Source organism: Bacillus sp. FSL K6-2944, from assembly GCF_038005385.1.
GTDB classification, from domain to species: Bacteria; Bacillota; Bacilli; order Bacillales; family Bacillaceae_G; genus Bacillus_A; species Bacillus_A cereus.
The window spans coordinates 748,015-805,685 of the sequence record NZ_JBBOTE010000002.1 but is presented as its reverse complement, the minus strand read 5'-3'; the positions used below and the strand labels follow the sequence as shown (position 1 = coordinate 805,685).

Genomic DNA, 57,671 nt, shown 5'->3' with positions numbered 1-57,671 from the left:
GGTAAGTCATACACTTGGCGAATGCGATACCCTTTTACAGGCTCGTGGTTCAAGGAAGTATGACAACAAGTACAATATGTAGGAGAATGTGTAATCGTATGATCTGGAGTCGCTGTCAAACCAAGAGTATGTCCCTTGTGGCCCAACTGGCCACCCGTTTGACGATGAGACGGTTTGCGCAAACTTTTTGTAACGGGCTTACCCAAACCATCTGTAGAAGGTGGCTTATGACTATTTTTGGAGTTTTTTTTTGAAGCATTTTCTAGTTCTTGTATACGTTTTTCTAACTTAGAAAATGTTTCTTCAAATAAAGAAATAACAGCTTCAGGTCCTTTTTTATATGTATCTAAAATAATTTTTCGATCGACCATAAGATTCACCTCCCCTGTTTGATATACTCAGTATTTACAAATGGGAGGCATATGAAACTAGTAAAATTTAAAAAAGACACCGAAAGGTGGCTGAGTAGTTACCTTTAAACTATCAGGAATTGCTAAAATTAACTTTTGCCTAAAAGAAGTAAAAGATAATAAAAGAAAAATAATCCCCGTTACAAATACAGCTGAAAAGGCAACTACATATGTAATCCCTTCTGCCTTCTGTACAACAGAATAAGCAAAATATGCATTCATTCCCATAGCTGGAGCGATAACAATCGGGTAATTCGCGAAAATCGCCATACCTACTGTTCCAACAACGGTTGCAATAATTGTTGCTGTAAACGCTTGGTCAAATGGTACACCTGCATCAGATAATATTTTTGGATTGATGACAAGAATATACGCAAATGTAAAAAAAGTTGTGATGCCAGCTAAAAACTCTTGCTTCACAGAAGTATTATATTTTTGTAATTGAAACATGCTTATGTACCCTTCCTACACCTGAATTATTATCACACATTCTTTTTCTTACTAGTATGTGAGAAAATATAATACTTAATCTTAACAATCAATAAAAAGAAGAGTCAATATATTCCCTAATAGTTAGAATTTTAAGTTTAAGTCTGACAAGTACAGATGTAGTACAGTTCATTATGATTATTTTTGTAGCATAACAGATAGAAATGTTTTATAATTTGAAATAGTTAAATATTTAGTAAACGCATTCAAATATCGTTCACTCTACAAGGGGGATTCTTCTTATGCAGCACACAAACAAATCTGGAACTTTAAATCGTGGTTTAAAAGAACGACATATTACTTTAATGTCACTGGGCTCAGCTATTGGCGTTGGGCTATTTTTAGGATCCGCTTCCGCCATTAAACTAGCAGGTCCTTCTATTTTGCTAGGCTATATGATTGCCGGTCTCGTTATTTTTTTCATTATGCGAGCGCTTGGGGAAATGGCAATTGAACAACCTGTTGCTGGTTCTTTTAGTAAATATGCATATGATTATATTGGACCACTCGCTGGTTATATTACTGGTTGGAATTACTGGTTCTTATGGGTTGTTACTTGTATGGCTGAAATTACAGCAGCTGGTATTTACATGCAGTACTGGTTCCCAGATATCCCGCGCTGGACTTGGGCATTACTTGCTCTATTATTAATGAGCGCTTTTAACTTCTTATCGGTAAAAGTATTTGGAGAACTTGAGTTTTGGTTTGCTCTCATTAAAATTGTCACAATTATCTGTATGATAGTAGTCGGAGCTGGTATTATTTTATTCGGATTCGGAAACGGTGGTATCGCTACTGGTATTTCAAATCTTTGGTCACATGGTGGCTGGTTCCCAAATGGATTTTCTGGGTTACTACTCTCCATGCAGATGGTACTATTCGCTTATTTAGGCGTTGAATTAATCGGTGTTACAGCTGGTGAGGCTCAAAATCCGAAGAAAACACTCGCAAAGGCAATCGATAACGTATTTTGGAGAATTCTACTCTTTTACGTTGGGGCATTATTCGTTATGATGGCAATTTATCCATGGAACGAACTTGGTGAGAAAGGCAGTCCATTCGTATTAACATTCCAACAAATTGGTATCGCAAAAGCAGCAGGTATTATTAACTTTGTCGTATTAACAGCAGCTCTTTCTTCTTGTAACGGTGGTTTATTTAGTACAGGCCGTATGCTATATACATTAGCTCAGCAGAAAAAAGCTCCTGAAAGATTTGGTCGTTTAAATAAAAATGGCATTCCAAGCCAAGGAATTGTAGCAACTGCTATCGTTTTACTAATTGGTGTTATATTAAACTATCTCGTACCTGCAAAGGTATTTACATGGCTTACTAGCATTTCAACTTTCGGTGCAATTTGGACTTGGGGAATTATATTAGTCGCTCAAATTAAATTCCGTAAAAGCTTGCCTACTCAAAATAAACAAAAGTTATCGTATAAAATGCCTTTATACCCATTAAGCTCATATTTCTCACTCGTTTTCCTTGTATTAGTATTAGGTATAATGGCGTATTCAGAAGATACACGAATTGCATTGATTGTCGGCCCAATTTGGCTTATCGGCTTAGCAATCGTATATTACATGAAAGGGTTTCATAAGATTGATGAAACACCTAACTCAAAAATTAGTTAAGCAAAACATCCCTTCCTTATTACTTGGAAGGGATGTTTTTATATCTATATAAATATTTCTCAACAAAATTCACGGTATTTTTACAATTTTTTAATATTTTTTATGTTTTCCGTCTTTATTTTTACAGAAAAATAAATTACATTATTAAAGCACATATATTTATTATTAGGGGGATTCTTCTATGAAGAATCAAAAATGGATTACATTTTCTTTAGCAACAGCAATTACACTAAGTATAGGGACCTCGTTCATACCGTCTACTTATGCCGAAAGCTCTGTAGACCCAGCTCCTGAAATTGCTGCAAAAGTTGTAAATCAAAACAATGGGAAGAAAGTATTATTCGATAATACACACGGTCAAACTGCTGGGACAGCTGACTGGGTTATTGACGGCGGCTTTTCTGACTTCGGAAACGGCATTGCAAAAAACGGATATCACGTAAAGGAACTTCGTAAATCAACACCTATTACGTACGAAGACTTAAAAGATTACAATGTATTTATCGTTCCAGAAGCTAATATTCCTTACAAAAAATCTGAGCAGGACGCTATGTTACAATATGTAAAAAATGGTGGTAGTATCTTCTTTATTGCTGATCATTACAATGCAGATCGTAATAAAAATCGCTGGGACTCTTCTGAAGTATTTAATGGATATAGACGCGGTGCTTGGGATAATCCAGCAAAAGGAATGTCTAATGAAGAAGCTAATTCACAAGCTATGCAAGGAGTAGAAAGCTCTGATTGGCTCTCTGACAACTTCGGTATTCGCTTCCGCTACAATGCACTTGGTGATGTTTCAGCGAAAACAATTGTATCGCCTGAACAATCTTTCGGAATTACAAAAGGTGTTTCGTCTGTAGCAATGCATGCTGGTTCTACTCTAGCAATTACAAACCCAAAACTAGCAAAAGGACTTGTTTACCTTCCAGAAAATCCATCAAAATGGAATAACGCTGTTGATAGTGGCGTTTATAATGGCGGTGGTATTGCAGAAGGCCCATATGCTGCTATCGCAAAAGTAGGACTTGGAAAAGCTGCCTTTATTGGTGACTCTTCTCCTGTTGAAGATGCTACGCCAAAATACGTTCGTGAAGATTCTGGCCAAACAAAGAAAACTTACGATGGTTATAAAGAAGAAAACGATGCGATTTTATTAGAAAACATCGTAAATTGGTTATCAAATAAAGAGACATTTACAAGTTTAGATCAAGTAAATGGTTTACAACTTGATTCACCTACAGCTCTACAAACATTTGAACAGCCAAGCTTATCAACAGAACCACAACCTGAACCTTGGAGTGCACCAAATGCAGGTTATCAATGGTTTAATACAAATACTTTTAAACCAGGTTCATACGGTTATAACGGTGCGGTAACAACAAGCGACTACGTCGTTACACACCCTAGCATTCTACCAAACAATGAAATTTTCCAAATGAAGATTCAAGTAAATAACTTACTACCTAATACAACGTATAACAACTATTCTTTAGGTATCTTCACTACCGGTGGAACACAAGTGGCTAAAGTACAAAATGCAAACGGCACTTGGCCATCTACTTTCGGATATAGTAGTGCATTTTCTTTCACAACAAACAGCTTAGGCTCTGCTGAGAAAGTTGTAAATGTACAGATTGATTCAAATACAACTGGACAAGCAACGCTTCGTCTACGCCAAAATACAACAACGAAATATAATGAAACTGTAACGATTAATAAGAAATAATAAAAAAGGCAATCCATACATGGATTGCCTTCTTCTCACTTCTCTTCCTTCGAGAAAAACATTCTTGAAATAACGATACCTATACTACCGACGATTAGGAATAACACTGCCCTAATCATCATCGATACCTCTGGTAAGTCAAGTAAGAATAACTTCCCTACCGTTACGACTAAAACGACTAAACCAGCATATAATATTTCATTCATATTTCTATTTCTTCCAAACCAAACCGCAAATAATGCATATACCATCCATAATAACGATACTGATACACTAATTACGCTTCCATCTGTAGATAAAACTTCACCGATTCTCGTAATTGTAATAAATACAATTATCATAAACCAATAGAGCACTATAGAATACATATATTTGCCGAAGCTCGCTAATACTTCTTTCGCTTCTCTCATGCAATAATAGAACGTTCCTATTAAAATAAGATGAGCAACAAAGCCTGCCGAAATAAATTGATCAAACGGGCTAAAAATAGTCTGTATCATTCCAATTGCGTAAACCGTCGCACTAACATACAATTTTATCTGTTGTTTTACTTTAATAGAAGTGACCATGCCGAGGAAACCTTGTAACAATAGTACAATCGCTGCATTCACTAAACTATACTCATATAAAATTGCTAAACTAAATGCTCCCATTGCGAAACCAAATAAGAGATTTGTAAATGTAGAATGTCTATTTTTCCTATATTCACATACGAACATAGCGGCATGTACGAATGCACTAATAATCAATCCCCATGTTGTAAAATCAGGTATTTTTGAAATAGCTAGTATAAAGAACACTGCATTCGCACTAAATATCGCCAAACGTGGTTCTAGTATAAAACTTCTCTCCGTAAACATATGCCAAAATAATAGTAAATGAATCAAACCATATACAATCGTTAACTGTATTTGCAAGTTCTCTACTAACATTGACATAACAGCAAAGAAAACGAAAAGGACAATGGCAGCAACAGCGTAAGAAATCATATATAAGTATTTATAACGATTTTTCAACGCATACCATAATAAACTAAGTGTTAATACTGTCTCATATCCAAAGAAAATATAAGGATTAGGAGTCGTACTATTTAACAAGAATGGTACGAAGAACGCACCGACCGCTACGAAAATAGTGAGATATTCCGATTGATATCTTTTCGCTAAATAAATCCCTAAAATAACCCATGCAATATTACAGAGAAACGCGACACTTGCCGGAATAAATCCATATAAATAATGTGCTGCAAACGTCGTTAGAACAATCCCGGTAATACTTCCTCCAGCTAATACTAATCCTAACGCTTGCCGCTCTCTTTTAATTTGAATATCTCCTATATAATACAACCCGATAGATAATGCGATACCAAACACAATTCGTATCGCTGGTGTTAATAAACCAGCATCTACCCCTGCTTTAAATAACCAGATCACTCCAAGCAACATAATACCGACAAATACACGCGGTAACCACGTCTGACAAAACTTAATAATATTAAATGGCTCTGGTTTAAAAGCCGATATATCTACTTGTTTTAACTCAGGTTCTTGCAAAGGCTCTTTTATCTTAACTATTTCTTCTTTTGGCTTTTCCTCCATTACCGTTTCAATATATTCTTTCTTGTTCTTACTAACATGTTGCTGAGCGTTTTCTACTTCTATTTCCCTCTGCTTTACTTTTAATTCAGCAAGTGCTTCTTGAATTGTTTCAATTGCCGTTTCGAGTGCTTCTATTTTCTTATCCAAATCCTTCTTCATACGCTCCCCCCCTTATTCGTAACTCTCATTGAACCTATATATTACCAATTATCTTTATCATACTCTTAGTCTATTCATTTTCAATAGTATTTTTCCAAAAAAAGAAAGGTGTCTTCCCAAAATAGGAAAACACCTTTTTACTCATTTATTCTTATTTAGAAAAATGCTAACGATAAAACCAAGACACATGCCTACAATAGCTGGAACAATCCACCCAACACCTTCTGTATAAAACGGGATGTATTTTAATGCTGACGTCCACTGATTCATCATTACATTTTTATTTAAAATGTCAATTGCACTAAATATCGCTACAACCAAAACAGTTACTGCATATACGTATGCATACTTTCCAATATACTGATGGAATAACCCTAGAATAATAAGCGTTAACGCAATTGGATAAATAAATCCAAGAATTGGTACTGATACTTTTAAAATTTGCGTTAACCCTAAATTAGCTAAAATCATACTAACAACGCTTACTATAAATGCCCACAATTTATAAGATACTTTCGGAAATGCACTCGCAAAAAATTGACTACAAGACGTAACAAGTCCAATTGAAACACATAAACACGCGATAGTAAAAATAAGACCTAATAAAACGACTCCGCCCTGTCCAAATAATGTAATCATAACTTGTGCTAACACTTTCGCACCGTTATCAAATGTTCCTAATGAGCCACTAATTGCCCCCACATATCCAAGGATGACATAAATAATAGATAATAATAGTCCTGCCCCAATTCCAGCAATACTCATATATTTCGCTAAACCTTTATCATCTTCAATACCCTTTGCACGTAATGCATTTGCAATAACAATTCCAAAGATTAAAGCAGCTAACGCATCCATTGTTAAATATCCATCTAAAAACCCTTGAAACATAGGAGCTTGGCCATAGTTCCCTATTGGTTCTTTCATATCTCCTACTGTTGTAAACATACTCTTTATAAAAATGAGTGCAATCATACATAATAATAATGGCGTCAAGACTTTTCCAAACAACCCCATTAATTTAGATGGGGATAAACTTAACCAGTAAACAATACTAAAGAAAATAACTGTGTAAAACAATAATAATCCGTTTCCTGCTTCAGGGAATAACTGACCTGGCCCCATTTCAAAAGCTAAACTTCCCGCACGGGGTATACCAAGCCCAGGTCCAATAAATACATACACGATACATGGAAAAATAATTGCAAATGAAGAATGAACCCTACCCGCTAACGTTTGAAAACTTCCTGCTTTTGCAATAGAGATAACACCTAATATAGGAAGACCTGTTGCTGATATAATAAACCCTACTAATGAAATCCAAACATGTTCTCCTGCTTCATACCCAAGGAAAGGTGGAAATATCAGATTCCCTGCTCCAAAGAACATAGAGAATAACATAAGGCTAATAAGTAAAATTTCTTTTTTCTGTAACAATTTCATTTCTTTCTCCTTCTTTAATTTCATCTTTTATGAAATCAATTTCACATATAAAAAAGTACAATAACCCGCTTCCTTACAAAGAAAACATAGTCCATAGTCTATCACAAAAGAAACACCCATTCTATAGCTATTCCTCTTTTCCAATTTCTTCTGAAAAATCAACCTTTATTGACTTATAATAGTTAATAAAGTAAAATATTAAATGTACAAAATTATTAACTTTGTTTTTGTTTGTGTCAGGAGGAAAATAACATGGAATCAGCGATACAACTAGAAAGAGAACAACAAAGAAAAAAGAAACATCCTCCAGGTTTATACTTACTCTTCTTTACAGAAATGTGGGAAAGATTTAGTTACTATGGATTACGAGGATTATTAACATTATATTTAACGACAGCTTTAGTAAGCGGTGGTCTTGGGTTTAGTCCCGCATGGGCACTCTCTATTTACGGATTTTATACTGGGGCCTGTTATTTCACACCAATGATTGGTGGATACTTAACAGACCGTTTTCTAGGTAGACGAAAAGCAATCACAATTGGTGGTATAACAATGGCAATCGGTAACCTTACACTATTTGCCTTGCAAAACCAATTAGGCCTATACCTCGGATTAGCGCTTATTATTATCGGTAACGGATTCTTCAAACCGAACATCTCTACACTGGTTGGAGAATTATACGAAGAGAACGATCCAAAACGTGATAGTGCATTTACCATTTTCTATATGGGTATTAACGTCGGTTCATTTTTAGCTCCACTCGTTTGCGGATTTTTATCAGAAAATTTATTCAAAACAACAGTTGATGGCGTTGTACATTACGGATTCCGTTACGGTTTCTTAGCCGCTTCAATCGGAATGATCATTGGACAAATTTTATTTACAACACTATCAAATCGCTTCCTTGGTAATATCGGTAAAAAACCAACTCGCGATTTACAAACAGCTGCTGGACAACCATCAGTAGGAGATACACCATTAACAAAAAAAGAAAAACAACGTACCGCAGTTATCGTCATTTTAACATGCTTCGTTGTCTTCTTCTGGGCTGGCTTTGAACAAGCTGGTAGCTCATTAACATTATATACAAACAAATTTGTAGACCGCTCTGTGTTCGGATGGGAAGTTCCAACATCTTGGTTCCAATCGGTCAATCCATTATTTATTATTTTACTTGCTCCAGTCATTTCTGCATTATGGGCAAAACTTGCAACTCGCAAGCAGGGTGATTTAAAAATCCCAACTAAAATGGGACTTGGTATGATCTTGCTCGGTATCGGTTATATCATTCTCGTTATCGCTACATTAAAAACAGGTAGTGATGAACATAACATTACAGAAAAAGCAAACTTACTGTTTATCGTCTTTACGTATCTTTTCCATACGTTAGGTGAGCTATTCTTATCACCTGTCGGACTATCAATGGTTAGTGCGCTTGCACCGGTAAAATTAGCATCTTTACTAATGGGTGTATGGCTAGCAAGTTCAGGTATCGCCAACATTTTAGGCGGACAACTTGCAAGCTTCACAACTTCACTTGGATACGCTGAAGTATTCACAGTTATTGGCGCTGTGGCAATTGTACTAGGTTGTGTTTTATTATTAATTTCTAAGAAATTAGTGAAATGGATGGATTAAAAAAGATGAGGAATTTCTCCTCATCTTTTTTTATGCTGTTTTCCCTTGTTCTATTGCTTGTTCGTACAGCTCTTTATGTTCTTTATATTCACTTGGTACGAAACTCTTATAGAAGAATGAGAACCAGCTGTCTCCCTTTTTATACCCTTCTTCTCGAATTTTCGCTGCTTTTTTATTCGATTTAAATCCTTCAGTAAACCATTTCTTTAACAATTCATTTCTTTCATACTTAGCAGGAACTTTTAAATCATAGTTTTCAAATGCATACTTATAGCCAGCTTTTTCTACTGCCTTTTTTGTAGATTTATAGCCTTTTTCATACGCTGTTTCATATGCCTTCACGTATACTTCTTTCTCTCTATTTCCAGGATTCTTTTCAGCTAGTTCTTTCCCTGTCTTTTCCCCTAACTCAGCTTGCTCTTTTTCAATTTTTTCTGTTCTTTCTTTATTCCCTACTTTGAATCCGTCTGCAAAGTTTACCTTAAACTCTGAAGCAACTTGACTATCGTCCATCGTCTCTTGTGCTAAACCTTGTTCTTTTCCTTTTTCAAAATGCGTTTTCTTCTGCTCTTCTAAAGACCATGCGGCTGCATAAGTCGCTTTAAACGCTTGTTTATATGCATCAGATTTTCCAGCTACATGCACTTCTGCATCATTTTTTCCTGCTTTAAAATCAGTTTCTCCATTCTTTTGACCTTCAAGTTGACCTTTTTCCATATCAGCTTGGCGCTGCGCTTCCTCTTGTTTACGTGCCTCTTCAGCTTTTCTTTGTTCCTCGGCTACACGTTGTCTCTCTTCTTCAGCTTTACGCTGTGCTTCTGCAGCACGTTGTTTTTCCGCCTCGGTATTGCGCTGTGCTTCTGCTTGTCTCTCAGCTTCTACAGCACTATTATTATTCTGGCTAGGAGCTGGGCTCGTTGCACCACTACTAGAAGCTGGTTTATTATGATAATGATATTCCCCGTACTGTAATCCCCATTTCTCACAATTTGTACGACACGTATGTCCTCCATTAGCATCTGTACGCCCTGGATGTGCATAAGCTGAAATCGGAGCTACCAATAACGCTATACTCGTTGTTAAAAGAAGTTTCTTCACCTGTTGTCTCACTCTTGTTCCTCCCAAAATATAGAATCCTAACTTTATTATACATAAATAGAATAATATTTGAATACAAACCAAAATATTCTATTATTTCTCAACATTAGTAAAAAAGAAGGTGAACTCTTTAAAGAGTTCACCTTCTTTTTTACTTCTTCGCCTTCGTTCTTACTAAATCACCAGCAACAACATAACGCTTAGAATTATCCTTTACAGATACACATGTAATAAGCGTTATCTCATCTTTCCCATGATCCTCTACAACTTCCCACTTATCAGGAGTCACTTCAGATACACCAGTAACCGCATACTCATATTCATTTTCATTGTCATACAAATAAATTTTATCGCCTTTTTTCAAAGAAGCTATATCACTAAATAAAACACCTTTTTTAGACATGTTATGTCCTGCTAATGCGTAATTTCCTTTTCCCATAACTTGATTCTCTTTTACTGTCGCTGCACCTGATAATAAGTTTTTTTCAGTAGAAGCTTTTAAAACAGGCAGTTCTACTGAAACACTTGGAATCGAAATACGACCAATTACTTGTTTCTTATCTAATGATGCATTCGCTACTTCCGCCAAGTCTGGTTGATTAATTTTGGAAGCATCTACAAATTCCGTCTCATGCTTTTCATAATCCATCTTTTGAACAGCCTGCACATTTTCAGTCTGTTTCTTTTCAGCCTGATATCCATCATAAAATGGCTTTCCAATTAACACGCCACCTACAACAAATAGCAGAATTGCTACTATACTATAAATTCTTTGCTTATTCATACACAGTTCCTTTCCCTTACAAAATCTTACTCTATATAAAATGATAAAATAATATCGCTATATGTACAAGTATTAGCTTAAAAAGAAACCTTCTTGCCAGTGCAAGAAGGTTTCTTTTTAAGCTAATTTATTTCTGTATAGTGATACGTGAAATACTGTCATTTGAATAAAGAAAATAGAAAATAGAATATATAATGGGTATCCAGGAAGATATTCATTAATAATAGGCGAAAAAGTTAAAAATCCAACTGCACAAGGTAACACAAACCATAACGATACAAATGTTATTCGACAAGCTTTATCCGTAATCGCTTTTTCACGTTCATCTTCTAGCGGAAATAATAATGGATACATCCAAAAAGATAAATTCTTATATTTTTTCTTTTGAATTCTATAAAAAATTGTAACTATAATTGCTCCAATAAATAATAAAATGAATGGTACTCCATTAAACCATACTTCAAATGGGAATTTCTCGTTTTTAATTATATCTGCTAACTCTGTAATGACACTATAAAATTCAACAAATGTCCAGCATGCTAAAGCAGTATAAAGCACGTTTATGATATAAGAAAAAACAATTCTATTCATCCTCTTCCCCCTCCTTATTTAAAACAAACACATCTTCCATCTTTAACTGAAACACATCACAAATCGTAAGTGCTAATAACAACGAAGGAACGTAATCCCCTTTTTCAATTGCAGCAATTGTTTGTCTCGTTACTCCAACCTTTTCTGCTAATACACTTTGCGTAAAGTTAAAACGAGCTCTTAATTCTTTTACTCTGTTTAAAATGGTCAAATTTACCACCTCTCACCATTATTGTATGCTATCCTTAACAAAATGTAAACTCAACTTAACATTATTATTATAAAAAAATCCAACTCTACGTATTGTAAAGTTGGATTACTTGTTAGTTTAAAATTTTAACTTTAACTGTTCTTCTACCCCAGTCATTAGCTTGAGCTGAATTTGGCATTAATAGATCAATGATATGCCCTTTTATTGCACTACCAGTATCTCCAGCAATTGCTGTTCCATATCCTTCTACATATACAGTAGAACCTAATGGGATAACAGATGGATCTACAGCAATTAATTTCATGTTTGGATTTGCAGTTAAATTATGTCCTAACTTAGATTTTACAGTTTCACCCGGTTTATAGCCGTTTTCAGATGGGTCAGCTGTATAAGCGGTTGCTGTTACGTAAAATTCTTTTCCACCTTGAGTTGGTTTCGTATCAGGCTTAGACTCTGTTTCTGTATTTTTTGCTACAGGTTCAGCTGGTTTACTAGCTTTTTCCTGCTTTTGCTTTTCAGCAATTTCTGCTTGTGCTTTCGCTAAAGCTTCTTGCTCTGCTTTTGCAGCCGCTTCTGCTTTTGCACGCTCTTCCGCTGCGATTCTTGCTGCTTCTTGCTCACGAGCAATCGTTTCTTGTACTGTCTTCATATTTGATTCAATTTTAGCTTTCTCTTCCGCTGCTAAATTAAGTTGACTTGCAACTTCATTATATTTAGCTTGAACTGTTTGTAAGTTATCTTGACGTTTTTTCAAGTTATCTTGCAGTTCAGCTTGCGCTTTTGCTAATTTTTGTTTGTCTACTACTAAAGATGCTTCTTTTTCGTCAATTGTTTTCTTATCTTCTTCAATTTGACGAAGATCTTGTTCTTGTAGACGTAAAATTTCTTTATCAGCTTCTAGAATAGTAGAAACTGCGTTCATACGTTGTAAGAAGTCTGCAAAGTTTTTTGACTCTACTACAACTTCTACTACTAAACTTGTATTTGAACTGTTTTGAACAGAAACCATACGTTTTCTCATAATATCTTTACGAGCAAGGACTTTATCCTCCAAAACGACAATTTCTTGCTTTTTTTGCTCAATCTGCTTATGTGTTTCATCAATTTTACGTTGAATAGCAGCTTGATCCTCTTTATTTTTTGCAATTGTATTATTTAAATTATGTAGTTCGTTTTCGATACCTTTAATTTCTTTACTAACAGCTTGCTTCTCTTGCTCTTTCTTTTGCATTTCTGCATCGTTTTGTTGCAATTGCTGTTGCATGTTGTTAAGTTTCTCGTCGTTTGACTCTGCTTTAACAGCGACTGTACTAGAAAGACCGATAATTCCTGCTAATACTAGACAGCTGATTCGCTTAAAATAGTTCATAATCCGACTCCCTTCTTATACAGTTATACATGATTTATTTTACAGTTTGTTTACAAAACGATTAAATACAGTTTATTTTTCGTGACGAAAAAAAGAGAATTATGAATAAAATGTAATAGATTCTTAAATATTTAACAATTCCTATATTTAAAAAATACAAAAGATGCTAAAATCCAAATATAGAGAAAATATAACTTTCGAAGGCGGTTGAAATAAATACATGTTTACTCAAAAAAAATCACTCCAACATACAATTGCTCAATTAGAAGAGCGTATACAAGAATTAGAATTAGAATTAAAACAAAAAGATATTGAAAAGCAAGAGACTATTTCTACTATCCACGATCGTGTACAAAGCGTTGTCCAAGAGCATCAACTTGTAAATAACCAACACAATACACTTCAAAGCTTAGTTCAACAATTAAGTTCATGTTTCGAAAATGTTTCAACACGTACGACACATTCCAATGAGTTAAATAATGAAATGTTACAAAAGGAACAAAGCTTAATTCAGTCTATTGCAGAAATTATTGACTGCTCTAATGAAGGAAAAGAATCCGTTCACCGCTTACTTATTGTAATTAATAAATTAGGTGAACAATCTCAACGCACGTCTAATAGTATGAATCATCTAAGCGAACGCTCAAAGGAAATCGAGCAAATTGTAGAAGTCATTCAAAACATTGCAGCACAAACAAATTTACTTGCTTTAAATGCGAGTATTGAAGCCGCGCGTGCTGGAGAGCATGGTAAGGGATTCGCTGTCGTTGCCAATGAAGTAAGAAAACTAGCGGAAAGTACAGCAGAAAGTACAAAAAACATCGGCAACTTAACGAAAAAAATTCAAGAAGAAATTGAAAAAGCATATGATAACACAAAAGATAATTTACATTTAGTTGATGAAGGTGTAGAAATGAGCGCCGATACAAATGCTAGAATTGAAAATATTTTAGTTATGATTCAAACGTTACAAAATGGTGCTACAAATGTTATTAAGGCTATCGAAAACCAAAAGTCTTGTAATGATGACATATTACGAGAATTCGCTAACACGCAACAAATGTTCCAAAAATTAAATACTACTATTATGAATCATATTCATGATGCTGAAAAAGTCGATGTTCAATTGTCTAAAAGTCTTCAAGAAACAGTAACTTCTTAATTAAAAATAAAAATCCCTTATACTGCTATAAGGGATTTTTATTTTATTTCGAATATTTATTTCTTTTCAATATTCATCCATATCTTTGTTATAATGGAAAAGTTGTTTCTTTCAACTAATAAACAAGGAGGTTATTATGGAACAATTTTACTACGTTTTAAAATATTTAATTCTCGGTCTGTTCCAAGGACTAACAGAACCAATTCCGATTTCTTCAAGTGGTCATCTCGTTTTAGCACAACATTTGCTAGGACTAAAAATAGAAGGGTTTAGCTTCGAACTACTTGTTAATTCAGCTTCATTATTAGCTGTATTACTTATTTATAGAAATGATTTAATTCGTCTAACGAAGAATGGTCTCTCTTATATATTTACAAGAGCAGAAGACGCAAAATCAGATTTCTTCTTTATTATTTATCTTGTTATTGCAACCATTCCAGCAGGTGTTATTGGTGTTTTATTTAAAGATTACATCGATCAGTACTTAAAAGGTGTGAAGATGGTTGGGATTTCCCTTCTTATTACTGCTGTCGGCCTTTGGATTATTAGAAATTTACGCGGTCGTAAAAATGATGGCGACCTTTCTATGAAAGATGCAATCATCGTCGGATTAGCACAAGCTTGCGCACTGATTCCCGGAATAAGCCGATCTGGTGCCACAATCGTAGCAGCAATGTTACTTGGTATGAAGCAAGAAACAGCACTTCGCTTCTCATTCTTACTATACATTCCTGTTAGCTTAGGTGGCTTATTGTTAAGCATTACAGACATTGCAAATGATCCAAATCTAGACACATTATTCGTACCATATGTCGTTGCATTCATCGCAACATTTATCATGACGTATATTTCACTAAAATGGTTTATGAACATTATGGCAAAAGGAAATTTAAAATATTTCTCTTTCTATTGTATTATCGTAGGTGTACTTACTCTTATTTTCTTATAAAGTAAAACTTACAAATTGAAAGCGAGTCATCTAGTGTAATAGAATGACTCGCTTTTTTATACCTCTATTAAGTTAAAATCTATTATTTACTTAGAATTTTCTGAATAGTATAATATTATTTAAGTTTACTATTACAGTAATTCTATCTTTCCTACTATTATCGTAAAAGAGGTGTTTATATGTTTATAGTTACTAAACTCATTCACATTAAGTACGAATATGAAAATGAGCTACTTTATGGGCTTAAACAATATTATCCTTCCCCTGGAACGAACGGTTGTATTAACATAGAGTTTTCACATGTTCATCGTACAAATGATAAGGCAGAATATATGATTCGTCTGTTATGGAAAACACAACAAGATTACCATACATGGCTTTCTCAAAGAGAAGGCCATGTAACTTTGAAGCACAAAATACAAGGCTATATACTTTCTTCCAAATCAAATGCTACCTATGTGCATTAACCCTTCTCTTTTTATTCCTTACGAGGGGCAAAATGATAAAGTGAAACTTTAATCAGCCCTCATCAATCGGGCTGTTCACAAATAACAAGATAAGGACCCTCTTACTTTTCATACTGTAAAAGGGCTTCTCTTATGCATACACTTTCTTCTCTTGACAATACAAACGAATAACATGTTTATTTTGTTGAAATACATCATGCGTCAGACGAATAATAATAAAGTTTCTTTTTGTTTGATCATCATGAACAAAAATCTGTTCTCCCTCCTGAAAACGCCATGCACTTTCAAAAGTCGTAATATGATCCCCACTTACAGAAAAAAGTTCATATCGCATCTCTTGTACCCTCTCTCAACTTACATAATCATAATATCCTCATATTAAATTTATTATAACTTAATTCCTATAAAATTAGTAATTATTTCTATTTCGAAAGATTTTAACTTTGTATTTAAATATTTTTAGCGCTATAATGATAAACGAATTTTCATTGAAAGGAGTTTTACTTTGACTGCATATTTATTTCCAGTAAAAACAGCATTTATTTTATTCCCCTTTTTAGCAATGTTTCTTTTAATCCCTTTTTTAATATTTAATTATCGAAAATACGGTTATTTAAATAAATGGCGCTCATTTATTTTATACTCATTATTACTTTACTTATTAAATGCCTATTTTCTTGTTATTTTGCCGTTACCACAAACGTTTGATACTTGTAGCCTACAACCAGCTAATACACAACACATGCAACTCTCACCATTTTATTTCATACAAGAGATTAGTAGTCATACATCGGCAGTTTTAACGAAACCAGCTACTTATTTCTACTTATTAAAAGAGTCTGCGTTTTTACAAGTTGCATTTAATGTTCTATTAACTGTTCCATTCGGTATTTACTTACGTTATTATTTCCGACGTAGTTTCTTACAAACAATTTGCATTTCCTTTTTCCTTTCACTATTTTTCGAGCTAACACAAGTGACTGGATTATACGGTATATACAATTGTGCATACCGATTATTTGATATCGATGATTTGTTTTTAAATACATTAGGTGGCGTAATTGGTTTTATCATTGCACCAATATTTACGTACTTCCTTCCGAAGACAAACGAGTTAGATAGTCATATTGATTTGGAAACGAAACCAGTCGGATTCATTCGTCGCCTTATCGCGATGCAAATTGATTGGATTTTCTTATCTATCGTCGTACCTGTCGTTAAAAACAAAGGAAATTCTTTCTTCGTTTCTAATATGCAATCTTACACGAATATGTATGAACTCATTTTCATTACGTGTTCAATCCTTATTTATTTTATTCTTATTCCATACTTTACAAATGGAAAAACAATTGGGAAAGCATTGCTTCGCATTCATCTGAAAGGAAAATCAGATCGTATTACATTAAAAGAACTATTTATTCGCTACGGTATATTTTATTTTGCGTTAGGCGGAATCAATTATATTCTTTCTAGTAGCTCTATGTTAAATCATACAGAACCTTTAGTATTACTCGTTACATTGTTATTCCTATTTATCATTAACGGCCTATTCATTATTCATGTTTTACTGCATGTATTTAGCCGTGATAAACTACTATTTTATGAACATATTAGTCATACAAGAAATGCAATTACACTAAAAAAAGCTGACAAATAATTATTTGTCAGCTTTTTTATATACATAATGTGAAAATTTAATCAGTGGGGGTCTTACTGCCCGGCAAATAGCGGGATAAATAACTTTTCTGCATAAGGATTAAAAAACATTCCAAGTTCATCTAGAGACTTCCTCGCCTGTAAAAACGAATGAAACTCTGGATATATATCTTGTAATTGCTCATACGATAATGTATGCATTTTCCCCCAATGCGGACGTCCTTCATACTTCAGAAAAATTTTTTCCACTTCGCCAAAGTAAGCAGCATATTTCATACCTTTATACATATGAACAGCGATATACGCTGAATCTCTTCCATAGGCTGGACTAAGCCATATATCATCACCTTTCACATAGCGGCATTCGATCGGGAAGTGCACCTTATACTTTTTCTTTTCAATAAGATTTGAGATTTCTTCTACAACCGTCCTCATATACTTTGAAGGAATGCTATACTCCATTTCATAAAATGGTACCGTACGTGATGTAGCAAATACTTCATAGCTCGGGCCAATTATTTTTGTGTTTGGTACAGCTTTAGCTGATAATCGACTCACTCCTTTACTTATAGAAGGAAACCATTTACACCCTTTAGATAGTAAAGAGAACATCCTATTTTCAAGTAACTCCACCTTTAATTTATGCCATTTCAAATCACTGCCTGTATTCGTTGTTTCGTTCGTAAGTTTTACTTGTACTTCATCAGAATAAGGAAAAACGAAAAATTCAAAATGACGATGCTTCTTATATTCTTCTAGTTTGTTCATTACAGTGGATAATGACTGTTTTTCACTTTCATAAACGAGTGAATACGCTGGAATAACCTTTAATTTTATCTTTACAATGATACCTAACATTCCAAGTGACAACTGAAACGCTCTCCAATATTCTACGTTCTCAGTTTCCGAACAAACTATACTCTCACCATTAGATAAAACTGCCGTAATCTCTATAACTTGTGTTGATAAACTCCCAAAGGTAATACCCGTTCCATGAGTCCCCGTACTAATCGCTCCTGCAATAGATTGTGAATCAATATCCCCTAAATTTTCTTGCGCATAGCCTTTTTCCTCAAGTAACTTCCCTAAATCATATAACTTTGTTCCTGCCCATACTTCAGCAACCATCTTCTCTGCATCAATATTCACAATACCCTTCAATTCATCTAAAGAAACTAAAACTTCTTCCGTTTGCACAAGGGGGGTAAACGAGTGTCCTGAACCGACAACACGAATTTTCTTTCCCTTTTTTCGCGCAAGCCCCACAACTTCTACTACATCTTGTATACTTTCTGGATACATCGTATAATGCGGCGTTCCTTCTACATTCCCTGTCCAATTTCTCCACTTTTTCCCCTTTATAGAAAGCATTGGCCATCCCCCCGATATGTTGAATACTCCCCAACAATCTCTCCTTTTTTAACACGATACAAAAAAGGAAAGCGCTCACATAATTCACCAGCCTTACTATGACGAAACAAAATGGACTCTCCTATATCCACTCGTTCCTCGCCGTTATAAAAAATTGGCGTTTGTACCTCGCCAGCACCTTCTAAAGCTAATAGTTTTGCACCCTTCGGTCTCCAAACTTCAGGCTCTTTATCTTTTCCAACTGCTCCTGAAGCAATATATCCACCACCTAGGCAAGTGTAAATAAACTGGACTGGTTTACGCACAACTGGTAATGCAAATCCGACCGCTGGATGAAATTTCACCTCTTTATAATAATCAAACAGCTTCGGAGAATAAAAAGCAGAACCTATTGTAATCTCTGAAACTGAATTATCTTTCTCAGTTGTTTTTATGCTTCCTGTTCCGCCTCCATTTACAAACCTTAGCTCAATACCAAGTTTTTGTATTGCTTTTACAATATGTTCTCTTCTTTCTTTCACTTCTAGCACTGATTTCTGCTTTAAATACGAAATCACTTTACTTTTCAGCCATTGATTCGGTATATGGTCTCCCACCCCAGCAATTTGAGCTTCATAACCCATCACACCATCTAACATTAAATATGATGACCTTCTCACCTTTTCTACTACTTTCAACACATCCTGCACATTTTTTACTGGGGATCTTTGTACACCAAAATGAAATTGAAAGAAACGACTACTCATATCAATATCCAAACAAACACGAAAACATCCTTTAGATTTCTCAGCAATTTTTTCTAAATACACAATATGCTCTTCACAATCCACCATACAAGTTATAATGAAACCTTTCTTTGTTAGCAAACTAATTTCACACAAAGCTCTTTCATCATAAGCAGGATATCCGAGCAATAAATCATTAAATCCTTGTTCTATTAAAAATAAAACCTCTCTAGGTGAAAAGCACATAATACCTTGAAATCGATCATTTGCAGCTAAAATCTTTTGCATAATCGGAACAGAACGTAACGATTTACTCGCTATACGAATCTTCTTATTTCCACTTAACTCTATAATCGATTGAATATTTCTATCTAAAGCCACTTCATCCAAAAATGCACACGGTAATGGAACTTCTTTAAAAATTCCTCGATCCACATTTTTCTCTCCTCTTTTCAATATGTCTTATACATATTGGAAAGAAAGTATGATTTTCCTGTTTGCAAATAAAAAAAGTTTCTTCTTTACGAAGAAACTTTTTGAAACTACTTCATAGAAATAGTCGCCTCTACTGGATAATGATCAGAGTAATCATTATACGTATATTTTTGGAACCATGATGTAACAGTCCATTGTGGAGATTTCGGCTGTAACACCTTATTCTCTATATACGATGGGTTCGCATGGTCTTTACTTGCAATAATATAATCTAAATATTCGGCAGGACTATCAGGGAAATTATATTTTGCAATACTGTTTGTCGTTGCATCCCAAGTCGCTGTATGTCCAGTATAAGATGGTACAGAAGCGTTCAATGTTTTAAACATAGATGCATACTCTGAATCATTATTGTTCTCTGCATTTATCTTATTTACGTTCATATCACCACCAATTAACACATACTCATTATTTGGTATATTTTTATTTTTAATAAAATCTTGAATTTCTTTTAATTGGTTCGTACGTACAGATGCTGGTGAAGTTTTTCCGCACATACTATCTTCAGCCTGCAAATGCGTCCCAATCACGTGAACGAAACGATCATTTTTCTTAATTTTCGTGTATACAAATCCTTTATTCGATAAATTATCTGGCCCGCACCCTTTTGCAAATACATATTGAATCTTTTCAGCGATTGGCCATTTGCTCACAATCGCAACGCCACCATCTTCAGGAGTTGAAGATGAATAGTTTCCTAACGTTTTATCCCATTCACTTCCACTACTACGACCTAATACTGCTGTTTGATTTGGATATTCTTTCTTCAAATTCCCTAATAAACGATCTGAAGCGCTATTATCAAACACTTCATTTAATATAACTACATCTTGATTCTTTATATAATCTGCCGCCCCGATTAAATTAGCACGCTCAGTTTGTCCCCAGTTCGGATATAAGTTTGTTGATAGCATATATACATTATGCGTCATCACTTTTAATGTATCATTTTGATTTGTAGACACTTCTGCTTGAGCTGACGTTCCGCTATATAAAGCTCCTAAACCAACACCTAAGCTAAGTACACCTTTTAGCAATTTACCTTTCACGTTTCATACCTCCATGTATTGTATAGTGATAAAAAGGCCAAATACTCTATTCTGAGATTTGACCTTTTTTAAATACTTAACGATTTCCGTACGTATCAAACCAAAGCTGAATATATCCAGCAGTAACACGTTGTGCATCCATTAAACGCTTACCTGTCATTGGTGTAACTTCAGCGCGCCATTTATCTGCATATTCTTGTGATACAGCAGCTCTCACGAACCAATCTTTCGTATTATCATTTACAATGCCAGCGTAATCTTGTTTCGCAACTACTGCCGCTCCATGAATCCAATCTTCTGGATTCGTACCTTTCCAGTTCCAATATCCATTTCCATCCGTTACTTTATAATTATCTTTTATCGTATCTACAAAGTTTTCATATTTAGAATGGAATCCTTGTGGATACGATAGATTCGTAAAGTTTGCCGCATGCATCGGTTGGTTTACATCCCCTAAATAATGAAGAGATAATCCTAAATAGAAGAACGCTTGTTTCATATCTTTATTTTTATAAGACTCACCAGCTAATTTAAAATATGTAACTACTCAGCCACCTTTCGGTGTCTTTTTTAAATTTTACTAGTTTCATATGCCTCCCATTTGTAAATACTGAGTATATCAAACAGGGGAGGTGAATCTTATGGTCGATCGAAAAATTATTTTAGATACATATAAAAAAGGACCTGAAGCTGTTATTTCTTTATTTGAAGAAACATTTTCTAAGTTAGAAAAACGTATACAAGAACTAGAAAATGCTTCAAAAAAAAACTCCAAAAATAGTCATAAGCCACCTTCTACAGATGGTTTGGGTAAGCCCGTTACAAAAAGTTTGCGCAAACCGTCTCATCGTCAAACGGGTGGCCAGTTGGGCCACAAGGGACATACTCTTGGTTTGACAGCGACTCCAGATCATACGATTACACATTCTCCTACATATTGTACTTGTTGTCATACTTCCTTGAACCACGAGCCTGTAAAAGGGTATCGCATTCGCCAAGTGTATGACTTACCACCTATTCAGATCGAAGTGACAGAACATAAAGTAGAACAGAAAGAATGCCCACATTGCCATTCTATCCAAGAAGCCCAATTTCCTTCGACAGTATCTCGTCCTGTTCAATATGGTCCAAATATAAAAAGACTGATTCCCTATTTAACGCATTATCAATGCATTTCTTTGAAGCGAACAAAAGAATTCTTTCAGGATTGTTTTGGACATTCTATAAGCGAAGGAACCCTGGTAAATCATACACAGGCTTTCGCTTCTCAATTGCAGCCATTCATAAAAGAAGTAAAGGAAAAGATTCTGCAGTCTCCTGTTGTCCATTTTGATGAAACTGGTATGCGTGTAGAAAACAAAACACAATGGTTACATACTGCCAGTACACCGGAGGTGACATTGCAACATATTCATCAAAAACGTGGAAAAGAAGCAATGGATGCTGGAGAAATCTTGCCATCTTTTTCTGGAATTGCGATGCATGATGGTTGGAAATCGTATGATGCGTATACAGATTGTCGTCACGTTTTATGTAATGCCCATCTCTTACGAGATTTACAAGGAATTATAGATAGTACTGGAGAACAATGGGCACAACAGATGCAGAAATTTCTAACGCAAGCGTTGACGATGAAAAAGCAATCCGAAGGTACCATGCCAAAAGCGACGCAAAAGAATCTGTTTATTATGTATCAATCCATATTGAAAGAACAACAGATTCTTTCCACGAAACAAAAGAAGAAAGGAAAGCAGACGCCTTCTCAAAATTTATGGAATCGCTTCGTCAAGTATTCTGACAGAATTCTAGCGTTTTTAGAACATCCAGCCATTCCATTTGATAACAATCAAGCAGAACGGGATATTCGGATGACGAAAGTAAAACAGAAAGTGTCTGGGACTTTCCGAAGTAAGAAAGGCGCAGAATCTTTTTGTCAGATACGAAGCTTTATGAGTACCATGAAAAAACAAAAACAATCGGTCTTACAAGCGATAAACCAAGTCATAGAAACTAGAACGGTTCCTTGGAATAACACGACTTCATAAGAGAATTTCTCTATTTGGCATAGATTCTTTCTCTGATTGGAGTATTTTCTTTTCATGTTTTCGAATCGGAAACATGTATTTGGCCTGTTTTTTTATTTGAAGAAGCTGAGTAGTTACTAAAATATTTAGCTCCTGTTTCCTTTGCTTGCTTTGCATACGGAATATAAGTTTTCCCATTGTCAGGGTCATAGAAATGTGAAGCAAATGTGCTATTATCATAATAAGGATTTTCATAGTCAGCAGCATAAATACCGTTCTCTAACTCAGTACGCCATTCATTTAATAGTGCAACTCGATCTTGTTTTACAAGTGTTGTATTACGAGACATAATATCAATTGCACGGTTTACAATCCATAAATGAGAATTCACGCCTTCTTTATGTTTATCTTCAGCAGACCAGCGCGGAATAACTCCAAATCTCTGTGCCCCATCATTTTCATGAGCAAATGCAACACTTTGTAATGGAGCAACTAATGTAATAGCTGCTGCTAAAGCAAGTACTTTCTTTTTCATATAAAATCCTCCATTTTATAATTGAATTATTGTAAACATTTTGTTAGGATCCTATGATGTCGTCCGGTTAACCTATGACTAGAATATCCCACCTTTCACGAAATTTCTATCACTAAATTAAAATATATAAATGTTCATATCATTATAACTTTATACACAGTGAATATAATGAATGAATACACTTTCATTTTAATAAACTATTATTAAGGCTTGTCTAAACTAATGTAAAAAAAGAGTAAAGCATACACATGCTTTACTCTTTTTTTCTATTCGATAATATACTTGGCAATTGTACATTAACTGCCAACTTATGTATAAATCCAAACACTAATCCGATCCCTATAAATATGTATAATATCGTAAATATCTTTCCGAAGTCAGTTTTGGGACTAAATTGTCCATCACCGACAGTAGTCAGCGTCATAACGCTAAAATATAAAGCATCCAGAGGACGTAACCCCTCCACTGTACTATAAAAGATTGTACCAGATATTAATGTCAAAATTGTTAATACGAATAACACTTGAAATTCTTTATCTTTCCATGCTCGCAAACAAGCTTTTAGCATCCGTTTCAATGTCAACATAAATGAAAGCATTAGACTTCCCCTTCCAAACAAAATACCTTTAGTTACAGGAAAGTCTATCACCTTTCAGTATAGAAAAAAAGTAGCCCTCTTCTATTTCTAGAAAAGGGCTACTCTATTCGATTCTATCTTATTTAGGTGAAACAAGAATTTTCACTTGTGTTTTATCTTTTACAAGTGCTTCAAATCCTTCTTCAACAACTTGATCCACTGTAATTTTTTTCGTAATTAATTTCTCTGCTTGAATTTGACCGGAGCTAATCAATTTAATAACAGCTGGGAAGATGTGACGGTATCCTAAAATACCAATAACTTCTTTTTCTTTTAATACTAAGTTATTTGGAGTAATTGTTGCGTCTTTTTCCCATACACTAACAATTACAGTTTGTCCTTCGAAGCTTGTACTTTCAATCGCTTGGCGTAGTACAACTTCAACACCTGTTACTTCAAAGCTAACATTTACACCTAAACCATTTGTTAAGTTACGAATTTCAGCTAACACATCTTGAGTTGCTGGATTTAATACATAATCCGCACCTGCTAATTTCGCTAACTCTTGACGTTCTTTAGAAAGTTCAACTGCAATAACAGGAGTTGCTCCTGCTGCTTTAGCTGCTTGGATAACAAGAAGTCCAATTGGACCGCAACCAAATACCGCTACAGCTTCCCCTTCTTTTAATTTACTTTGACGTACTGCATGAACTGCTACTGCTGCTGGTTCTACAAGCGCACCTTGTTCATACGTCATTTCATCTGGAATGTGATGAACCATATCTTCTGGTACTACTGTATATTCAGAGAAACCGCCGCCTTCTCCGCCAAGACCGTGGAAAACAAGTTGTTCACAAACATTGTAATGTCCATGTTTACAAGCTTCACATTTACCACAAGAATAAATTGGCTCTACAACAACGCGGTCTCCCACTTTATGAGATGTAACTCCTTCACCAATCTCTATTACCTCACCACTAAACTCATGACCTAAAATAACAGGTGCTTTCACATGTGTTAATGGATGTTCTTCTGTTGGAATAAAAATAGGCCCTGCTAAATATTCATGCAAGTCTGTCCCACAAATACCACACCATTTAACTTTGATTTTCACTGTTCCTGGTTTTACTGTTGGTTCTGGTACTTCTTCTACTCGTACATCACGTTGATTATGCCAAAGTAGTGCTTTCATTTTATACATCCCTCTCTATGTATATACTTAACCTGGTGAAGTTTACAATTCTATTATAATACTTCTATCCATATATTTCAAAAAAACAATCACATCCCCACTAATTTTTTACAAATAACGTTCAATATTTTGTCACTTTGTACTTTTTTCCACATCTGTTAATTCAATTTCATTGCAGGTGAAATTAGCATTGTGCCATAATAGCATAGGAGAGGTGAATATCGCTTGAAATATTTTATTTACTTTATCGTTATCGTGGCATTTTTAGATACATTTTCACAATTACCTATTATGAGTACTTTCGCTCAAAGCCTTGGAGGAACTCCTCTTATTATCGGGCTAGTTGTCGGTATGTACTCATTCGCTAATATGATCGGTAATATTATTGCTGGAGCCGCTGTCGATAAATTTGGTGCAAAAAAAATCCTTTATATAAGCATGGGAATTACGAGTTTCATAGTCTTGTTATACACCGTTGTTCAAAGTGGTGAACAACTATTAGTTGTGCGCTTTATGCATGGATTTAGTGATGGCTTTTTAATTCCTGCTGCCTTTACATTTTTATCAAAACAAACAAATGCAAAAAGACAAGGAAAAGCAATGGCTCTATCTGGTGCTGCTGTTGGAACAGCCGCAATCGTAGGACCTGCTTTCAGCGGTATTATGAAAGCAACAGCTGGCGTAGAGTGGGTCTTCATTACTATTTCTATTTTAATGGCTCTTGGTACGATCGTATCTCTATTCTTCTTACCAAATAACGTATCAAGAAAAGATACATCAAGAACGCAAATGATGAACAAAGAAGATATGGTTGAACTTTTAAAATCAGAACCGTTATTACAAGCATATATTGGTGCTTTCACATTAATGTTTTCACAAGGAATTGTCACTTATATGTTACCAGTAAAAGTTGAGGCATTAGCGCTTAAAGCATCTACAACAGGCATGATGTTAAGTGTATTTGGTATAACTGCTATCCTCTTCTTCTTGCTTCCAACAAATCGTATTTATGATCGATTTAATCGTTCGAAACTAATGCTAATCGGAATTGCAGTTATGGCATTCGCATTATCTTTACTTGGATTATTTGCTACAAAAGGTATGCTCTTTATCGTAATGATAATTTATGGAATTGGATTCGCAATCCTCTTTCCGTCTATTAACGCTTTACTTGTTGAAAATACTACAGACGATAATCGCGGAAAGGCATTCGGATTATTTTATGCCTTCTTCTCATTAGGAGTTGTTGCTGGCTCCTTTACAGTCGGCGCAATCGGAGCATCACCTAGCATCAGCTTCATTATCGGGACAGCATTTTTATTAACATTTGCTGGGATGATTTATGTAAGAAGCAAAGTAAAAAAGACAATGATGGGATAATCCATCGTTGTCTTTTTTAAAATGCATATTTATATAATCCATAATACAATGGAAGCGTTGGAATAATGCCAATTAATTTAAATATAAAAGGTAATGGCTCATCTCGCTCTTCATATAAACGAAAAACAAAAACTGCAGTTAAAGTCCAACTGACGCTAAACAAGAAGATACATTTCCAAACAATCGAGGTTAATATTTGTATATCAAATACAAAACCAAAGAGCCCTATCGAATAGAACTCTTTTTGCCCAATATATTACTTTTGTGTATAACCAAATAACAATGTAAATAAATTGAGCCGTAAAGGCAATAATACATCTCTTCTTTTAAACAGAAAGTTTATAAATACTGACGATACTTCGACAATTTCCTCGGAAATATTTCCTTTCCCCACATAATTTGATACAGTACACATGAATAAACACTTGTATTACATAAAGTGAAACTTTAATCAGTGGGGGTTTTGTTCCTCCCCACTGATTATTAGTTGAACCAATCGGGCTTTTACGGGCAGTTGATCTCCCAACTAACTTCTTTATTTCCACTGAATTTTGAGGTGGGGATCTTACTGACCGTTAATGCGGGATAAACTAAAATAATAACTTACTGTACAAATTAAAAAGCACACTCTTCATATGAAGAATGTGCTTTTATGTTATTAACGTTTAATCCAAACAGCGCCTGCCGATTTATCTTCTGCCTGTCCAACAACTTGGAATTTAAGTCCAAGGTTTGGAACTTTTCTTCCTGCGTCTGCAATTTGCTTGTTACTATATACTTTTGAATCATCAAAAGTTGTAACACCTTGTAATCCAGAATAGTTAAACTGACCACGTGTTAATGAATTTACACTCCATGCTGGTGTTTTATCAAATGAAAATGCTGCATCTGCAATTTGCATGCCTGTATTACCGTATGCTGGTTTTCCGTTTAAATTACCAACTAGCGCTTCTGGATGAGAATCTACAACACCAAGGAATCCTTCACCTGGATGCACCCCAACCCAGTTATCTTTGAAACTATCATCTGCATACCAAACGACAAGACCTGTATTATACACTGGACCTTTTCCTGCTTTTAAACCATTATCTGATCCCGCATAATTTCTCCACTCTAAGTAGTAATAATGAGCTTTCTTCTCTGTCCCATCAGAAACAACAAAACCATTTAAATTCATTTTAGACTGTCCTTCTGCATCATCAGAAAATACAACTTGTCCATCAACAGTTACATTTACATTGTCCATCGCAAAACCTTTATATGTTACAGCCGGATCTGTAATATAGTCGAATTGTAGTTTCACTTTTTTGCCTTTAAATTGACTTAAATCATATGATTTATCAATCCATTTCCCATCTGTTGTATCTTTATCTCCTTGGACTACTTTTTCCCCAAGTCTATCAATTAATGTTTTCGTTCCATCTTCTGTTACTACATGTACTTCGACGAAATCGCACTCTGCTTCTAACTCATAATTTGCTTTATAATCGAATTTTGCATTTGTTCCCTTTGTTAAATCAAAGAATGGTGTCTCTAACGTTGTATGCATATCATCGCCTCTTGTACTATAATATGCATGCTTTCCAAACTCCGGTTTAATAGTTTCAACACTTTTACCTGGTAAGTTAACACGTACAACGCCTGGACGATTTGATTTCGTAACACTTTGATCAATATAGGTAGGAACTCCCACACCACTCTTAATTTTATCGTAATCTACTTCTAATATTTTTGCCCAGTTGCCACCCATATTCTTTTGTAAGAAGTCTTTATTTTGTGGTGAAAAACTAGTCGGCTCTGTTCCTGCGATTTTCCCTGTCCAACTACCTCCACTCATTAATGACCAAGCTTCGACTGGTGAACCATTTCCAGTATATTTCGTGTCATATTCATCTGGTAATCCAAGATCATGTCCAAATTCATGTGCAAACACACCTACAGCTCCATCTTCTGGTTCAATTGTGTAATCATGTGCTGCTACTTTACCACCAAAGTAATCTACCTTTGATTTCGTACCTTCAATCGCTACTGGATCTACTGCTAATTTTGAACGATGTGACCAGATCGCATCATCACCTAATTTACCGCCACCAGCTTCTTGACCAACACCAGCATGGATTACCATTAAATGATCAATTACACCGTCAGGTTCATTTTGATTCCCGTCCCCGTTTGTATCATATCTATCAAATTGATCAAACTGAGATAAATCTAGTCCTTTCTCAGCAGCTGCATGCAAAGCTTCTTTCACTAAATCACGTGCACCCTTTGGACCTTTATTATCGTGACCGCTGCTACCATCAGCTCCATAATCAGATGCTTTTCCTGGAACAGTTAGCCACTCCGTTACATATCCATCTGTCGTATAACTACCACCAGACTGCTCTTCATAGTATTGTTTAAACGTTTTTACTTTTGAACCATCAAATAAAGTATACGGCTCATTACCGAACAACATCTTTTGATAATGTTCTCTACTAAAGTCTTTCGAATACATATAACCTGGTGTTTGATCAATATTATTATGTTTATAATCACTAAATTCAACGAGTAACACTAATACTTTATCCGATCGAACAGATCCCTTATATGGAGCTTGCTTTGCTTTTGAAGTTGGAACTTGCCCATTCAATTGCTTTTTATTTGGTTCTGGCTTTTGCTCAAGGCTAACATTTTTTTCAGCCTTTTTTACATTTTCCTTTTCTTCCATCTTTTTCTCTTTTACTTTTTTTGTGAAATCAGATGTTTCTTGTGAGTGAGCATCTGGAAGAATTTCTTTATTCGCCTGATCTCCTTGTTTCTTTTCAATATATTGCTCAACAGCTTTTTTCGTCTCTTCTTTAGAAGATGCTGGATTAATTGTTCCTCTTTCTTTCAGAGCTTCCGCTAAACGATCTTCTTGAATTAAATTGTAATCAATTGGTGTTGTAGATACACTATCTTTCTCTTTTGCTACCGTTTCTGCATATGCTAACGGAGCACTCATTACAGATGTACATCCGATAATTGCCGCAATTGCTAATGATGACAACACTTTAAATGGTGCTTTTCTTCTCATTCCATTTCTCCCCTTTATAAAACTTAAAATTCAGATAAATCGGTGCATTTTTGTCCAAATCTCTGTTTACTACCCTCCCTATATAAAAAGACATAATTCTATAAACATTAAGCTTTTTGTTATAGAATCATGCCCTCCAGTTTTCTGGTCAGACCCTCTATCTTTTTATCCCTTGGTTCAATTAATAATCAGTGGGGGGATGAACAAAGCCCCCACTGATTAAAGTTTCACTTTATGTCGAAATATTAAAAATAAGGAGTTATGTGATATATATTAAATATCTTATATAACAAATTTAAAAGACAATATGCAAAATTGCATGAAAATTCTGTAACTACTCAGCTTCTTCAAATAAAAAAACAGGCCAAATACATGTTTCCGATTCGAAAACATGAAAAGAAAATACTCCAATCAGAGAAAGAATCTATGCCAAATAGAGAAATTCTCTTATGAAGTCGTGTTATTCCAAGGAACCGTTCTAGTTTCTATGACTTGGTTTATCGCTTGTAAGACCGATTGTTTTTGTTTTTTCATGGTACTCATAAAGCTTCGTATCTGACAAAAAGATTCTGCGCCTTTCTTACTTCGGAAAGTCCCAGACACTTTCTGTTTTACTTTCGTCATCCGAATATCCCGTTCTGCTTGATTGTTATCAAATGGAATGGCTGGATGTTCTAAAAACGCTAGAATTCTGTCAGAATACTTGACGAAGCGATTCCATAAATTTTGAGAAGGCGTCTGCTTTCCTTTCTTCTTTTGTTTCGTGGAAAGAATCTGTTGTTCTTTCAATATGGATTGATACATAATAAACAGATTCTTTTGCGTCGCTTTTGGCATGGTACCTTCGGATTGCTTTTTCATCGTCAACGCTTGCGTTAGAAATTTCTGCATCTGTTGTGCCCATTGTTCTCCAGTACTATCTATAATTCCTTGTAAATCTCGTAAGAGATGGGCATTACATAAAACGTGACGACAATCTGTATACGCATCATACGATTTCCAACCATCATGCATCGCAATTCCAGAAAAAGATGGCAAGATTTCTCCAGCATCCATTGCTTCTTTTCCACGTTTTTGATGAATATGTTGCAATGTCACCTCCGGTGTACTGGCAGTATGTAACCATTGTGTTTTGTTTTCTACACGCATACCAGTTTCATCAAAATGGACAACAGGAGACTGCAGAATCTTTTCCTTTACTTCTTTTATGAATGGCTGCAATTGAGAAGCGAAAGCCTGTGTATGATTTACCAGGGTTCCTTCGCTTATAGAATGTCCAAAACAATCCTGAAAGAATTCTTTTGTTCGCTTCAAAGAAATGCATTGATAATGCGTTAAATAGGGAATCAGTCTTTTTATATTTGGACCATATTGAACAGGACGAGATACTGTCGAAGGAAATTGGGCTTCTTGGATAGAATGGCAATGTGGGCATTCTTTCTGTTCTACTTTATGTTCTGTCACTTCGATCTGAATAGGTGGTAAGTCATACACTTGGCGAATGCGATACCCTTTTACAGGCTCGTGGTTCAAGGAAGTATGACAACAAGTACAATATGTAGGAGAATGTGTAATCGTATGATCTGGAGTCGCTGTCAAACCAAGAGTATGTCCCTTGTGGCCCAACTGGCCACCCGTTTGACGATGAGACGGTTTGCGCAAACTTTTTGTAACGGGCTTACCCAAACCATCTGTAGAAGGTGGCTTATGACTATTTTTGGAGTTTTTTTTTGAAGCATTTTCTAGTTCTTGTATACGTTTTTCTAACTTAGAAAATGTTTCTTCAAATAAAGAAATAACAGCTTCAGGTCCTTTTTTATATGTATCTAAAATAATTTTTCGATCGACCATAAGATTCACCTCCCCTGTTTGATATACTCAGTATTTACAAATGGGAGGCATATGAAACTAGTAAAATTTAAAAAAGACACCGAAAGGTGGCTGAGTAGTTACAAAATTCTTTTAAATAAAAAAAGAATCCTAGTCAATTAAACTAGGATTCTTGCTTTTCTATTATTTCTCTTGTGTTTTTTCCCAATCAGCTAAGAATTTCTCAATTCCTTGATCTGTTAATGGGTGCTTCACTAATGAAGCAATTACGTTTGCTGGGATTGTTGCAATATGTGCACCGTTTAATGCTGCGTCAGTTACGTGAACGCTGTGACGTACAGATGCTGCGATGATTTCTGTTTCGATACCATGAATTGCAAAGATTTCTGCGATTTGACGAATTAAATCCATACCGTTATGACCGATATCATCTAAACGACCTAAGAATGGTGAAACGTACGTTGCACCAGCACGAGCAGCAAGTAATGCTTGAACTGCTGAGAATACTAATGTAACGTTTGTACGAATTCCTAAATCAGAGAACGCTTTTACTGCTTTTAAACCTTCTGTTGTCATTGGAACTTTTACAACAACGTTTGGAGCAATCTTCGCTAATTCTTTTCCTTCTTCAATCATTTTATCAGCTTCTAAGCTAATTACTTCTGCACTTACAGGTCCTTCTACAACGTTGCAAATTTCACGAATGCGCTCGTGGAAATCTACGCCTTCTTTTGCTACAAGTGATGGATTTGTCGTTACTCCAGCTAATACGCCTAATTCATTTGCCTCTTTAATTTCGTTAATGTTTGCTGTATCAATAAAGAATTTCATTTGTTGTTCTTCCTTCCTAATTTTCATTTTATATTTATTTATTTTTCTTAATAAGCTCTAATTCAATCGGAATAGATTTGTCCACTTTTTTACCTTGTGTTATCTCTTTTGCTGTTTGCATCGCCTTCTCTCCGATTAATTCTGGTTTTTGAGCGACTGTTGCAGCCATACGCCCATCGTTAACCGCTTTCACAGCATCTTCTGTTGCATCAAATCCAACAACTACTACATCTGTTTTTCCAGCAGACTTCAATGCTTCAAGTGCACCTAATGCCATCTCGTCGTTATGAGCAAACACGGCTTTAATATCGCTATTTGCTTGCAAAATGTTTTCCATAACAGATAATCCTTTCGCTCTATCAAAATCAGCCGCTTGTTTGGCAACTACTTTTAAAGACTTATCGGCTACGTTATGGAATCCTTTCCCACGTTCACGAGCAGCAGACGATCCAGGGATTCCTTCTAACTCAGCAACGTTTGCTCCTTCGCCGACTAATTCACGAATGTAATCACTAGCCATTTGACCACCTTCGATATTATTAGATGCAATGTGAGAAACAACCTTACCTGAATTCGCAACGCGGTCTACTGTAATAACAGGAACATTTGCTGCGTTTGCTGCACTTACTGCTGAAGCAACAGCATCTGAATCGGTCGGATTAATAACAACTACATCGACACCCTTTTGAATTAAATCTTCAACATCGTTCGTTTGCTTTGCTGCATCATTTTGCGCATCAACAGCAATCAATTCGATGCCACTATCTTTCGCTTTCTTTTCTGCCCCCTTTTTCAAAGTTACAAAGAAGGGATTATTTAAAGTTGAAACAGAGAATCCAACTTTAATAGTTTTATTTCGACCTTTATCGCTAGAATCCTTTGCCCATTCTGGCGGTTCCATTGAACAACCAGCAGTAATGACCATAATACATGCAACGAGTATAAGTAACCATTTCTTCATGAACTGTCCCTCCATTACGCTTCTTTTCTACGATCAATTAATACAGCTAATAAGATTACAAGTCCTTTTACAACTTGTTGGAAGAAAGAAGATACACCTAATAAATTTAAACCGTTATTTAGTACACCGATAATAAGTACACCGATGAATGTACCAACAATCCATCCTCTTCCCCCAGAAAGACTTGTTCCACCTAATACAACTGCTGCAATTGCATCTAATTCATAAGAAGTACCTGCAGTCGGCTGTGCAGAATCTAATCGTGATGTTAAGACAATACCTGCAAGCGCCGCCAAAATTCCGGAAAGACCGTAAATCATTACTTTAATTCTCGTAACATTAATACCTGATAGTGCTGCTGCTTCTTCATTTCCACCAATTGCAAATGTACGGCGACCAAATGTCGTTTTCTTCAAAATGAAGTACAGTACTGCGAAAGCGATCATCATTGTAACAGCTGGTACCGGAATACCAAGAAAATAACCGCGGCCAAACATTTGGAACATTAAATGATCACCAAGACCAGTGATCGGACGTCCGTCCATATAAACAAGCGTCAACCCACGAAAAATAGTCATTGTTGCTAAAGTTGCAATAAATGGAGCTACTTTTCCTTTCGCAATGATGATACCGTTTACAATTCCCATTACAAGACCTGCTAATAGTCCAACTACCATTGCAAGGAACGGATCCATGCCACTTGCCATCATTCTAGCAACAAGTGCACTTGATAATGCTAAGATAGAACCTACCGATAAGTCAATACCCCCTGTTAAAATTACGAAGGTCATTCCAAATGCAATAAGCGCATTAATCGATACTTGACGCAGTATATTAAATAAATTTGGAATTTCAATGAACGCTGGATTTAAAGCTGTAATTACGACGATAATTAATACTAAACCGATTAAAGAACCGAGTTGTTGTAATACATTCCCCTTCTTAGCCATCCTTACTCTCCCCCTGTAGCTAGTGCCATAATAGACTCTTGTGATGCCTCATCTTTCCCTAAAATTCCGCCGACTTTTCCTTCATGAATAACAAGAACTCGATCACTCATCCCTAAAACTTCCGGAAGCTCAGATGATACCATAATAACGGCATCGCCTTGCTCTGTAAGCTTATTCATAATAGAGTAAATTTCTTTTTTCGCTCCAACATCGACACCTCTTGTTGGCTCATCTAAAATGAGTAATTGCGGATGAATGCCTAGCCATTTTGCGATTACAATCTTTTGCTGATTTCCACCAGAAAGAGATTTCACTGCCTGCTCTCCGCTAGATGCTTTCACATTAAGAAGCTTCATCATATCCTCTGTAAACTGTTGTTCTAGCTCATTGCTTAGAACACTTCCCTTTGAAAGATTTTCTAAATTCGGTAAAGCTAAATTTTCTCGAATTGAAAAATCTAACACTAATCCTTCAGACTTTCTATCTTCTGTAATGAAAGCAATTCTTTGTCTAATTGCATCTATTGGACTATCAATCTTTACTTCTTGTCCATTTATAAAAATTTGTCCAGAGTCTAAAGGTTCATAACCAAATATCGCTTTCATAATATCAGTGCGACCAGCCCCCATCAAACCAGCTACACCAAGGATTTCACCTTTCCTCACTTGAAACGAAATATTTTCAAATTTCCCTTTCTTCGTTCCATTACGCATTTCAAAAATGACATCACCAATTTGACTATTTCGCTCTGGGTAACGTTCACCAATGCTGCGCCCCACCATCATACTCACTACTTCATCAAATGATGTTTCTGGAATTAATCTCTTTCCCACGTATTCTCCATCACGCAAAATCGTAATAGCATCACATATTGAGAAAATCTCTTCCATACGATGCGAAATGTACACGAATGAAACACCTTTTTTACGTAACTTATTGATTACTGTAAAGAGCGTTTCGATTTCACGATCCGTCAGTGCCGCAGTAGGTTCATCCATAATAATAACGCTCGCGTTTGTCATTAATGCTTTCGCAATTTCGATAATTTGCTGTTGTCCAACCGATAATTCCTCTGCTAACATAGCGCCTCTTACATGCAGCCCTAGCTCTGCTAGTTGCTGCTGCGCAATCGCGTTCATTTGTCGAGTGCGTAAAATACCTGTTTTTATTTCGCATACAGATTTCCATCGGAGAAATCCCCAAAATACCTACATATCAACATTTATCTTGTGTTTATATTTGATTGACACCGATAAAGACCGCTACTAGACGAGAAATTTGTGGGCAAATTGTGGGGTGAAAATCCCTATAATTCTAATTTGATAAAATTCACAAAACAAAAGAGCACAGCGTGTATATAAAGTGTTGGAAGCACTGTATATACCGTCCACCTGAAATGCCCAGGTAAACACTTGCCATACTCTCTTGAATTATTGTACATCATGTAGGGTTTCTTTAGCAACGTTTACCAAATTATTGGTGACGTTGCTTTTTTGTTTCCAAGAAGGAGACATATAATATGGAAAAGAAATGCATAGATGTTATAGCAAGTGAAGAATCATTCCGTAACTTATCACCATTTATAGAATTAGAAGAATTGAACAAAACTATACGTACATACAGAGATATTATCCGTATGTCTATTAAGCGTACTGACGTACAATCTAAACTTATTATGTTACTTGAAATTTTAAAACGCCACAGTTGCAAATATGTAGGCGTTAGTTTCCTATGCAAAAAGTCAATCGCTAACATGATAGAAGTTTCATATAAGACTGTGCAACGGTTAATGAAGAAACTTGTAGATTTAGGCATGATTAAACAAGTAGCAATGAAGCGTAAAAAGGACATGCTTCAAACTTCTAATGCTATTATCATTCAACCAATTGTGAAAGAAGTGTCCGACAAGGTAGATACAAAAAGTCCTGCAAAGTGTCCTACCAGTAAAACAATTACTAAAACCTTAAAACAAAATATAAAAGATATAAACAAACGTAATCATAATGAGAATAGCAATACTCCAGAAGAGAATATGGAACAAGCTGACTTTGTTGCGCACTGGGTACCCGAACGTTTTATTTCTTTAGTTAACTCTTTTTACAGTGAATCTAAAACAATTCAAGAACTGTGGAAGGTCGTAAGACAGTGCAATCGATTTGTGAATTATACAACAGGGCAACGTGCATTTACGAAAGAGCAGGAGCTTACGATTGGCTTAGTAGCTATCAAAGAGTTCGTGATGAAAATAAAATCCGGAGTAAAAATAAAGAAGGGGACATTCGCGTATTTCAACGGAATTGTAAATAACCTCATGGACAAGTTCTACTTCGATACAGCATGTATGAGCAAATCAAAACACCTAGCTACATGAACTAGGCATTTCGATTTGGAAAATATCTATGAATTGCATTTTATTGCTTGCCAAATCACTCACACTGCGCCTATTCACTCTACCTAGTGTCGTCCATTTGCCAACCACTGTTTCTTCTTTTGACAGACAACATTTGTAACTTCCGATACAATGTGGATTTGGATATTTGTGTCTGTTCACAAATTTGAGGTATGGTCAGCTTTCTCTGCGCATAAAGCGCAATGGCTTGCTCCAAATTTGGATTCTTTTTATGGTATCTTTCTACTCGTCCCTTAGAACCTATTTATAGTCTCGTAAATATGTTAGGATGTATGCAAAAACAGGAGATGAGTGTATGTCTTATCCAAGTGATATCAGCCGTGAAAAATTCGAAATCATTCGTGAGGAACTAGAAACGTTTAGCAAACGCACGAGTCCGCGAAAGTATGACCTTTTTGATGTGTTCAATGCACTACTCTATGTTCTAAGTACAGGTTGCCAGTGGCGTGCTTTACCAAAAGATTATCCCAAATGGCAAAATGTTTACCGCTACTATGCAAAATGGAATAAATCCAATGCCGGAGGCAGTAGTCTATTAGAGACCTTATTAAAAAAATTGTTGGGCAAATAAGGGAAGCGGCTAATCCCCTCCCTAGCCCTAGCTTTCATATTGTCGATGCCCAAAGTGTTAAGAATGCAGATACGGCTGAACAAAAAGACTATGATGGTGGTAAGAAAATATCTGGTATTAAACGACATATCAATGTAGATATTCTTGGATTTCCCCATGTGATCCATGTTACCACTGCCAATGTCACAGATCGAAAAGGTGCAATCGAAATGTACAAGCAATATCCTGAATTGAAAGAAACCCTAGAAGCCATCCTCACGGACGGTGGGTACACAGGAGAAAGGTTTCAAAAAGAAATTCAAAAGCTATTGAATGCTGAAGTACAAGTTGCCAAGCGGTCAGAATTGCATCAATTTCAAGTAACCCCCAAAAGATGGATCGTAGAGCGCTTATTTGCTTGGTAGCATTAAAAACCCTTAAATTTGCAAACGAACGTTCCTGTATATTATCAAGTGTCAAAAAAACATGGTAACTACTCAGCCACCTTTTGGTGTCTTTTTTAATTTTACTAGTTTCATATGCCTCCCATTTGTAAATACTGAGTATATCAATCAGGGGGTGAATAGGATGGTCGATTAATTAAGCTGAGTAGTTACAAAACATGGTATATACAATAGCGAGAGTTTATATATGCTACAGCAAACCTAAAATAGTTATTTGAGTATTAGCATATGAGGGATCTCCTGCTGGAAAAGCGGCAGGGAGCGTTACAGTAGTAGTAGCTTTGAGCGTTAATATAGTTGGTACATTAAAAATTCTTGTATCAACAATCGCTGTACCAGATGCAATATTGCCAGCCGTAGCACTAGACTGTGTACCAATACGTGTTCCATCAATTACAGCATTATTTAAAAATAATGCTATGTCAAAACCAGGTGATACCCTTCCAGTTAATTGGTAATTAACTAAATATAACTGTCCACTAGCAAGAATAATATCGCTAGAAGGTGGTGTGAATTGAATATCAGTTCCAGATATAGCAAGAAGATTCTCATATACAACTGGAGTATTTGCAGGTAGCGTCGCGGTAGACGTGCGTGTTATAAAAGCATTGTTTAAGGTTCCGCCATCTTGAGCCCCTGTTGGCCCTGTTGCCCCCGTAGACCCAGTTGCACCTGTCGGCCCTGCCGGCCCCGTAGCACCATTATCCCCCTCGACACCTTGAACCCCTTGCGGTCCCTGTGGCCCTTGTAATCCTTGAATCCCTTGCGGACCTTGATCACCCTCTGGTCCTTCTGGTCCTTGTACGCCTTGAAGGCCCTGAGGCCCTTGAGGTCCTGCTGGTCCTTGAATTCCTTGCGGTCCCGTCGGTCCCGTTACACCCGTGCTTGGTCCTGTTGCTCCTGTCGCTCCCTGGGGCCCTGCTGGTCCCGTCGGTCCTGTTGCTCCCGCACCACTACTAGGAACAGCGGCTGTTCTTGTCACTAAAGTAGATAAAATATTGAGTATTTGGTTACGTGTGGCAACGTCCATAATAAATTCTGCCATTAAAAATGATAAAGTAGTATACAGAGATTGTAACATGGTAGCAATTTGACCAACTTCTGCTGAAGTAGCTGAGGCTAAACGATTGTTAACAGCTAAGAGAAGATATAAACTATTTCGTGTAGCGTTCCTCTCAGTTACAGTAGGAAATTCGTTGAGTAAAAAGTCATATAGATTTATTAAACTATTTTGTAAAGCTATACGATTTACTAAATTTGGGTTATTAAAATACGTATTAATAGCAATTTGTAATTGTTGGATTAAGGCTAAAAGTTGTGCTTGTTGCACTGGAGTAATAGGAACCGTAGGTACTAGCTGTGGGGTGATGAGATTATTAAATACATTTTCGTTCTTACTCATATAAATGATCCTCCTTGTTGTAACGTACCATACATCTGATAGGAAACTCGTAAGTTATTCATCATACACGTCCTCCTTTTTTAAGTGCGTTCACACACCGCAGCCACAACTTATGCCCGCCCAGTGCTTCCTCGAGCCACGCTAGGCGCTGGCGGTCAGGTGTGAAATAATAAATCTGCGGAACGGGCGTTCCGCGTTTTTCCGCCTGTTTAACCAACCCCTCATAGCGGCGCATGTGGCACATTGTTGCATACAAATTGTCTCCCGTATCGATTTCCACGACATGTAGTCGCTCCCGATTATACCAATAGGCTGCCGGCACAAGCGCTTCCTGTTTACCAGCAGGTAATAATTCCTCGTGCCACTGCCACTCGGGATACCCGCACCATTCCCAGATGTCATTGCGGTAGAGGACATCGTAGATGTCATGTAAATCACTGAGCATCGTGACATGAGGTGTGCCAAGTAACGCCCCGCCTTTGCTATTGATTCCAAAAATATGACGAGACGGTTCGACAATACTGTGAAGATACGGACGCAGGTGCTCCAGCTTACGCAGAATACTGCGCCTACTATACGATCCCAAATAAGCAACGAGTTGTCCTGTCGTAGTCCATCCAAACTGCTGAATAACCCCCAACAATTCCAAATCTGTCACCATTTGTTTCACAATCACCTTTTTCGTCATGACCCAACCTCCTTTTTTACAAAATAGAAACAAACGAACAAAAAAGAATCCAGTACACACAAGGATTTCTACGAAAAAGTTCCCAATAGGGTGTACCTCAATGAGAAGCATAAAAAATGGTTTGTATCGGTATATTCGTGTGCATCTCGTAAAACGAAACGGGAGATACATAATCATAATGTTTATTATACATAATATTTTTGTTTGTAAATATAAAGTAGTCCCTTTTCCATTGACTGGGGAATAGAGCGATTGGCTTAATTCACCATATATTCGGGGATTTTTCTTATATTCTCTGGATATTACCACATTTTTTTGGTGAAATAATCAAAAAAACTAGCACGAAGTGCTTGGGGGTTGTATAGAATACAGTAAGCAACGAGATAGAGAGGTTTTACTTTTCTTGGAACAAGATAGGTATTTCTTTTTATCACGCGTTGTGTGCGCAGCGAACAAGAGAGGTATCCAATATATTCTATATAATTCTAATATATCCCTATTATTAACATTTTACAGTTTATTCATTAGGGTACACCCTATTGGGAACTTTACACCTCATATCAGCAGAAATACATGATACATATACCCAGAAAACGCATGATAGATTCCTACTTTCCTAGCTTTCAAACCATACAAACTCCCCTTCTGCTACTCTCCCATTTTTCAGTTCCTTCACCCACCAAAACAGACACACCCTGCCCCTTCCCCCCCGTACATAGCCACTCCCCCTCTCACGCATTCCTCTACATCGGCCAATGCTTGCCCCACCTACGTTTTCCTCCCGACCTATTTCTTGTCATACAATAAAAATTGCCGCATGTTCTCTCCACTGCGCCATGGTTTTCACATCATTTCCTACAAAAGGAATCTCTTCTTTTCCGTTCCATCTACCCATCCTAGTTTCCTATCTTGCAAGATTTCCTAACAGTGATAACGGCCACTGTGGAAATTTTTTATGTAATAACACATGTTGCTTCTACCTTACATATCTTAGAGCACTCCCAGTTTATGATATGCCTTACAAAAAAAGCAAGCCAGACCACTATCCTGGCTTGTTTCTTCCCGTTTTATCTTTATGGTGATGAGAGCCCAGATATAAGTAAGCATGTACACTTATTCTTATTTGTAAGGAAGTGTCATATCTGCAATTTGGTCACATATAAGAAAAGTGATTCAGCATCGCTTCACATAGATGGTTCTATCACAAAACAGCGTACTCCAGTCAAGAATGCTCTTTTTTTATTTTTATCGTTCATATTCATTTCTACTGTTACATATAATACTATTGGTAAACCAACAATGGGAGATAATATATCTTTATAATGTCAAAAAAGAGCGTTCCTCACACTCGCCAGAGGAATGCTCTGCTTTTGCTTACCTCACATACACGTAGGCTTCACTTGCTGTTACATAGTATGTTTTTCCTTTGCTATTGTGTACTTTATATTGTGGTGAACTATTTACATTTACTTTCGCCTCAATTGTAAATCCTAACCCCTCATCCACAGTTCCCGCAACATCTCTATCTAACCAGGAAGGCTTTGAATAGAATCGTAAGTCATTCACTTTAGAAACTACACGTTTACCTTCCACAGATGACGATTCTTCTTTATAGCGAATGTATGAGGAATCGTTATAAATCCACTGATTTCCTCCAAGATTCAACCAGTTGCCTACTTTACCGCAGACTTTATATGCTTCACCTTTTTGTAATTTACGAATAACACTATTTATTGTGGATGGACCAGAACGAAGGTTTATATTGTATCCATCAATATACGCTACTCCCACTTCATTCATAACACCAGGTACTTCACTTGGTTGCTTTGGTTTCGCTTCAACTGAAATAGAATTTCCATTATATGCTTTTAATACATCAGTACGAAACTTTGATTCTGATACACCATGACTGAGAAGATAATCAATCGGATCTTCGTGATCTGTGCCACCAAGCTTATACGTAATGTCTTTATGCGTCCACAATCCAATGGATGGATCAATGTTTCTATCACGTAAAATCTTAGCGAGTAGCTTCACATATCTCTCATAGGATTTTTTAAATTTAATAGAGTCACTCGTTTCAGAGAGCTCTACATGAACAAATCGTTTATTGGCTGCTAAGCCCGCTCCCCATGCTTGATATTTTGTGGAAGCAATTTGAACTGTTTCATCCCAGTCTGTTACATAATGTACAAATGCCGAACGCCATGTTCTTGCTTCATAGTTTCGAATATTAATAGCAGGCGCTTCAGGAGTTGCTGTAGAATGTGCTATTACACCTTCATATGCTCCATATCCATTGCGATATTCGACTTTAGGTAACCCAGGAATAATCATTTCTCGATCAGCAAAGACACTACCTATTGAAGTAAATGCAATGATAGCTGCAGTAGAAATTGAGGCTAATAATTTAATAGATTTTTTCATTTGTCGTCACCATTCCCCATAATTTTTTGTTTAATATCTGATACATCCTTTGAAAGTGAACCAAATGCTTTTGCCTGTTCTTCGATGACTGCTTGGTTTTTTTCGATTACTTTTTGATACTGTTCTTCACGCTGTTCATTCTTTTTTTGCGTAGTAAAAAGCATCCACACAAATAACGCTGCGAATGCTCCTTGTTGAATCATTGAATTGAAGATTTGTTCCTCCACTGTTCTCATCCCCTTGAGCAAAATAAATAAGCCTGCTTATGCACGCTTAACTTGTACGATTTAAATTAAAAAGTTCATTGCAATATGAACCGTACTCCCGCTCGGAACACCATTTACGAAAATTCCGCCATCACTTTTAACTGTAACTTCACAAACTGTTGGTCCATTACCATAAGCGAGTGCCGGAAAAGCGATATTTTGTACAGGTCTAAACCCAGTTGGAAGCGTTGCAAAAACCGTGGTGTTTACTGGGTTTCGAACAGAGCCAATTACAGTAATCTGCTCCCCACTTCTCTTGTACTTCAAAATTCTATCAGGAACATTTTCTACCCCATTTGTAGGAAGGTTAATCCATCCTGTATCATACGCTTGTCTGATTGTGCCATCTGTTCGAAATTCTACTCTTTTGGACCAATCCCAAGAATCACCTTGTTCTTTGGTGGAAGGTGCAAAAATCAGCTCTCCTTGCGCCCCTTTATGAATAACTGTCTTATAAGAACGACTTCCTAATACAATTGCATTATCACTCTTACATTCAAGTAATCCATTTATAATGTCGCCAGCTTTTTTTAGAAGATTATCAGCAAAAACATTGAATACCCCAGTAGGTGATTTATCCAGCAACACTTTATTGTTTTTCCAGTCTTTTAAATAGAATTGACCATCCGAGGCTCCTACAAGACCGATATCTAATAACTTATCCTCACTATTGAATCCAACTCCGATATTGGAACCGGGCGTTGGTCTCATTGTTAGATAACCTGTCATTATCCCACCTGATCGCTTTACAACATCCATTTTATCAACCGCTTGCTGCAAAGCATCTATCTGTTTCTTGAGATTATCAAAATCAGAAATATAATTTTCAATTTTAATATTTCCTTCTTTCACATCACGTCTTAATGTAATACGAATATCTGGTGTACTCATTCGTTCTGTACTTTTTTCCATCACAAAATACGCTGTCCAATCATCCGATGTGGAAACAGCTTGAGATGTAAACGTATAGGAAAACACACCATTTTTTGCATCAACTATTTGAGCATCATCTCGAATGAATACTCCTGTATGATTTGTCGCTTCATATTTAACCACATATCCTGTTAAATCTACCTTCTCCCCTTCCTCTCTTACGTACACCGTAAGCTTCAATCCATTCTTGTCATTCTGCCGAGAACGAATTGTTTTTGTAAACACAGGATCTGCTAAATCTATCATAATTTCCTCATTTCGCATGACTACCCCTCTTTCTAGCTACTCCTTTTTACGTGTCTAGGCGTTCTTCTCTGACGTTTTACTCTGTTCCTATGTTTTATATTTCCTTTAGGTTGTAATGGCTCTAATTCTTCTAATCTAGCATCCGTTTTTGTCACATACTCTTGAAATGCGCTTGTCAATTGCGAAAGCATCCCGTATAGGCCTACACCATTTTCTTCTGCTTCTTTTGGAATAACTAAACCATAATGTGTAGGAATTGCTTCTGTAGTAATGGTCGGCTCTCCTTCCTTACGATTCATACGCATCTCATACAGCTTTGGAATATCGGTTTTCAAATTGTACTGTTTCATTTCCCATTCCATTACTTTTTCAAGTGCACTGAATGCAATAGGACGGATATTGGTTTTATAGGTTTCTTTTGAAGAAACTTTGAAGTCTGAAGCAATTACTCCTTGATAATATGTCCCAAGAGCGGTTTTCACTTGGATATACCCATTGTCCCAACCCGAATTTCGTATGATTGCATTGGGGAGCATAATATCCGTATCCCCTCCAGATCCAACTCCGATACTTGCAATCCAATTGTCATTACGATAAAAGCGGAATTGATCTTTAACCTTAAATCTCATTTCACTTTCGGCATGTAGGACAATCATTTTGTCAGCATCAAGCATTGCATTCCCTGTTTGCGAAAAGTATAAGGAAGCTGCATTCAAGTATCCATTGCCATCAAGTCCTTTTGTAATTCCTATTCCACCAGACTTAACACTTGTGTCTGAGAATTGGTATACCATAATAGCACCATTTGCCCCTGTGGAATCTGAATCTCCGCCTAAAATAAGAGTAGGTTGTATTTCATTTCTACTATTTTTGTAATATCCTACAAACACCCTTGTTCTAGATGATTCATACAAGCGTATAAATTGCTTTGAGATATTTACATAGTTCACACTATCTGAAGTTCGTAATGTTGCACCTGTTATCTCTCCACCTTGCACAAGATTTCCACTCAACGTACCTGCAGTAATAAAATCAGCAACAATTCTTCCGTCACTTGTAATGGCAGTTCCATATGGGCCATTCACACCTGTGGAAGAATACCCTAATCCATTCAAGTTCCATTGCCAAACCTTTTTCGCACTCTTTTCATCTTTCGTATCCATAATTAAAATACAATCTGGATAAACACGGACATGCCCTCCGAATCCTGAATTAATAAGGTTTGTAGCATTTGCTTTTGCCGCATCCAAAATAGAGCTAGGCATATTGGATAACTCTTCTTGCACCAGATCAACCCTACTGGAAACGTCCGTAAAGGATTCTTTGAAGTTGCCAATGGTTACATCCAGATACTCTTTTTTTATTGGATCATACTTATAAGCAATTACCTTCGCTTTTATATCAATACCATCTTCTTGATGCTCAACCGTAACCGTATCTGCCATATAAACACTCTGTAAATGCTTATAATCCTTATACTCTTCCGTTTGTGATAACTCCTGAAACGTAACGTTATAAGTTGCTTTAGGCTGATCAACCTTTTGGATAGCAAACATATCCTTAGCTGCCTGGCGTAATAACCCATATGCTTCTTCTAACGGAACTGCATCTTCATCATCAGCATTTTCACCAATAGCTGCTTTAATATGTTTACATTCAACAACTTTGATTTTAGGATGAGGATACTTATTTATAAGTGAGCTATCCACATACTTTTCAGGAAGAAACAACCCATCAAAACCTTGTGGCATGATTCTAGTTATGGGACTTTTCCAATCCACATTCCCTTCATATCCTAGTAAATCTTTCTTATGACGAATCACTACCCCACGATCCATACCACGATTTTGTAACATCTTCACATCAAAGTTATCTCGTTTTAATTCGCCGCCCCAACGATTAACAAATGAATTATCTTGACTAGCATCCAATAATGCTTCCACAGGATTTTTTCGGACAATACGTGCACTTGCTACCTTTGGTACATCTGAATAAAACTGAAAAGGATGCTTGTATTGACATCCTGCTGACATACGATTCATAGCCCCATTACCATTTGTTGTTTCAGCAAAAATGTCTTCAATTAGATTTTCTGTTAAGTCATAAAAAATGTGATAACATTGCGCTGTAATCTCACCCATGCTGACTTTAGGAGCTGCTACTCGAAATAGTTGTTCACCATCAGGAGTTGGAACTTTAATGATGCTCATTCCCTCTATTTCCAGACCACGTGGTGCAAACAATGGATAACTAAATGAAAATAAAAATAAACCATTGAGTTCTTCCTCAACAGTTGCGTTATAAATATGTTTATCTAATGCCCCTATACCATTGTGTGTAAAATCAGTCTCATTTGGTTTATATAAAGTGATCATTTATATCTCCACCTTGGCCTGATTTCCATGAATTGAATGGCTCCTGACCACTCTATTGTATTTTCTCCTACGTTAAATATAGGGAACTGCCCAACCATTTTATGATTCATTGATATGGTATCGGTATATGCTTCAAGTATTTCTGAGTCTATGACAACAGAACCATTCACATCTTTTATTTGAAAAGAGACGTCATTGATTGTTATACGAAAAGTACCATTTCCCACAATCCAAAACTTAGGATCAGATTCCATTGTACCTGGATTATAAATTACACCAGGTTTGGTAAGCATTAGATTTACATCCTCTGTATATTCAAAGGGATCTAACTTAAAATCCACTTCAAATTCACCATGTTCTTCCATTTCATTTACAATATCACCTACTACAACATGTTTAATTTTTCGATACACATCATCATCAGTAAAATATAATGTCTTTCCATTCATCAACCAAGCCTTCATACGTCGCACTAACGGCTTAATATTCTCTTCTTCAAGCATATTGAACTTTATTTTTAAAGGGACGTCTTTAAACGCCCCTTTTTTTGTAAGTGAACCATGTCTACCAGACACTTCAATATGTTCTATTTCTTGTTCTGCTATAGGAATAACAGGGCGTTCTACCATACATATTCCATAGTCACTTGCTAACTGATTATCGATACCTATGTCTAGCAATTTAAGTCCTCCCTATTCCTATTTTTGAATTACGCCCTTTTTGAGCAAGTGCATCATCTATTTTTCCGACCATGCGGTCGATATCACGATCATCCCTCACTGAAGGATTATAAATATGAATTACAGTTGGTTCAGTAGACATCGTTGCTGCAATCCCTTCACCAATCGCGCCTAATGTTTTTTTATTCAACGGTAAAACCGCTTCATTTCCAGCTTCTCCTGCACCTTGTAACTGACCATTACTCATACCGAAAATTGTAGGTCTAGTAAAAATACCGCCTTTTGCACGCCATTGTACACCAATGCCAGATGGATACGTAATGTCTTTCCCTAAAATGTTTTTCGTGCTAGTTTCTAAACTAAAATGCGGCATTTTAGGCATTTCCGGTTTCGGAATCTTTAATTTCAAATCACTGAAAAACCCTTTGATTTTATCAATGAATCCCTTTACTTTATCTACCGCATCTTTTATCGGGTCAACGATAAATCTCTTTGCTGCGTCAAATTTTTCTTGCGCTGCATTTTTTACAGAATCAAATTTCTCCCGTGCTGTGTTGTACATATCATTGAATTTCTCTTTTGCAGCATTATAAGCTGAAATAACCGGATCGATGATATATTTATAAACCACTTGCCACGCTGTAAGTGTATAGGATTTAATTTTTCCCCAGTTTTGTAATATCCAATTTGCTAAATCATTCAGTTTTTCTTTCGTAGCATCCCACAATTCTTGAACCGGTTGCATCACATACTGTTTTACCAAATTCCATGCTGCCAGTGTATAAGATTTGGCTGTTTCCCACTGTGAACCAAGCCAAGAAACTAGCTCACCGAGCTGATTTTTACACCAATTATACGCTTCCACCATCGGATTAATAATATATTTACTAATGGCAGCCCAAGCAATTTGCGCACCTGCCTGTATTAACAGCCATCCCGCTTCTAAAACCGTAAAAATTAACGAAATAACCGGGTCTAAGAATGTACGTATGGAGTTCCAAGTTTCTTCCCAACTTTGTTTCAGTTGTCCCCACAATTCAGATGCTTTCGTGACAAGATTTGACCACCAAGCAGATGCTGTTTCAACAATCCCAGACCATAAATCACTAAAAAATTGACCGATTGGTTCAAAGAAACTATGCATCATTTCTGTAAATGAAGCCCAGGCACCTGAGAAGTACGTAACTGTGGAAGACCATCCATCACTACAAGCCTGAACGATTCCGGACCATAATCCACCAAACCAATCCTTAAATTGTGACCACTTTTCAAATAGCCAATCCGTTATTTCACCCCAGTTTCTTATCAACATGATGATACCCGTTATCGCTAAGGAAACTGCTGCAATGGTAGCTATCACAGGTAAAAACGCCAAATTCAACGCACCAAATGAAACTGCGAGAGCTGCTACAATTGGAGGTAGAATAATAAACGCTGTACTTAATGCACTCATCACCATTAAAAGTGTTTGATCAGCTTCAGACAACTTACTAAACCAATCCATTACAGCTTTAACTCCATCAACAATTGGAGGTAGAATATCTTTCGCTAATTCTGCAAATTTCTTTCCAAGTGGTTCTAACGCCGCCTGTGTTTCTCTTAGTGCTTTTTGAAATTGCTGTCCCAAAGATTCTTCCTGAAGTTTCTTCATTTCACCCATACGTCCAGTTACATCACCAAGACCACCATGTACATTATTTAGACTAAGTACAGCTTCAGCGCCCATATCTTCCCATTTCACGCCAAATAAAGCAACACCAATCTGGTTTGCTTTTACTTTGTCATCCATCTTTTGAAGATCACCTAACACAACATTAAAAACATCGGCTGCAGTTCCCTTACCTTCATTGAATGACTTCCATACTTTTTGTGTCTCTTCAGATAAATCGCCGAATCCTTCTGATACACCTTTCGAACCATCTTGTACACGGATACCAAATTCTTTCACTAGGTCATTGATATAGTCTAAGTTATACGAACCACTTTTTGTTCCATTTGCTAAAATCGTAAACATTTCTTGCGCACTAAAACCACCTTGTTTAAATAAAGGCGCATATTCAGAGAGGTTATCAAATAACTCATCTGAATAATTTAGACCTTCTTGAGCACCGGCAGCAAGTAAATCAAATGTTTCTTGTGTCGATAAACCAAACTGACTCATTAATTGTCCTGCACCACGAGTCGCTTCGTTTAAATCAACATCGTAAACTTTAGCTAGCGTTAAAACGTTTTCTGATGCACCTTGTAATTCTTCATGTGGAACATCGCGCATATTTTGATAGACCTTTATAAGCGCATTGTCTACCTCTTCAAGATTTTCCCCAAAACCTTTTTTCCAAGTATCAACAGCAATCTTTTGAAGATTTTCGGCACCTTTCCCAGTCAATCCTAATGAAGCTTGAATTTTCCTCTGTGATCCGTCAAACTCTATTGCTGTATTTACAATTGATTTTCCCATTTCAATCAATTTTTCGGATATTCCTTGTAGAACTTCAGCGGCTTCCATTAAATTGTTCATATCAAGTTTCTTATTGATTTCCGCCATACCATCCGCCGCTTGTGAACCACTCCGCCCAACACTCTGTAATGAGTTTTCAAATTGCTTTAATGTCGTTTTTGCTTGGTTTAATTTAGCCTCAAGTTGCTGCACTTCGGTAGAATTCTCACCATACACACGCTTTGCTGCACTTAATTGTTGTTCTAAGTTGTGGACGACCCTATCAGTCATTTCCATTTGCTGACGTAGTTGTTTCTGCGCTAATTCTAACTTATCCGCTTCACTAGCATTTTGACCTAATTCAGCATTTTGAAGTTTGAATGAGCTTGTTAGTTTCTTTTGTTCTGCTTCAAGTTTCTTAGAATTCTCTTGTAAATCCAGTAAAGTTCCACGTGCTTCCCTGGCTTCAATTGCTTGCTCGGAAAGACCTTCATTCACTCTTTTCATTGCATGATCAAGAGAAGTTTCAGCACGTTCTGCATCAAGCAACTTCCCGTACATCTTATTGAGTTGTTCGGCGGTTGTACTTGTGTCCTTAGACATAGCTTGATATTCAGCACGTAACATAGCTGTACGTTTCTTGGCTGCTTCCATTTGAATTTCAAGCTTCTTCTTTTCAGCAAGAAGTTTATCAGTCATCGTCGCATCTTGGCCCATTGCTGCAATATGATTTTTATATTCTTTCGCTGCATTATTCATCACCATATTGATTTGTTTCAATGTATTGGCATACTGAACCTGGCCATCCATTTTAAAATTAAGGACGACGTTTCTTTCTTTACTATTCCCTGGCATTTTCTCACCTGTTATGAAGTGACCTTTGTCAATAGTTTTTCACCCATAATATTTTTCTTGATGGCATACAAAAGCTTCAGAAATAAGATCTATCGACAGTTAACCACTCTGTTATTCGTGGATTGGTTACCTCAGGTTAATGGTTCGTCGTTAGGCTCTTATAATCTCACTGCGTGGATCACACCTTTTCAAATTCTAATAAATAGCTTGTTTATCAGAATTTCAGCCATGCCAGAAGAGGTGAGTCATAGATAGCCAGACCTGTAATTCACTATCTCTGAAGCTCATCTATGCCATCAATTGATACCTTTGGTTTCTAACTATGAATGAATCAATCAACTTCATATCCTTCCCTCTTTATTTTCGGTGAATTTTACCTGTTTCTAATCCCCATATAAAACACCCCAGTTCTCTTGCGATAGCTGTAACGGCAACATTTCTAGGTTTCCCTTGATATATCATGCGATAATATTTTCTTTGTAACCTTTCTACAGCCTGATCCGCATAAGCAATCACTTCGCTTCGTTGCCCTTTTTGTCTTGCTTTCACTCGCTTCGATTTTAATCCGATTGTTCCTTTTACCAACGCATTTGCACATTCTACAAGAGTAGACCTAACGGTCGAATTTCCTTGTTTTGTAATCGAACGTCGACTGATTTTTTCTCCACTTGAGCTTTCGCTTGGTGTCAATCCTACATAAGCCATAAATGCTTTAGCCGTGGGAAAACGAGTGAAGTCTGCAATTTCCACATGAACAGTCATTGCCGATGTTGTATCTATACCTTTTAAGCATCTTAAATTTGCGATTGGTTCTTCGTACCTTTCACGATGAGATAATTCTTCTAATCTCAGACTGAACCGCTCAATTTTATCGACTAGAACATCATACTGTAATAGGTATTCGCCTAACGTTTCTTTGAATAATCCTTGTAGATCAAGATTCTTTAACCATTTCATATAAGCGATTGTCCAGCTTGATTTCCCTTCATACACATAGCCATGCCTTAAAAGGAATGCTTTTATCTGTTGTTTTATTTTTTTCAAAGATGTTTTAAAATCACCTAACATGCGGATATACTCTTTCACGGCAACATCCTCTTCTTCTGGAACATATACTTCTTTATAGGTGCCATTTGCTAAATTAAGAGCAATCATTTTGGCATCGAATTTATCATTTTTAACCATTTTATTTTTTGATGAACTGTACATTGTTGTGGGAGCTAAAATATCACAATCAATTCCATTTTGTTCAAGAAGATTATGAAGTGAATACCCTAAACAACCAGCCTCATATCCAGCTTTAATTTTTATATCTTCACCATATTTTGTTTTCAGTTTCTCAACGAATTTTTTTACGAGAGATACATTTGAAGCACATCGTGCTTCTCTTACAATTTCCCCAGTTGTTCCGTGTAGTGCACATAAGCTAAAACTTTCCTTGTGGACATCCATCCCAATATAGATTATATTTTCCATAGTGGCCTCCTATTATCATAGGGTATAACCCCATTCATAATGTTTTCATTCATTATTATGGGTTAAAATCCCTGACTTGATAATCTAGGAGGTCACTTCATATTATCTCATTTCTTATAGGAATGGCGTTTGATCTAGCGTGTAGATTTGTTTTGGTTTCTGCTCATGTAATGCATCCGGATTGTTGTATCTCATTTCTTATAGGAATGGCGTTTGATCTAGCGTGTAGATTTGTTTTGGTTTCTGCTCATGTAATGCATCCGGATTGTTGTATCTGAGATGCATAATGAACTGTTTTAGAAAATGTGCAGGTGTGATTTTCCAAAAGTCATCCATACTTAAACCAAGCAATGTATTACCGACATAAAAATAAAAATCCCAGTCGAGTTCCGACTGAGATTCCTCATTTTTAGTCAGTATGTTTTTTACTTTTTTTCTTGCTTCAGCTTCTCCATATCAGAAGTTTGGAAAGTTTGTCCACTGAAAATTTCGTATACAACGATGAAGATATCAGGTAAATCATTCATAGGAATGGCACCTTTCAATTCAGCTAATGTACATTCTGTACCGCCGCTACGTACCATCGCATAAATTAATGCACGCATCAATTTCGCTTCATTTTCTCCCAGGCTAAATTGACCTTTTCCTAACATATCATTCATTTCTTGTTCAAATTCATGATAGGGTGTTCCATACGCCTCTTCCACATAAGGAAAAGATTCAAAAGTAAAAACAACAGGGATTGTAACACCCTGTATTTTAATGCTGTTTCTAGTTATATTAACGTTAACTAAATCACTTAAACGTGACATACTATCACTCCTTATTTCCCTGGTGTCGATGTTCCACCAAGTTGCGTTAATTGAGATTCATCACAAATGACTTGTTTTAGGAAATCTTCAGCTTTCATTCCTTTTGCCTCTGGATCGCCAGTATCCAATTCAGCTTGTGTTACATCGTTACATAACAATGGATCTGCTGTAATTGTGTAAGCAATGTCATCCACAGTCATTTCATCACCTTGTGTTTTCCAAGATTCTTCTACTGGAGCAACCGTACATTTTGGATACCAACGTACTATTTTTGTTCCATCATTTAAAGGGAATACAACACCTACTGCGAACTTTGGATACGCCTTCGCCTTCGCTGTTTCAAAAGACACACCTTTTTTACGTGTTTTAGCAAAGATTTTATCTTTCACTTCACGATTTAGACCAGCAAGATTAAAAGCTAATCCAAATGCTGTATTTTTGACAATATTTATGATTTTTTTATTAGACGCCCATTTTGTAAAGTTGGTAGATGTCGTCGAAATTGTTAAATCTGTAATGTTTGTTTGCTTATAAGTTATGTCCTCATAGGTTGGTAAGGCATTTGTCGATTCATTACCTTTCATCATACATAGATATAAATCTTCGATACCTACCGTGTATTGAATTTCTTTATTTTCAATTGGCATGTCTATCATCCTCACATTCTATCAATTATTTTTTGTGCCATCATATCAGCAATTTTGTCACCTTCTGCATCAAAGGTATTCTGGACAAAGTGTTTTCCTTTCACACGCCCCTTACCTTTTGCTTTTTTATGACCATGTTCAACTAAATACCAATACCAAGCTTCCTCTTTAAATTCCACAGATACACGATCATCTTTCACAACAACCTTTAGGCTATCACTTAAATGTGTCCGCTTGTTTTTATTGGATGCTTTGATTTTTGGTTTTAATTTACTCGCAAAATACTTGGCTGCTTCGTCCAATACATCCAGTTCGACCTTTTTATTCACACGTAATAGCGTATTAATATCTTCTAAAGCTTCAGAAAAGCCATTGTTATTGGAAGCCATTACTGGATACACCTCACATACGTGATAAACTGCGTGATAGTGTCGTCATTCTCGTCATAACCCATTCCATCAAACTGAGAATAAGACACGCCTACTGCATTAAAAACAGCCTTTAACGGCTCATAATCTTTTTCAGTTCCATTTGTAATAACAGAAATTTGATAAAGTGGCATATCTTTTAGAACCTTATTTGAAGCCCGTTTATGCTGTTCATTCACAAATTCATACACAATGTAAGGATATTTTGCTGTTGTAGGTGCACTATCACGATAAACTGGTATACCAGATTTCCTCATGATATCTCGTAACTCTTGAAAGCTAATTTGCATAGGACAATGACACCTCCATTAATCGATCTTCTTCACGTACATAAATACGCTCAATATTATAGATACGGCCACCAACTTTTACACGATAATCCTTTTGATTATTTTCAATGTCACGATCGATACGGACTTCAATTTTCTTTACAATTTCATTCGTATCTTTCGTTGTAAATTTATCAGTGGCTGTAACCCCAATATTATTATAACGAATGTTACGTTCTAACGGATATCCCATCACAACACGGTCATTTTCCGAATCAATGGTTTCTCCTAATTTAAGTAGCTCACCCATCCATTTGAGTTTATTCGTCTTTCTCTTCATCAGCATAAACCTCCTGGACAAACATCGGCGTTAAAGCATCAAGAGCTTGTTCTAATTCTTTTTCAGCAATCCTGTAATCATAGTAAATACCGGCGACCATAATAATTAAATACTCGGTCTGCTTGCCTGTCGCATTTCTTACATAAGTCTTTGCTTGATTGATATAAAAAGAGAGCATAGAATCATCCATGCCCTCTTCCCAATGAATATGCGATTTTAATTTCTCAGTTAAATCACCCATATTAAGCGCCCACACTAGTTATTTATAGCAATAGCATTCGATTTATCATCCGTTCCAATCCATGTTCCACCTGTTAATTTTCCAGCACCATCAACAGTTAAAGAAATAGATTTCACACCAACACCATTGGCACCGTTCGTTCCATTTTTTCCATCAGCGCCTTTCGCACCAGTATCACCTTTGTCTCCTTTCAGACCTGGGCTTCCCGTTTCGCCTTTATCTCCTTTAGGCCCTTGGACTCCTGCTACATCAATTAAATCTGTAAAATCTTGTTGCGTCGGCTTATATCCCGTCACAAATAACATTTTTAATTCTTCTTTTGTTTTTCCCATTTTGTCATCCCCCCTATGAAAGTATCAAACTCTTCTCAATTACCGCTTCTCCAATCGGAAGCGGTTCATCAGGGTTTCGTCGGCGTACCATCCTGCAAGACGTACTTATAAACTGGTACTTCAAATGGAGAATAAATTAATTGAGCATCTAGTAAGTTCCAGATGCGGAAACCTACTCGGTTTGTACGCGAGAATAACTCAACTAATTTTTGTACTTCTAATGATCCAATGACATCTTGAATATAGAACTTAGAGAAGTCACCGAAATAGAATACTGGTGTATCTGGTGAATCAGGAATATCAATTGCATCTTCTTCCTCAACAGGGAAGCCTAACAATGTATAACCAATGCCGCCCTCTGCTTGATTAAATGGACGAAGTAATGGGAAACCATCATCAGTTTTCATTGTTTCAATTTTTGTTAGTGCTGCTGTATTTAATACCCATCGTGCTTTTTTACGTACTTCTTTAACAGGTGTATTTTTCATTTTCACTAATGCATCATAAAGATTCTTTTCATCAGTTTTAAACTCGACAGCTTTCTTTGCTAATGCACCATCATTGATGTTATTCGCTTCATCACCATTCACCATATATTGCGTTTCCTTACGAACATAAGCTTTTTTCAACTCGTCCATAACAATTTGTTCAATTGGTAAACCTGTACGCGCTAATAATTTTTTCGTTACAGTTGCAAGTGCATCGAACTCCGTTGGTGATAATTCGATTTCATCAAATTCAATATCCGTTTCCGGAATTTCGTTATTTGTTCGCTCGTTTTTATGACCCTGAGCTTCTGCCTTTTTAACTAAAACAGGGTACTTAATGTTCTCTTTTGTTTTTACCCCTGTCCCTAATCGGCGTAAGAAGTTTTCTTCTTGAGCATACGTAATAATTTCTTTACTTAAGAAATCTGGAATCGTAACAGAACCATTTCCAGTAACTAATCCTAATGCACGAGCTTCTCTTTCATCAATATTACCCACAATATAATTAGCAAAGGCTGAACGAGTTTCCTTTTCTTTGTTTTTAGTAGATTTATGACCTTTAGTAGAAAGACCTGTTGCAATAGCTGCCATGATTTCAGAACGTTCTTCTTTTGGAATTTCATTTGTTTGATTTGGATCTTCTTTTACTTCTGGATCTTCTTTTTTATCTGGATCGTCATCTTTCTTTTTGTCTGGATCTTCTTCCTTTTCGTCTGCTTCTAATTTTGCTAATTCATCAGCAAGAGTTTTCGCTTCTTCTGTTAATGCTTCCACTTCAGCCTTAACTGCTGCTAATTCTTCCGAACGAACTTCATTTTTTTCTACTTTTCCTTGTAATTCTGCTAATCGAGCTTTATTTCGTGCTTGAGATGCTTTTAAGATTTCTTTTAAGTTCATTTTAATTTTCCTCCAGGACTTTTTTTATTTGTTTAATAATGTTGTTTCTTTCCTCTGTATCATCTTCCACAACTGTTTTTATAGCTGCTTCTTCACTTCTCATTTCAATCACGGCAGTATTTTCGCCCCTAGTTTCAATAGAAGTTGCAACATAAGCTGGCGTCATGTCCAAAATAGAAACTTCTAAAAGCTCTAATTCTTCAATAGATCGTTTTTGAACACCAGATTCACCTTCTTCCCATGAATCTTTTTCAGAAACAAAACCAAATGACCAACCACGTAATTCTTTATTCCTTGCCTTCTTAATCACTTGTTCATCTGTAACCGTAGCAATGGCTCTTAAACCAATATTGTCTTCATATAATTCCAGATTTCCGTTTTCAATAGAGCCAAGCTTTCTATTTTTATCGTGGTTAAAAAGTAAATCCACATTCTTTGCTTTCTTTAATGCCCTTTCAAATGTTTTAGGAACAATTCTCTCTTTGAAATATCCCCTTGGAGAAGGCAACATGCGACTTTCTCTGTCCACAACATTCACATAACCATCAAGTATGACTTGATTCCCTCGGACCTCAATTTTCATTCTCTTCACCTCCTCCCAATGAACCATCGTTCGCTTCTTTCTTACCGATTTCAGTTACATCATTTGAAATATAAATAGCTTGTGATTCCTTTGTATTTTGTTTAGGGAATCCAAGCATATCAGCGACATTATCAGGTGAAGTAATAGCTGTACGCACAAGGTTGTAACCAATATTCGTTTTGTTGCTATACGTAACAAAATCAAGAATATTAATCTTGAATTTAATTCGTTTCCCCGAATTTTGACCATAAAAAAGAAGACTCAAATGGTCTTCAAAATTTTTCATTATTGGTCTAACTGCCTTGTTGTGGATATACATCATTGCTTTCTCAATATCTTCTTTGATTAGCTCTGTGTATGTATCCACATTTATGCCTAAATACTTACCTAAATCTTTTTTATATACATTTAGGTATGCTAGGGTCTTTTCGTCGTCTAACGGGCTTTTAAGTGTGTCTATTGAATACCCTTTTCCAAGAGGAATCATTTTTACAGACCTTGCTTCATCGATTGATTCCAGTTGATCTAAAATTGCATTGATTAATTTTGACTGCGCTCCATTCTGTGGATTGATATGGGCATCTAAATGTAACAAGAATGCTAATAGTCCACCCTTTTTATATTTGTCAGTTAAAGTTTTCTCGGCTGACATAACACCCTCAAGTGTATCTCTTCCCAAATCAAGAAGGCCTTTTCCTCTTAAATGATCTGCGCCAATATTTTTCACATGACGAATCATAAACGGAGGAATTTCGTGACCACCAATATTAAAATGCTCTACTAAATTATCATCTAACTCTGTAAATACATTTGAAGCTACATGTATTTGAGCACCATTTAATACAGGGAACGTTTCTCCCTCGAGTAAATAAGTATTCGTCATTAATTTAATGAATTCAGATTGTGTAAGATAATCATTCGGATTCTTTAAAATACGAAGTGCAATATCATCTTTAGTTTCATTCCCGAATTCATCTTCCACAACGATATCAGCCAATACCATTTGATTACTGATATCTTGTAACAACTCGTAAACATCGCTAGATTGTAAGATGTTTGA

At 36.2% G+C, this 57,671-nt stretch carries 51 protein-coding genes and 5 pseudogenes (2 of these 56 only partly in view); 12 read left to right on the top strand and 44 right to left on the bottom strand.

Translation table 11 applies throughout. The features are described 5' to 3' along the window. Window positions 1–371, bottom strand: partial view of an IS66 family transposase gene (tnpC, locus tag MHH55_RS25130; protein WP_100910632.1) — the 5' end (the start) only. 1,033 nt of this gene lie to the left of the window's left edge; only the first 371 of its 1,404 coding nucleotides appear in the window; it begins with the start codon at window positions 369–371; the stop codon falls past the left edge of the window. A 63-nt stretch (window positions 372–434) separates the two neighbouring features. After that, window positions 435–860: pseudogene (locus MHH55_RS25125) on the bottom strand (solute carrier family 23 protein); the annotation flags it as partial. A gap of 281 nt (window positions 861–1,141) precedes the next feature. Between MHH55_RS25125 and MHH55_RS25120 the strand changes: the two are divergent. Then, on the top strand, window positions 1,142–2,533 hold the full coding sequence (locus MHH55_RS25120; protein ID WP_001164897.1) for an amino acid permease: 1,392 nt from the start codon (window positions 1,142–1,144) through the stop codon (window positions 2,531–2,533). Window positions 2,534–2,714: 181 nt separating this feature from the next. Then, on the top strand, window positions 2,715–4,262 hold the full coding sequence (locus MHH55_RS25115) for a DNA-binding protein (RefSeq protein ID WP_078187104.1): 1,548 nt from the start codon (window positions 2,715–2,717) through the stop codon (window positions 4,260–4,262). Between the two features lie 35 nt (window positions 4,263–4,297). Here the strand turns inward: MHH55_RS25115 and MHH55_RS25110 are convergent, their stop codons facing one another. Both MHH55_RS25110 and brnQ1 read right to left on the bottom strand, forming a co-directional pair. Further along, a complete protein-coding gene (locus tag MHH55_RS25110; protein WP_000710917.1) occupies window positions 4,298–6,019 on the bottom strand; it encodes a DUF2339 domain-containing protein in 1,722 nt (573 codons plus the stop codon). 141 nt (window positions 6,020–6,160) lie between these two features. Then, the gene (brnQ1, locus tag MHH55_RS25105) at window positions 6,161–7,462 is read right to left on the bottom strand and encodes a branched-chain amino acid transport system II carrier protein BrnQ1 (protein WP_000771689.1); all 1,302 of its coding nucleotides are present in this window, start codon (window positions 7,460–7,462) and stop codon (window positions 6,161–6,163) included. A 252-nt stretch (window positions 7,463–7,714) separates the two neighbouring features. Between brnQ1 and MHH55_RS25100 the strand changes: the two genes are divergently transcribed. Further along, complete coding sequence (locus tag MHH55_RS25100) at window positions 7,715–9,100, top strand: peptide MFS transporter (protein ID WP_000443143.1); 1,386 nt, start codon at window positions 7,715–7,717, stop codon at window positions 9,098–9,100. A 30-nt stretch (window positions 9,101–9,130) separates the two neighbouring features. Here MHH55_RS25100 and MHH55_RS25095 read toward each other — a convergent pair whose 3' ends face one another. From MHH55_RS25095 to MHH55_RS25075, 5 genes are all read right to left on the bottom strand, one after another. After that, window positions 9,131–10,210, bottom strand: a complete 1,080-nt coding sequence (locus MHH55_RS25095) for a YHYH domain-containing protein (protein ID WP_086404089.1) — start codon at window positions 10,208–10,210, stop codon at window positions 9,131–9,133. A 139-nt stretch (window positions 10,211–10,349) separates the two neighbouring features. Continuing rightward, window positions 10,350–10,982 carry a class A sortase gene (locus MHH55_RS25090; protein ID WP_001041726.1) on the bottom strand — a complete coding sequence of 211 codons (633 nt, stop codon included), beginning with the start codon at window positions 10,980–10,982 and terminating at the stop codon, window positions 10,350–10,352. 117 nt (window positions 10,983–11,099) lie between these two features. Continuing rightward, the gene (locus tag MHH55_RS25085; protein ID WP_074555144.1) at window positions 11,100–11,573 is read right to left on the bottom strand and encodes a DUF2178 domain-containing protein; all 474 of its coding nucleotides are present in this window, start codon (window positions 11,571–11,573) and stop codon (window positions 11,100–11,102) included. Continuing rightward, on the bottom strand, window positions 11,566–11,784 hold the full coding sequence (locus MHH55_RS25080) for a helix-turn-helix transcriptional regulator (protein ID WP_000154019.1): 219 nt from the start codon (window positions 11,782–11,784) through the stop codon (window positions 11,566–11,568). Before MHH55_RS25080 ends, MHH55_RS25085 begins: the two co-directional genes overlap by 8 nt. 112 nt (window positions 11,785–11,896) lie before the next feature. Continuing rightward, window positions 11,897–13,153 (bottom strand): 3D domain-containing protein, encoded by a 1,257-nt coding sequence (locus MHH55_RS25075; protein WP_001105783.1) that lies wholly within the window; start codon window positions 13,151–13,153, stop codon window positions 11,897–11,899. Window positions 13,154–13,373: 220 nt separating this feature from the next. Between MHH55_RS25075 and MHH55_RS25070 the strand changes: the two genes are divergently transcribed. The 3 genes from MHH55_RS25070 (at window position 13,374) to MHH55_RS25060 (ending at window position 15,731) form a co-directional block, all read left to right on the top strand. After that, a complete protein-coding gene (locus MHH55_RS25070; RefSeq protein WP_000495037.1) occupies window positions 13,374–14,315 on the top strand; it encodes a methyl-accepting chemotaxis protein in 942 nt (313 codons plus the stop codon). Between the two features lie 136 nt (window positions 14,316–14,451). Next, a complete protein-coding gene (locus tag MHH55_RS25065) occupies window positions 14,452–15,264 on the top strand; it encodes an undecaprenyl-diphosphate phosphatase (protein ID WP_000434794.1) in 813 nt (270 codons plus the stop codon). A gap of 179 nt (window positions 15,265–15,443) precedes the next feature. Continuing rightward, window positions 15,444–15,731 (top strand): hypothetical protein, encoded by a 288-nt coding sequence (locus tag MHH55_RS25060; protein ID WP_000471238.1) that lies wholly within the window; start codon window positions 15,444–15,446, stop codon window positions 15,729–15,731. 130 nt (window positions 15,732–15,861) lie between these two features. Here MHH55_RS25060 and MHH55_RS25055 read toward each other — a convergent pair whose 3' ends face one another. Beyond that, window positions 15,862–16,065, bottom strand: a complete 204-nt coding sequence (locus MHH55_RS25055; RefSeq protein ID WP_001268332.1) for a hypothetical protein — start codon at window positions 16,063–16,065, stop codon at window positions 15,862–15,864. Between the two features lie 171 nt (window positions 16,066–16,236). On the opposite strand from MHH55_RS25055, the gene MHH55_RS25050 reads away from it, so the two are divergent. Beyond that, complete coding sequence (locus MHH55_RS25050) at window positions 16,237–17,388, top strand: VanZ family protein (RefSeq protein ID WP_000128025.1); 1,152 nt, start codon at window positions 16,237–16,239, stop codon at window positions 17,386–17,388. A 53-nt stretch (window positions 17,389–17,441) separates the two neighbouring features. On the opposite strand, the gene MHH55_RS25045 is transcribed toward MHH55_RS25050, so the two are convergent. From MHH55_RS25045 to cerA, 4 genes and pseudogenes are all read right to left on the bottom strand, one after another. Continuing rightward, on the bottom strand, window positions 17,442–18,758 hold the full coding sequence (locus tag MHH55_RS25045; protein ID WP_000948912.1) for a D-arabinono-1,4-lactone oxidase: 1,317 nt from the start codon (window positions 18,756–18,758) through the stop codon (window positions 17,442–17,444). Continuing rightward, window positions 18,746–19,918, bottom strand: coding sequence for an amino acid deaminase/aldolase (locus MHH55_RS25040; RefSeq protein ID WP_074555142.1), 1,173 nt, complete (start codon window positions 19,916–19,918; stop codon window positions 18,746–18,748). The genes MHH55_RS25045 and MHH55_RS25040 overlap by 13 nt, the downstream gene beginning before the upstream one ends. Window positions 19,919–20,025: 107 nt before the next feature. Continuing rightward, the gene (gene sph / locus MHH55_RS25035; RefSeq protein ID WP_078187103.1) at window positions 20,026–21,027 is read right to left on the bottom strand and encodes a sphingomyelinase C; all 1,002 of its coding nucleotides are present in this window, start codon (window positions 21,025–21,027) and stop codon (window positions 20,026–20,028) included. A gap of 76 nt (window positions 21,028–21,103) precedes the next feature. Beyond that, window positions 21,104–21,565, bottom strand: a pseudogene (gene cerA, locus MHH55_RS25030) (phospholipase CerA); the annotation flags it as partial. 103 nt (window positions 21,566–21,668) lie between these two features. On the opposite strand from cerA, the gene tnpC (MHH55_RS25025) reads away from it, so the two are divergent. Continuing rightward, a complete protein-coding gene (tnpC, locus tag MHH55_RS25025; protein ID WP_100910632.1) occupies window positions 21,669–23,072 on the top strand; it encodes an IS66 family transposase in 1,404 nt (467 codons plus the stop codon). 88 nt (window positions 23,073–23,160) lie between these two features. Here the strand turns inward: tnpC (MHH55_RS25025) and MHH55_RS25020 are convergent. The 3 genes and pseudogenes from MHH55_RS25020 to bdhA form a co-directional block, all read right to left on the bottom strand. Next, window positions 23,161–23,586, bottom strand: a pseudogene (locus tag MHH55_RS25020) (phospholipase); the annotation flags it as partial. Window positions 23,587–23,839: 253 nt separating this feature from the next. Beyond that, window positions 23,840–24,184 (bottom strand): potassium channel family protein, encoded by a 345-nt coding sequence (locus MHH55_RS25015; RefSeq protein WP_000948241.1) that lies wholly within the window; start codon window positions 24,182–24,184, stop codon window positions 23,840–23,842. A 118-nt stretch (window positions 24,185–24,302) separates the two neighbouring features. Then, window positions 24,303–25,355 carry a (R,R)-butanediol dehydrogenase gene (gene bdhA / locus MHH55_RS25010; RefSeq protein ID WP_000645827.1) on the bottom strand — a complete coding sequence of 351 codons (1,053 nt, stop codon included), beginning with the start codon at window positions 25,353–25,355 and terminating at the stop codon, window positions 24,303–24,305. Between the two features lie 225 nt (window positions 25,356–25,580). On the opposite strand from bdhA, the gene MHH55_RS25005 reads away from it, so the two are divergent. Then, entirely contained in the window at window positions 25,581–26,735 is a 1,155-nt protein-coding gene (locus MHH55_RS25005; protein WP_000873270.1) for an MFS transporter, read from the top strand. A 16-nt stretch (window positions 26,736–26,751) separates the two neighbouring features. On the opposite strand, the pseudogene MHH55_RS25000 reads toward MHH55_RS25005, so the two are convergent. The 7 genes and pseudogenes from MHH55_RS25000 to rbsA all read right to left on the bottom strand — a co-directional run. After that, window positions 26,752–26,964 (bottom strand): annotated as a pseudogene (locus tag MHH55_RS25000) (hypothetical protein); the annotation flags it as partial. 429 nt (window positions 26,965–27,393) lie between these two features. Then, window positions 27,394–29,793: a M6 family metalloprotease immune inhibitor InhA2 gene (gene inhA2 / locus MHH55_RS24995; protein WP_001252987.1), complete on the bottom strand. Its 2,400-nt coding sequence runs from the start codon at window positions 29,791–29,793 to the stop codon at window positions 27,394–27,396. Window positions 29,794–30,240: 447 nt separating this feature from the next. Further along, the gene (tnpC, locus tag MHH55_RS24990; protein ID WP_100910632.1) at window positions 30,241–31,644 is read right to left on the bottom strand and encodes an IS66 family transposase; all 1,404 of its coding nucleotides are present in this window, start codon (window positions 31,642–31,644) and stop codon (window positions 30,241–30,243) included. A gap of 162 nt (window positions 31,645–31,806) precedes the next feature. Further along, window positions 31,807–32,454 carry a fructose-6-phosphate aldolase gene (gene fsa / locus MHH55_RS24985; RefSeq protein ID WP_000667670.1) on the bottom strand — a complete coding sequence of 216 codons (648 nt, stop codon included), beginning with the start codon at window positions 32,452–32,454 and terminating at the stop codon, window positions 31,807–31,809. Between the two features lie 34 nt (window positions 32,455–32,488). After that, the gene (gene rbsB / locus MHH55_RS24980; RefSeq protein WP_000758976.1) at window positions 32,489–33,415 is read right to left on the bottom strand and encodes a ribose ABC transporter substrate-binding protein RbsB; all 927 of its coding nucleotides are present in this window, start codon (window positions 33,413–33,415) and stop codon (window positions 32,489–32,491) included. A 14-nt stretch (window positions 33,416–33,429) separates the two neighbouring features. Beyond that, a complete protein-coding gene (locus tag MHH55_RS24975) occupies window positions 33,430–34,365 on the bottom strand; it encodes an ABC transporter permease subunit (RefSeq protein WP_078187351.1) in 936 nt (311 codons plus the stop codon). Between the two features lie 2 nt (window positions 34,366–34,367). Beyond that, window positions 34,368–35,531, bottom strand: a pseudogene (rbsA, locus tag MHH55_RS24970) (ribose ABC transporter ATP-binding protein RbsA); the annotation flags it as partial. Between the two features lie 353 nt (window positions 35,532–35,884). Between rbsA and MHH55_RS24965 the strand changes: the two are divergent. After that, the gene (locus MHH55_RS24965; protein ID WP_078187353.1) at window positions 35,885–36,736 is read left to right on the top strand and encodes a cytosolic protein; all 852 of its coding nucleotides are present in this window, start codon (window positions 35,885–35,887) and stop codon (window positions 36,734–36,736) included. Window positions 36,737–36,815: 79 nt separating this feature from the next. Here the strand turns inward: MHH55_RS24965 and MHH55_RS36485 are convergent, their stop codons facing one another. After that, the gene (locus MHH55_RS36485; RefSeq protein WP_078187354.1) at window positions 36,816–37,019 is read right to left on the bottom strand and encodes a helix-turn-helix domain-containing protein; all 204 of its coding nucleotides are present in this window, start codon (window positions 37,017–37,019) and stop codon (window positions 36,816–36,818) included. A 51-nt stretch (window positions 37,020–37,070) separates the two neighbouring features. On the opposite strand from MHH55_RS36485, the gene MHH55_RS24960 reads away from it, so the two are divergent. Both MHH55_RS24960 and MHH55_RS24955 read left to right on the top strand, forming a co-directional pair. Continuing rightward, window positions 37,071–37,346 carry a transposase gene (locus MHH55_RS24960; RefSeq protein ID WP_176116638.1) on the top strand — a complete coding sequence of 92 codons (276 nt, stop codon included), beginning with the start codon at window positions 37,071–37,073 and terminating at the stop codon, window positions 37,344–37,346. Next, entirely contained in the window at window positions 37,310–37,750 is a 441-nt protein-coding gene (locus tag MHH55_RS24955) for a transposase (RefSeq protein WP_078187356.1), read from the top strand. The genes MHH55_RS24960 and MHH55_RS24955 overlap by 37 nt, the downstream gene beginning before the upstream one ends. A gap of 229 nt (window positions 37,751–37,979) precedes the next feature. Here the strand turns inward: MHH55_RS24955 and MHH55_RS24950 are convergent, their stop codons facing one another. The 19 genes from MHH55_RS24950 to MHH55_RS24860 form a co-directional block, all read right to left on the bottom strand. Then, window positions 37,980–39,191 carry a collagen-like repeat preface domain-containing protein gene (locus MHH55_RS24950; RefSeq protein ID WP_078187357.1) on the bottom strand — a complete coding sequence of 404 codons (1,212 nt, stop codon included), beginning with the start codon at window positions 39,189–39,191 and terminating at the stop codon, window positions 37,980–37,982. Between the two features lie 61 nt (window positions 39,192–39,252). After that, entirely contained in the window at window positions 39,253–39,879 is a 627-nt protein-coding gene (locus tag MHH55_RS24945) for a hypothetical protein (protein WP_078187358.1), read from the bottom strand. A 1,374-nt stretch (window positions 39,880–41,253) separates the two neighbouring features. After that, window positions 41,254–42,306: an N-acetylmuramoyl-L-alanine amidase gene (locus MHH55_RS24940; protein WP_078187359.1), complete on the bottom strand. Its 1,053-nt coding sequence runs from the start codon at window positions 42,304–42,306 to the stop codon at window positions 41,254–41,256. Further along, entirely contained in the window at window positions 42,303–42,533 is a 231-nt protein-coding gene (locus MHH55_RS24935; protein ID WP_000392440.1) for a BhlA/UviB family holin-like peptide, read from the bottom strand. The genes MHH55_RS24940 and MHH55_RS24935 overlap by 4 nt, the downstream gene beginning before the upstream one ends. Window positions 42,534–42,593: 60 nt before the next feature. Beyond that, on the bottom strand, window positions 42,594–43,769 hold the full coding sequence (locus tag MHH55_RS24930) for a BppU family phage baseplate upper protein (RefSeq protein ID WP_078187360.1): 1,176 nt from the start codon (window positions 43,767–43,769) through the stop codon (window positions 42,594–42,596). A gap of 14 nt (window positions 43,770–43,783) precedes the next feature. Further along, window positions 43,784–46,126 (bottom strand): phage tail spike protein, encoded by a 2,343-nt coding sequence (locus MHH55_RS24925; protein WP_078187361.1) that lies wholly within the window; start codon window positions 46,124–46,126, stop codon window positions 43,784–43,786. Next, a complete protein-coding gene (locus MHH55_RS24920) occupies window positions 46,123–46,806 on the bottom strand; it encodes a phage tail domain-containing protein (RefSeq protein ID WP_078187362.1) in 684 nt (227 codons plus the stop codon). The genes MHH55_RS24925 and MHH55_RS24920 overlap by 4 nt, the downstream gene beginning before the upstream one ends. A 1-nt stretch (window position 46,807) precedes the next feature. After that, window positions 46,808–50,098, bottom strand: a complete 3,291-nt coding sequence (locus MHH55_RS24915; protein WP_340881551.1) for a phage tail tape measure protein — start codon at window positions 50,096–50,098, stop codon at window positions 46,808–46,810. 357 nt (window positions 50,099–50,455) lie between these two features. Further along, complete coding sequence (locus tag MHH55_RS24910; RefSeq protein WP_340880263.1) at window positions 50,456–51,574, bottom strand: IS110 family transposase; 1,119 nt, start codon at window positions 51,572–51,574, stop codon at window positions 50,456–50,458. Window positions 51,575–51,999: 425 nt separating this feature from the next. Then, a complete protein-coding gene (locus tag MHH55_RS24905; RefSeq protein WP_078188247.1) occupies window positions 52,000–52,386 on the bottom strand; it encodes a hypothetical protein in 387 nt (128 codons plus the stop codon). Between the two features lie 11 nt (window positions 52,387–52,397). Beyond that, window positions 52,398–53,033, bottom strand: coding sequence for a major tail protein (locus MHH55_RS24900; protein WP_340828034.1), 636 nt, complete (start codon window positions 53,031–53,033; stop codon window positions 52,398–52,400). Between the two features lie 11 nt (window positions 53,034–53,044). Further along, entirely contained in the window at window positions 53,045–53,422 is a 378-nt protein-coding gene (locus MHH55_RS24895; RefSeq protein ID WP_340828035.1) for an HK97-gp10 family putative phage morphogenesis protein, read from the bottom strand. Continuing rightward, entirely contained in the window at window positions 53,422–53,751 is a 330-nt protein-coding gene (locus MHH55_RS24890) for a hypothetical protein (RefSeq protein ID WP_340828036.1), read from the bottom strand. Before MHH55_RS24890 ends, MHH55_RS24895 begins: the two co-directional genes overlap by 1 nt. Beyond that, window positions 53,741–54,070 (bottom strand): hypothetical protein, encoded by a 330-nt coding sequence (locus MHH55_RS24885; RefSeq protein WP_340828037.1) that lies wholly within the window; start codon window positions 54,068–54,070, stop codon window positions 53,741–53,743. The genes MHH55_RS24890 and MHH55_RS24885 overlap by 11 nt, the downstream gene beginning before the upstream one ends. Continuing rightward, entirely contained in the window at window positions 54,051–54,311 is a 261-nt protein-coding gene (locus tag MHH55_RS24880) for a head-tail connector protein (RefSeq protein ID WP_078188244.1), read from the bottom strand. Before MHH55_RS24880 ends, MHH55_RS24885 begins: the two co-directional genes overlap by 20 nt. Before the next feature lie 14 nt (window positions 54,312–54,325). Further along, window positions 54,326–54,643 (bottom strand): collagen-like triple helix repeat-containing protein, encoded by a 318-nt coding sequence (locus tag MHH55_RS24875; RefSeq protein WP_340828038.1) that lies wholly within the window; start codon window positions 54,641–54,643, stop codon window positions 54,326–54,328. A 68-nt stretch (window positions 54,644–54,711) separates the two neighbouring features. Beyond that, complete coding sequence (locus tag MHH55_RS24870; RefSeq protein ID WP_340828039.1) at window positions 54,712–56,028, bottom strand: phage major capsid protein; 1,317 nt, start codon at window positions 56,026–56,028, stop codon at window positions 54,712–54,714. 1 nt (window position 56,029) lies between these two features. Next, a complete protein-coding gene (locus MHH55_RS24865; protein ID WP_139362598.1) occupies window positions 56,030–56,611 on the bottom strand; it encodes an HK97 family phage prohead protease in 582 nt (193 codons plus the stop codon). Continuing rightward, on the bottom strand, window positions 56,601–57,671 hold the 3' portion of the coding sequence (locus MHH55_RS24860) for a phage portal protein (protein ID WP_340881546.1). 114 nt of this gene lie beyond the right edge of the window; 1,071 of the gene's 1,185 nt are visible here — the last part of the coding sequence; the start codon falls outside the window, past its right edge; it ends in the stop codon at window positions 56,601–56,603. Before MHH55_RS24860 ends, MHH55_RS24865 begins: the two co-directional genes overlap by 11 nt.

What these genes read in the sequence shown, in the direction of transcription:
- MHH55_RS25120 (WP_001164897.1), top strand. Translation starts at nt 1,142, where the DNA reads ATGCAGCACACAAACAAATCTGGAACTTTAAATCGTGGTTTAAAAGAA.
- MHH55_RS25115 (WP_078187104.1), top strand. Translation starts at nt 2,715, where the DNA reads ATGAAGAATCAAAAATGGATTACATTTTCTTTAGCAACAGCAATTACA.
- MHH55_RS25110 (WP_000710917.1), bottom strand. Translation starts at nt 6,019, where the DNA reads ATGAAGAAGGATTTGGATAAGAAAATAGAAGCACTCGAAACGGCAATT.
- brnQ1 (WP_000771689.1), bottom strand. Translation starts at nt 7,462, where the DNA reads ATGAAATTGTTACAGAAAAAAGAAATTTTACTTATTAGCCTTATGTTA.
- MHH55_RS25100 (WP_000443143.1), top strand. Translation starts at nt 7,715, where the DNA reads ATGGAATCAGCGATACAACTAGAAAGAGAACAACAAAGAAAAAAGAAA.
- MHH55_RS25090 (WP_001041726.1), bottom strand. Translation starts at nt 10,982, where the DNA reads ATGAATAAGCAAAGAATTTATAGTATAGTAGCAATTCTGCTATTTGTT.
- MHH55_RS25085 (WP_074555144.1), bottom strand. Translation starts at nt 11,573, where the DNA reads ATGAATAGAATTGTTTTTTCTTATATCATAAACGTGCTTTATACTGCT.
- MHH55_RS25075 (WP_001105783.1), bottom strand. Translation starts at nt 13,153, where the DNA reads ATGAACTATTTTAAGCGAATCAGCTGTCTAGTATTAGCAGGAATTATC.
- MHH55_RS25070 (WP_000495037.1), top strand. Translation starts at nt 13,374, where the DNA reads ATGTTTACTCAAAAAAAATCACTCCAACATACAATTGCTCAATTAGAA.
- MHH55_RS25065 (WP_000434794.1), top strand. Translation starts at nt 14,452, where the DNA reads ATGGAACAATTTTACTACGTTTTAAAATATTTAATTCTCGGTCTGTTC.
- MHH55_RS25060 (WP_000471238.1), top strand. Translation starts at nt 15,444, where the DNA reads ATGTTTATAGTTACTAAACTCATTCACATTAAGTACGAATATGAAAAT.
- MHH55_RS25055 (WP_001268332.1), bottom strand. Translation starts at nt 16,065, where the DNA reads ATGCGATATGAACTTTTTTCTGTAAGTGGGGATCATATTACGACTTTT.
- MHH55_RS25045 (WP_000948912.1), bottom strand. Translation starts at nt 18,758, where the DNA reads ATGCTTTCTATAAAGGGGAAAAAGTGGAGAAATTGGACAGGGAATGTA.
- tnpC (WP_100910632.1), top strand. Translation starts at nt 21,669, where the DNA reads ATGGTCGATCGAAAAATTATTTTAGATACATATAAAAAAGGACCTGAA.
- MHH55_RS25015 (WP_000948241.1), bottom strand. Translation starts at nt 24,184, where the DNA reads ATGCTTTCATTTATGTTGACATTGAAACGGATGCTAAAAGCTTGTTTG.
- bdhA (WP_000645827.1), bottom strand. Translation starts at nt 25,355, where the DNA reads ATGAAAGCACTACTTTGGCATAATCAACGTGATGTACGAGTAGAAGAA.
- inhA2 (WP_001252987.1), bottom strand. Translation starts at nt 29,793, where the DNA reads ATGAGAAGAAAAGCACCATTTAAAGTGTTGTCATCATTAGCAATTGCG.
- tnpC (WP_100910632.1), bottom strand. Translation starts at nt 31,644, where the DNA reads ATGGTCGATCGAAAAATTATTTTAGATACATATAAAAAAGGACCTGAA.
- fsa (WP_000667670.1), bottom strand. Translation starts at nt 32,454, where the DNA reads ATGAAATTCTTTATTGATACAGCAAACATTAACGAAATTAAAGAGGCA.
- rbsB (WP_000758976.1), bottom strand. Translation starts at nt 33,415, where the DNA reads ATGAAGAAATGGTTACTTATACTCGTTGCATGTATTATGGTCATTACT.
- MHH55_RS24975 (WP_078187351.1), bottom strand. Translation starts at nt 34,365, where the DNA reads ATGGCTAAGAAGGGGAATGTATTACAACAACTCGGTTCTTTAATCGGT.
- MHH55_RS24965 (WP_078187353.1), top strand. Translation starts at nt 35,885, where the DNA reads ATGGAAAAGAAATGCATAGATGTTATAGCAAGTGAAGAATCATTCCGT.
- MHH55_RS24960 (WP_176116638.1), top strand. Translation starts at nt 37,071, where the DNA reads ATGTCTTATCCAAGTGATATCAGCCGTGAAAAATTCGAAATCATTCGT.
- MHH55_RS24950 (WP_078187357.1), bottom strand. Translation starts at nt 39,191, where the DNA reads ATGAGTAAGAACGAAAATGTATTTAATAATCTCATCACCCCACAGCTA.
- MHH55_RS24945 (WP_078187358.1), bottom strand. Translation starts at nt 39,879, where the DNA reads ATGACGAAAAAGGTGATTGTGAAACAAATGGTGACAGATTTGGAATTG.
- MHH55_RS24940 (WP_078187359.1), bottom strand. Translation starts at nt 42,306, where the DNA reads ATGAAAAAATCTATTAAATTATTAGCCTCAATTTCTACTGCAGCTATC.
- MHH55_RS24930 (WP_078187360.1), bottom strand. Translation starts at nt 43,769, where the DNA reads ATGCGAAATGAGGAAATTATGATAGATTTAGCAGATCCTGTGTTTACA.
- MHH55_RS24925 (WP_078187361.1), bottom strand. Translation starts at nt 46,126, where the DNA reads ATGATCACTTTATATAAACCAAATGAGACTGATTTTACACACAATGGT.
- MHH55_RS24915 (WP_340881551.1), bottom strand. Translation starts at nt 50,098, where the DNA reads ATGCCAGGGAATAGTAAAGAAAGAAACGTCGTCCTTAATTTTAAAATG.
- MHH55_RS24910 (WP_340880263.1), bottom strand. Translation starts at nt 51,574, where the DNA reads ATGGAAAATATAATCTATATTGGGATGGATGTCCACAAGGAAAGTTTT.
- MHH55_RS24905 (WP_078188247.1), bottom strand. Translation starts at nt 52,386, where the DNA reads ATGTCACGTTTAAGTGATTTAGTTAACGTTAATATAACTAGAAACAGC.
- MHH55_RS24900 (WP_340828034.1), bottom strand. Translation starts at nt 53,033, where the DNA reads ATGCCAATTGAAAATAAAGAAATTCAATACACGGTAGGTATCGAAGAT.
- MHH55_RS24895 (WP_340828035.1), bottom strand. Translation starts at nt 53,422, where the DNA reads ATGGCTTCCAATAACAATGGCTTTTCTGAAGCTTTAGAAGATATTAAT.
- MHH55_RS24890 (WP_340828036.1), bottom strand. Translation starts at nt 53,751, where the DNA reads ATGCAAATTAGCTTTCAAGAGTTACGAGATATCATGAGGAAATCTGGT.
- MHH55_RS24885 (WP_340828037.1), bottom strand. Translation starts at nt 54,070, where the DNA reads ATGAAGAGAAAGACGAATAAACTCAAATGGATGGGTGAGCTACTTAAA.
- MHH55_RS24880 (WP_078188244.1), bottom strand. Translation starts at nt 54,311, where the DNA reads ATGGGTGATTTAACTGAGAAATTAAAATCGCATATTCATTGGGAAGAG.
- MHH55_RS24875 (WP_340828038.1), bottom strand. Translation starts at nt 54,643, where the DNA reads ATGGGAAAAACAAAAGAAGAATTAAAAATGTTATTTGTGACGGGATAT.
- MHH55_RS24870 (WP_340828039.1), bottom strand. Translation starts at nt 56,028, where the DNA reads ATGAACTTAAAAGAAATCTTAAAAGCATCTCAAGCACGAAATAAAGCT.
- MHH55_RS24865 (WP_139362598.1), bottom strand. Translation starts at nt 56,611, where the DNA reads ATGAAAATTGAGGTCCGAGGGAATCAAGTCATACTTGATGGTTATGTG.